We start from the raw sequence: 54,345 nt of genomic DNA, 5'->3' as shown, positions 1-54,345 counted from the left end.
GCTGGGCACCCAGCCCCCACCACTGGTGGATGATCTCATGGGCGAGCACTTCTGCGCCACTGGCCCCCTTCTCCGGGTTGGAGAGGTTGTTGGCAGTGAAGCTGGCTTCGCTGATGACGCTGATGTTCTGCTTAGCGAACCCTCCAAATAAAAATTCGGTGGTCTGGATGATTTTAAAGGGCCGGTCTTCGGGGAAGGCCCGCATACCGTAGTGCTCGGTGCAGTAACGGATGGCGGCTTCCAAGGCATCGATGGCACCCAGCGCAGTCATCTGCTGCTGGTGTTTTTGGCTGTAGTAGAATTCAATAGCCATGCCGCCTCCGTTGATGTCCACCTTGACGTAATCGGCGGCGAATACCGTCATGGAATTGACGCCGCGGTCCTGGAGCATCCAGGTCGCGGTGCCGTCGCCGTTATTCCGTAGAAACTGGGAGGGGAATCCAGAGGCCACCGGGGTCAGGTTGTCCCGCAGGGTGATCTGTGCTTGGAAAGGGATGGTATCCCCCGCGATGAGCAGGTCTGGGACAGGGGAAAAGGCTGTGCCGTTGAGCTGAACCTCTTCCCGGCTGACCAAATCCCCGCTAAGCATCGTTTGGGAGATATTCCACAGCTGGGGGACGCCGCCGTATTCCACCCGGAGGGCGACCCGCTCCTCCGCCGGGAGGGTACAGCGCAAGGTGCGCCGTTTGATCAGGTCGTCCTCCAAGTCTTCGAAGGGGATATCCACCCCGTTGGCGATGACCCGGCTGACCTGGTATCCGGTGTTGAGGGAGAAGTAGAGGGGCTGCTCCCGGCCGGTGGTGTTTTGAATCTGGAAGGTAGCAAAGCCGTCCATCCTGCCAACCCAGTCGCTAACCGCGCGGATTTCCACCTGGGTTCCCAGGAGGGATAGCCCTTCCTGGGTGTGGTCTATCTCTTGTACTGCCATCCAGTCCACAGGGGAGTTGTCGAAAAAGGGCTGGCTCGTCCAGAGTATCCCGCCAAGCGAGAAGAGGAGAACGGCCAAGGCGGGGAGCATCCCCTGCCGTAGCCCCTGTAGGAAGGAGCCAAGGAAGCCTTTGCCATATCGCCGGACACAGAGGAGGGAGAGAAGCCACAGCCCAAGGAAGAATAGCAGCCATACCAACCGGGAGTAGGCGGCGGTGCGAAAGACCAGCACATTGCTGAAATCGTCGGAGAGGGCGGGAAGCATGGGCAGGCACCACTGCCAGAGGAATTTGTTCTGGAAGGGATTGCTGCGAGAGAGAATGAGGAAGAGCAGCACCGCAAGAAAGCTAACATCCGCCCGGCGCATAATCTGGTAGCAGGAGGCGCTGAGCAGGGCGCTAAAGCAAAGGGCGGGGAGGAGGAACAGCAAAAATCCCGCAAGATAGTCGGAAAGGGAAAAAACACCCCCCAGTTTCCAAGCGGCATAGGGCAGGTAGAGAGCCGCGGTGAGGAAGGTGGTGAGAAGGGAGGCGCACAGAATGCCCAAAAGCCGCACGGAAGCAAGCCTTTGGGGGGAGATAATGCTGTCGGTGATGGCGTCGGTGCGGTTTCGCTCCACCCGGCTCAATTCATAAAGAGTGAAGATAGAAAAGACTACCGTCCCTACCAAGGTGGCGGAACGCAGCTGCTGGGCAAGGTACATGCTGGCCATGGTGGTAGACCCCTGATAAGAGAATCCCCCCAATAGGCCAAGGGAGGTCAAAGCTGTGGACAGCCAACAGCTGGGGCTGCGGAGCAGGCGGGAAAATTCCACCCGGAAAAGGGAAAACCGGCTCATCGAATCCCCCCTTGCGCCACACAGTACATATAGGCGTCTTCCAAAGTGGGTTCCACCGGCTGGGCAAAGGGGGGGAGCTGGACCGCCACTACCCGGCAGGAAACTCCACAGGAGGTGTTGACTCGGGCAGTGACCGAAAAGCCTTCCTCCTCCCGGCGGTCGGCCTCTTCAAACACTCCCACGTGACCTTGGGCGGCTTGAATCAACCTGGCCGGGGCCCCGGTGAAGAGGATGCGGCCTTTGTCAATGACGATCAGCTGGTTACAGACCGACTGTACATCCTCAATGATATGGGTGGAGAGAAGGACGATTTTATCCTGGGCAATGCGGGAAAACAGGTTGCGGAAGTTGATCCGTTCCTCCGGGTCCAGGCCGACAGTGGGCTCGTCAAAGATCAGGAAGGAGGGATCCCCTAAGATGGCCTGGGCGATCCCCACCCGCTGGCGCTGCCCGCCGGAGAGGGAGCGGATCCGGCATTTTTTCTTCTCTTCCAGGTTGGTATCCCGGATGGCCCGCGCAATGGCACCGGTGCTGTCTTCAATCCCCTTGAGGGCCGCCATATAGTCCAGGAACTGCCAGACAGTCAGCTCTTCATAAAGGCCGAAGGTCTGGGGCAGATATCCCAGTTTGGCCTTCAGCTCCCTTTCGCATTGCAGGAGGGGGCGTCGGTCCACCTGGATGGAGCCGGAGGTGGGGAGAAGCCCTGCCACCAACAGCTTCATCAGGGTGGATTTGCCTGCCCCGTTGGGGCCTAAGAGTCCGACGAGGCTGGGGCTCTCCAAAGAGAGGGTCACGTCTTGCAGGGCCTGTTTGCCGGTTGGATAGGTCATGCTCAGGTGGTCGATGGAAATCTGCATGGATGTTTCCTCCTTTGAATGGTTGCTGTCCCCAGTCTATCAATTCAATTTGGAGCATCCTTGGAGGGAGTGTGGAGTTTTGGTGGAGATGGATGCCCAAAAAACAATCCCCCCTCCCCAGAATGTTTTTCATTCCGGGGAGGGGGGATTACAGGGGCAATCAGAGGATGGGCACACAGAGTTCGCATTGGTGGGATTGGATCATCCGGGCGGCGTATCGCTCCAAAATAGGGCGGGATGGGTCGGGCTGGACCCCCAATTGGGAGAGGGCCGGGAAGAGCTGGTCCCAGCCTTTTGCCACTCCTTCCGGGGTATGGGGAAGGACGGCGACGGCGTATCGGCCGCCGGCAATCCGCCCCAAAGTCATGTCCCCATCTGGTGGGAGAAGGCCCTGTGGCAGGACGAGGCAGACATCGTAGCGGCAGTCCTCCGGCTGAGTGGTCTGGGGATTGTCCCAGGCGATGGCATAGAGGACGGAATCCGCCCCCATCAGGCTGTGGAGCCGGGCCCAACTTTTCATTTTCTCCATGAGTGCGGCATTTTCGGCGCCGTAGGGTCCGGTTCGCCCCATCTTTGCGACAGGGCAGGGCGGAATGGTTTCCAGGTGAAGGTTCATTGCAGTTCCCCTTTCGGTGTAGAGCGGATGCATCCTATCCCAACCGTACCATGCATTAAAATGAAATGCAACTAGATTTTTAAAAGGGGGGAAGTTGCCTTTTTGGCAAGGCAGAAATAGAAGCAGGGCCCCATCGGGGAGCCCTGCTTGGATTTATGCCCTCTTTGAGACTGCCTCCTGGGGTTGGGCGGTTTTGGGGAAGGAAGCCACCAGAGTTTCCGGCGCGGCGGGGAAGGACATGGTAAACGCTACCCCGCCGGAGGTGTTTTCTATCCAATAGTCAGCCCCGTGGCGGTCGAGGATCATTTTAACCAGGTAGAGACCCAGGCCGCTGCCGCCGGTGCTCCGGTTGCGGGACTGTTCTACCCGGTAAAAGGCTTCAAACAGGTGGGGGATGGCCTCCTGGGGCAGGGAAACGCCACTGTTTTGCAAGGTGAAGACCACCCTTCCCCCAGCCGCCCATAGTGCCGCTGTGATGTCGGCCCCTTCAGGGGAATAATTCACGGCGTTGGAAATGAGGTTCCCCAGCGCTTTGCCCAGAAGAGCGGGATCCCCCAGGATGACCCTCCCTCGGGGAAGGTCGCTTTCCAGGCGCAGGCCCTTGAGCTCCATCCAATCGCTGTCCAAAGCCAGCTGGTCCCCAGCCAAGCGGCCCAGGTCCAAGGGCTCCGTTTGGAGGGCAAACCCGGAGGATTCCATCCGGGAGACGGTCAGAATCTCCTGAACCAACCCTTCCATCCGGGCGGTGACCTGGAGGGAACGGGCCAGGTATTTATCCCGGTCCTCATAGACACCCACCCCTTCCAGCATGCCGGTGAGCTGCCCTTTTAGGATGGTGACCGGGGTTTTCAGCTCGTGGGAGACGGCGGAAAAAAAGGCGAGCCGCTGCTGCTCCAGTTGGCGCTCCCGCCGGATGTCCTCCTGTAAGGCGGCATTTGCCGAGCGCAGCTCCCCCAAGGCGGCGGAGAGCCGGTTGGAAAGTTGGTCCAGGCTGCGGCCCAATACCCCGATTTCATCCCGACGGGTTTCGCCGCAGGTCCAGCCGAAGTCCAGGTCGGCCATCTTTTGGGAGATGCCGCTGAGCCGCACAATGGGCCGGGTGATCCACCTGGAATAGAAAAGGGAGCAAAATAGGGAGAAAATCACCATGCAGAGCAGCAGCCAAGGAGCGACCCGGCCCAGGGCCTGGACCGTCTGGTTGGCTTTGGTGACCCTAGGGGAGATGTGGACGGTGTATTCCCCCTCCTCCCCAGCGAAGGAAAAGGGATAGGTCAAATTCTCTGTAGTCACTGAATAAGAGGAGAGGCTTCCTTCTTCTATGGCGGCTTTGCCCTTGGTGACCTGCACATCCTGGATTTCCACCGATGTGATCGCCACCGTGTTTGCATCCTCATGTAGCCTAGCAGCCAAGCGGGAACCAGTGTCGACCGCCTGTCCGTCGGGGCCGAAGATGGTGACCTCTGCTTGGGTATCCCGGATAAAGCCATCCAGCACTGGGCCGCTCTCCCTCAAGGTGGTCTCTTCCAGATCCGCCACCAAGGCGTGGGATTTTTCCATCAGTTGGTCTGAAAGGATGGTGACATAGGTGTAGGGGGTGGCCAAGGCGACGATCCCATAGGTGACTGCACTGGCGGCCAGCAGCATCAGGCAGGTGATGCAGAAGATCCGAAGAGTGAGGCTGCTTTCAATTTTCTTTCGCAGCACGATAGCCTACCCCCCTCACCGTTTCAATACAGTCCAGCCCCAGCAGTTTTTTGCGCAGGTTTTTGATGTGGCTGTCCACAATCCGTTCATCCCCGAAAAAATCGTAGCCCCACAGCTTGCCCAACAGAACTTCCCGGGTAAGAACCCGGCCCTGGCTGTGGATCAGCTCGGTCAACAGGTCGAATTCCTTTTGGGTCAGGTCGAGAAGCACCCCGCCAAGGCGGCATTCCCGGGCGTCCAGGTCCAGTTCCAGCCCCCGGTACCGCAGGCAATCGGACCCGGGTTCCCCGCCGGACCGGCGCAGCACCGCCCGGATTTTCCGCAACAGGATTGGGATGGAGAAGGGCTTGGTCACGTAGTCATCCACCTCCAGGTCAAAGCCTTTGATCTGCTCCTCCTCCCCGTCTAAGGCGGTGAGCATCACAATGGGAACCTGAGATTCCCGCCGGATCAGTTCACACACACCAAACCCATCTATTTTAGGCAGCAGGATGTCCAGGAGGATCAGGTCGAAGGGGGCCTGGTGGAAGGCATCCACTGCCTCCATGCCATCGCCGGCCCAAACGGCCTCATACCCCTCCTGCTGTAGGTAAGCCAGCAAAAATTCCCCGATTTCCGGTTCGTCCTCCACAATCAAAATGCGTTTCATGGGATACCACCTCCAGGTTTTAGGATAGCAGGTCTGTTTGAATTTTTTGTGGATTCTGGAAAGAAAAAACAGCAGGCCGCGGTGCGCGGTCTGCTGTTTTACAGTCACTAGAAGAAAAAGTTACTTGACGATCTCACCAAAAACTTCACCGGAGCAAGCAGCAGCATTGCCCTCATCGGTGTCGATGTGCATTGCCAGAGCGTATTTGTCGCTGACCCGGACGACCACGTCGTCAAAGATCAGGGCGCGGCCCTCGGTGTCCAGTTTTACCTTGACAATATCTTTGTCCTTGACGCCCATCTCAGCGGCGGAAGCGGGGTCGGCATGGATGTGGCGCTTGGCGGCGATGACGCCTTCGGTCAGTTCGATCTGGCCGGCAGGGCCAACCAGGGTGATAGCGCCGCTGCCGGCGATGTCACCGGACTCGCGGACAGGAGCGGTAACCCCCAGGGTGCGGGCGTCGGTCAGGGAAACCTCAATCTGGGTATGGGAACGGGTGGGGCCGAGGACGCTCACCCGAGCGATGGTTTTCTTGGGGCCGACCAGATCCACTCTCTCTTCACAGGCGAACTGGCCAGGCTGGGACAGGTCTTTTTTCGGGGTCAGTTTGGCGCCTTTGCCGAACAGGACTTCCAGGTCGGCGTCGGTCAGATGTACATGTCTTGCGCTGGTTTCCACAATAAACTTCTTTGCCATATAAAAAACCTCCAAAGTGCGAAATTTCGGGTTTTTGATCCATCCATATTATACCGGGAAAAGATGGCCCTGTCAAACAAATGGCAAAGGTTTTACCCAGTGCTTACCGGAATTTCCCAGGTGGGAAGAGGGGGAGCCACCAAGAAATTTCCCCGCTTGCACAGACTTGTGCTATAATATCCGGTAGGGAAGACTTTGTAAGACAGATAAGGAGGCTATCCATGACAGCTATTGAGAAGTTGCAGGAACTTGTTGACGCAAGCAGCCGGATCGTCGCATTCAGCGGAGCAGGGTGGAGTACGGAATCTGGCTTGCCAGATTTCCGCAGCGTGGACGGCCTTTACCAGCAGAGGTACCGTTACCCGCCGGAGGAGATACTCAGCCACCACTTTTACAAGGAAAACCCGGAGGAGTTCTTTGCCTTTTACCGCAGCCGGATGCTCTATCTGGATGCCAAACCCAACGCCGCCCACAAAAAGCTGGCGGAACTGGAGCAGGCGGGAAAACTGCTGGCTGTGGTGACCCAGAACATCGATGGATTGCATCAGCTGGCGGGCAGCCGAAAAGTGCTGGAGCTCCACGGGTCGGTACACCGCAACTATTGTACCCGTTGCGGGAAAGGGTATGACGCCCGGTTCATCCTGGAGTCGGAGGGGATTCCCCGGTGCAGCTGCGGCGGAATCGTCAAGCCGGATGTAGTGCTGTACGAGGAATCCCTGGACAGCGCCACCGTTCAAAAGGCGGTGGAAGCGTTGGAGCGGGCCGACCTCCTCATCGTGGGGGGGACTTCCCTGGCGGTGTATCCGGCGGCAGCGCTTCTTCAATATTATCAGGGGGGGCCCATTGTGGTGATCAATAAATCGGCCACGCCCTTGGACCATCGGGCAGATCTCTTGATCCAGGAAGGGATCGGCGGGGTTCTGGGGGCAGTTGTAGTCCGGTGAGGAAGGGGAATGGCAGAATGAAACGGCAGGTGGTATTATACCTGGGGATGAGTTTGGACGGTTATCTCGCCGATTTACACGGCGGTGTGGATTGGATGGTTGGGGAGAACCCAGGGGATTTGGGAGACCTGGGATATGCCCAGTTTCTCCAGCAGGTGGACACAATTCTGATGGGCGGCACAACCTACCGTCAGGTGACCGAGGAACTCTCCCCAGGGGAGTGGCCGTATCCAGGGCTCCACTGCCATGTATTCACCCATCGGGAGGCTGTCAACCAGGAGGGAATCACCTTCCACTGTGGGGATGCAGGGGAAGTGGTGCGGGAGCTGCTTGCCCGGCCGGGCAAAGACATCTGGGTCTGCGGGGGCGCGGACCTAGCTGGGCAGCTCCTTCAGAAGGGCCTTATCGATCGGTTCCAAATTTCCATCCTGCCGGTGCTGCTGGGGGGAGGGATTCCCCTTTTCCAAGGGGGATTTTCCACAATCCCCTTAGCTTTGGCGGAGACCAAGGCGGAGAATGGCATTGTCGAACTGACCTACCTCCGGCGGGGGAATGCTCCTCAGACCAAACCGATGGAATAAGAAAAAGGACCGGCCCATAGGCCGGTCCTTTTGAATTTGTGGGGTTACGGAACAGGGACTTCGTCGGGGATGGGGCAGAGGTACTTGCTCCCGGCGGTGGCTTTGTCAAATTCCTCTTTGGCCGCTTTGACAATATCGGGATTCTCAAAGCAGTCCAGAACGGTCTTGGCCAGAATCCGCGCGCCGTAGATCATGCCTTTATGGCCGATAGAGCTGCCGGCGCTGGCGGTGTTCTGCCAGCTGTGGCCAGGGGCACCCATGGGGAAACTGGCGGTAAAGAACATAGCAGTGGGGACCAGGTGCATCACATCGCCCACATCGGTGGAGCCATATTGGTCAATAAACTTCATCGGCTGGACGGTGCTGCTCAAGGTGTCGTTTTCGCCCAGATTGTAAGCCCGGCGCACATTTTCCCAGTTTTGGCCACTGGCCTCGCTCATCTCCCGGGCCATCTGGATCTCTTCCGGAGTCCAGGGATCTTGGGGAACTGCGCCCATGTTTTTGTGGACAAGCTCCGAGAGGACCATGTTGGCCATGGTGTTGTAGCAGCCGCCCAGGAACTCAATTTCCACTTCGGTCTCGGTCATCATAGCGGCGCCTTTGGCCACTTTCACTAGGCGGGCATAGACATCCTCTACCGCCTCCCGGCGCATGGCGCGGACATAATACCAGACACAGGCTTTGTCGGGGACGATGTTGGGAGCGGTGCCGCCTTCGGTGATGGTGTAGTGGATGCGGACATCGCTGGTGACATGCTCACGCAGATAGTTGGCGCCCACGTTCATCAGTTCCACAGCGTCCAAGGCAGAGCGGCCATTGTGAGGATCGCCGCCGGCGTGGGCGGTTCTTCCCTTAAAGTGGAATTTGGCGGTGTTCATAGCCGAGGAATTGCCCACCGAAACTTCTGTGGTGAACAGAGGATGGTAGGAGAGGGCTATATCCAAACCGTCAAAGGCATGGCCCCGGGCCATGAAGACCTTGCCGGTCAACTGCTCTTCCGCAGGGCAGCCAAGGAAGACCAAGGTTCCGGGGAGGTTTTTGGCCTCCATTTCCGCCTTGATGCCCACAGCGGCCGCCACATTGGCCCCAGCCATCAGGCAGTGGCCGCAGCCATGACCGCAGCTCTGGCCCTCTACCGGCTCTTTGTGGGAGACCGCTTTCTGGCTCAGGCCAGGAAGTGCGTCGTACTCGGCCAACAGGGCGATCACCGGGGAACCGGAGCCATAGGTGGCTTTGAAAGCGGTGGGAACCCCACCCACGGCTTTTTCGATGGAAAAGCCTGCCTCTTCCAGGGCTTTGATGCAGGTCTCGCTGGCGATGTATTCCCGGTAAGCGGGCTCGGGGTTAGCCCATAGGTGGTAGGAAAGGTCCTCAAATTTGGCGCGGCCTTCTTCAATGGCCTTCAATGCGATTTCTCCAGTCATGGAAAGATCAGCTCCTTTGTTGTAAGATTGGGGGATCAGTCTATGCCGTTGCAATCAAAGGCGGAGGGCATTGCCCTCCGCCAGATGCAGGGTCGGGGAAAGAGGGGAAATCCTTTGGGACATATAGGAACTCTGCAATTTTGCAGTCCCCCTCATAACATATAGGGATAAAAAACCGGGTGGAGGGTTACCCCCGCCCGGTTTTACAATGAGAACTATTTGGTGTAGGGAACGGGAACTTCAGCGGGGATGGGGCATACATATTTTTTGCCGGCCATCTCTTGGTCGAATTCCGCTTTGGCAGCTTCGTAGATGGAAGTGTCGTTGAGCACTTTCAGCGCGGAAACAGCCATGACTTGAGCCGCACGGTTCATGCCTTTTTCACCGATGCTCATGCCGGAGCAGGCAGTGATCTGCCAGCTGTGGCCGGGGGCGCCGATGTTGTAGGTAGCGGTGCGGATCATGATGCCGGGAACGATGTGCTGAACATCGCCCACGTCGGTAGAACCATAGGAGTTGGCAGTCTCAATCTCCATGGGGCCTTCGTACAGCTGGGTGCCTTCAGGGCGGTTGACTGCTGCGCAGCCGGCTTTATATTGGGGGCTCTGCTCGTTGAGGGCTTTGGCAAATGCAATCTCCTCATCGGTCCAGGGCTCCTGGGGAATTTCGTGCATGGTGTCTTTAACCAGGTTGGCGAGGACTTTGTTGTTCAGGGTGTTGTAGCAGCCGCCCAAGAACTCTTCTTCCACTTCGGTCTCAGTCATCATGGCAGCGCCTTTGGCGATCTTGACCAGGCGGGCATAAGTGTCCTCTACCGCTTCTCTGGAAAGGGCGCGGACATAGTACCAAACGCAAGCCTTGTCGGGGACGATGTTGGGGGCGGTGCCGCCTTCGGTGATGGTGTAGTGGATGCGGACATCGCTGGTGACATGCTCACGCAGATAGTTGGCGCCCACGTTCATCAGCTCCACAGCGTCCAAGGCAGAGCGGCCATTGTGAGGATCACCACCAGCGTGGGCAGTGCGGCCTTTGAAGTGGAATTTTGCAGTGTTAAGAGCGGTCTGGGTGCCGATGGAAATGCGGTCACCGTTGGAGGGGTGCCAAGCGATACACATATCAATGCCATCAAAAGCGCCGCCCCGGGCCATGAAAGGTTTACCGGTCAGCTGCTCTTCACCGGGGCAGCCAAAGTAGATGATGGTGCCGGGAAGCTTCTTCTCGATCATTTCCGCTTTAATGCCGATGGCAGCGCCCACATGGGCGACACCCAACAGGTTGTGGCCGCAGCCCTGGCCGGGGCAGCCGGCTTCAACGGCCTCCTTCTCGGTCTGAACCTTCTGGCTCATACCGGGAAGCGCATCGTATTCACCCAAGAGGCCAATTACGGGGTGGCCGGAACCATAGGTGGCTTTGATGGCGGTGGGAACGCCGCCCACACCGATTTCAACGTCGAAGCCCTCGTTTTTCAGCATTTCTGCAGTCCATTTGCAGGCCTCGACTTCCAGGTAAGCAATCTCCGGGGTGTTCCAGATTTTCAGCTCCAGCTCTTTCAGCGCCTCGCGTTTGGCGGCGATGGCGTCTAGTGCGATTGATCCGATCATAATTGACAAACCCCTTTCTTAAATAACTTTTTTAAAAATGACAGGCAGATAAGCCCGCCTGCCATTTAACAAACCTTATTTACTTGGTGTAGGGAACGGGGACATCTTCAGGCATGGGGCACTTGTAGGACTTACCAGCCATCTTCTCATCAAATTCGGCTTTGGCTTTCTCAGCGATGGAGGGATCCTCCAGGATCTTCAAGCCAGCAACTGCCATAATCTTAGCAGCATAAACCATACCCTTCTGGCCGATGCTCATACCGGAGCAAGCGGTGATCTGCCAGCTGTGACCGGGAGAGCCCAGGTTGGCAGAAGTGGTGTTGAGCATGGTGGTGGGGCAGATGTGCTGAACGTCGCCCACGTCGGTGGAGCCGTAGCCGCTAGCGTAGTTGATGGGGCAGACACCCTCAAACAGATCGGTGCCCTCGGGAACGCCGTTAGCTCTGCACATAACAGCCCACTGAGAACCGCTCTGAACGTTCATCTCATGAGCAAATTTCTTCTCTTCCTCGGTCCAAGGCTCCATGGGGTTCTCTTTCATGGTGTCGGTCAGCAACTCAGCCAGAACGATGTTAGGCATGGTGTTGTAGCAGCCGCCCAGGAATTCGATCTCTACTTCGGTCTCGGTCATCATAGCAGCGCCTTTGGCGACCTTGACCAGTCTGTTATATGTATCCTCAACAGCCTCTCTGGACATTGCACGGACATAGTACCAGACGCAGGCTTTATCGGGAACGATGTTGGGGGCGGTGCCGCCTTCCAGGATGGTGTAGTGGATGCGCACGTCGCTGGTGACATGCTCACGCAGGTAGTTGGCGCCCACGTTCATCAGCTCCACAGCGTCCAGAGCGGAACGGCCGTTGTGGGGGTCGCCGCCAGCATGGGCAGTACGGCCTTTGAAGTGGAATTTTGCGGAGTTCAAACCGGTCATAACGCCGCCGGAAGCAACGTTGGATTTGCCGGGATGGTAAGCGAAAGCAACATCCAAATCACGGAAAGCGCCGTTTCTTGCCATAAAGGTTTTACCGGTCAGCAGCTCCTCACCGGGGCAGCCATAGAAAACAACGGTACCTTTCAGGCCTTTTTTCTCCATCTCTTCTTTCATGCCGATGGCAGCGCCGATGTGGGCAACGCCCAGCAGGTTGTGGCCACAGCCCTGGCCGGGAGCACCAGCTTCAACAGGGTCTTTTTCCGATTTGACCTTCTGGCTCATACCGGGAAGAGCGTCATACTCGCCCAGAAGTCCAATAACTGGATGGCCGGAGCCAAAGGAAGCACGGATAGCAGTGGGAACACCGAACACACCCACTTCAACCTCAAAACCGGCGGCTTTCAAAGCCTCGGAGGACAGTTTGCAAGCCTCATACTCAAGATAGCCGACTTCTGGTTTCGCCCAGATTTTGTAGCTGAGTTCATTTAGCATCTCGCGCTGGGATTCAATCTTTTCCATAGCAATTGTGCCTGTCATGAATTACATCTCCTTTTCATTTGTTTGGTGAATTTTATTTTGGGAGAGGATAAGCCTCTCTAAAAATCCTGGTGGGACAACACAATATATGCAAAGAACTTGTTGGACATACCTATTGCTACAAAAAAAGCAATCGTATGAAAGAGGCTGGCAAACAGATCTTTTCTGCCTGCCAGCCTCTTTCATACGACCACCCGTAGGATGGCCGTAACCCTGATCTGGATTCCCCTGGGCAAAGATCAAAAACCCAGGAGAATCCACAGGGAAAGAATCGGAAAGTTACAGGCCAGCATCCTCGCCTTTGGTGTTGCCCTTGCCAGTCAGGAAAGCCATGCCGAGGCCGATGGTGCCGAAAACGGATACCAGCAGAACGACAGGGGTCCGCAGCAGGGAGGGGAGGAAATTCAGCATGCCGAACTTGTTGCCGATGGTCATAATACCAGCAACGGGCACACCGTACATGGCCAGCTTGGGGTTGTTGACGATGGAGTTAGCAGCCATCGAAGCGAACAGTGCGGGGAGCAGAAGGTTGAACGCGTCTTTGACGGACTGAGGAAGCATAGCAAAGACAGCGGAGCCTGCAACAACACCAAGAGTCAGGATAACAGTGTTTACCACGATGGAAACAGCGATACCGACAGTGGCGATGATGGTGCCTTCCTCAGAGCCTTGCTCCACGCCAACAGCCTCCTGGGCAATAACCGAACAGGGAACACGCAGGTTGCCGATGTTGCCGGAGAGGAAGGACATGTAGGTTCCAGGGATACCGAGGGCAGTGAAGTAAGAAATAGGTTCAATCACGTAGAACAAACCGGAAGAGGACATCTGCATGATGCAGCCCAGGCCAACTGCGGTCCAGTCAGGGAAAATACCCATCATAGCCAAGGCGATACAGGGGCCAAACACCAGCACAACGCCGAACAGGTTCAAGCTACGGCCCCATTTAATAATATAAGGGATAAAGTCTTTTGAAAAAACTTCGTGTTTGTTTTCCATTATAGTCACTCCTTAACGAACAGATCGTTTGATTCTGAGGTAGCCTTAGCTTACAGGAAGAACGCACCGCCGAGCATACCGGCGAACATTGCGATGGTCATACCCCATTTAGCAGGCCATTTTGCACCGGATTTCTTGCCGTAGCTGATCAATACAAACATTACAACGAAACCGATGACAGCTGCATAAGTCTGTACGTTGAGGGGGAACGCACGGTCAAATGTCATATAAGAGAATGCACCCATGGTGCCGCCGGCGCTGATGATAGCCAATTTTTCAGGGCTGCCACCGGAAGCCTTGGCGCGCAGGACATCCATTTTGTCGGTAAAGAGTGCAGAGACAATGATCCAGCCCAAGCAGCAGATGCACATTACCCATGCGCAGCAGGCAAATACTTCTGCAGTCATGCTGGAAGTACCCAGCTGGGCACCGGCAGCGGTAGCAGCTTTATCAGCAGCGCCCAGCTCAAAGGTAACAGAGCCGATGTAAGCAAGCCGCATCCAAGAAAGAGGGCCGCCCACAGAGGCCAGCAGAGAAACCATGCCGATCAGAATAACGATAGAGGGGCCGATGGAAGCGGTGAAGGATGCGCTAATGGCAGTTTTGAACTGCTCATCGGTGATGCCCATCCGCTTGCCGTCTTTCATTGCTTTTTTGGTAAACATAGCGGCCTGGACGAGAACCAGAACGATAGCAGGAGTACAAGCGGCCCACATAACAGGGCTATTGGCTATTTCTAAATAATCCATGAATACTCACCTCACTGAAAATATAAGAACCTTTCGACGGAAAACCTGCGGCTGTTTCTCCGACTGATTTTAGTTTCAGTGGAAACGCCCGGCGGAGCCCTGCACAAATTATGACTCTACACTTGTTGGCGCTGCGGCTACAACCCTCCTACTCTGAGATTTTTGTCCAAGCACAATCATGAACAAATTGAAACTAAAATTTGAAATTTGAAACAAGCCTATGTGCATATTTTATGGGAATGAGATGGCAAAGTCAACAGTTTTAAAAAAAATCATAGATTTACTCAATATTTCTCCAAAAATATTGGGCACAATTTAACGACTGGATGAAATGTTTCTCATCATTCTGCCCAAATAATTGATAAAATAATATCAATATTGCTAAAATGAGTATTTTTTAGCAGAACTGTGAATTCTTTTCGCCAGAAACCCTTGGTTTTCGTCAAGAATTATCCCATCTTTCTCGGCAAATTGCACAGCGGTTCGTCAGCTTTTTCCACACAGGCCGGGGAAGAAGTTTTCTCATTTTCAATAGGCCGCAATAATTTGGCACGCATTGGGGAAACTAGTTTTGAGGGGAAACCTCATAGCAAAGGGGGAAAAACTGTGAAACAACAACAGCCCTGTTGTCAAAAACTAAATGCCCAGCAGGCAAAAGCCATCCTGGACAGCTGCCAGGAAGTAGTCCTAGTGGACGTCCGTACCCAGCCGGAGTATGAAAAAGCCCATATCCCTGGCAGTGTTTTGCTGCCTGAACAAGAGGTTCGCCAGCTTGCCCCGGGAATCATTCCCAATTTGGATGCCAAAGTGCTGGTTTACTGCGGCACTGGAAAACGCAGTGCCAAAGCCGCGGCGGAATTGATCCGCATGGGGTACCGGGATGTCAGTGATTTTGGCGGACTGGATCAGTGGACTTATGGGGTGACTGACCAGTAATGGGGGAGAAACAGGGATAACCGCCTTTCCGGAAAAAAGGAGTCCGGGAGCCATTCGGCTCCCGGACTCCTTTGCAGTCTATATTTGGTTTGGGGATCAATCGTCCTCCCACTCCTCCCGTTCCCGCTGATCCAAAAAGCGCAGGGAACCATAGACGACCCCCAAGCATACAGCGGCCAATGCCAGTTCAACCCCTAAGGCTCCAGCAATGAGTATGGGGGGAAGCATACCGAAAAATCGGGGGAATATTAGGAGGGTAATCCCCATCAGCAGGGTAAAGGCAGCACAAATTCCGTCCCCCCAACGCTCCATGCCGGACAGGGAGGCAAACTTTGCGGGGACCAGTATCAGGGCGAGTCCTTCCCACAGGAGGAAAAACACCAGGAAAAAATACAGATACCCTTTGGGAAACTGCCCGCTGGTGACCAGCCAGAGGGACAGGCCAGTATGGGCGATGAGACATATGGCAAATAGAATCCAGCGTTTTTTCATTCTTAGAACTCCTGAATCGGGTATAGGCCGAAATCCCCGCCTGGAAACGGCGGGTAGAAGATAGCCAACCTCCATTTTTGAGCCTTAGTATAGCATAATTAGACGGAGGGGACAAGGAGAAATTTGTTAATTTTCCCCATCGGCTTTGCTGGCAGACAGGGTGTTTTTATGGTATAATAACCACAGTGGAGCTATGGCGTTGGAAGAATTTCTTGCTGGGTGAGGTCCTTTGCGGCAGAACTGCACCGCAATTCTTAAAATATGTGTAGGCTTTGTGGTACAAGGATCCCAGATAAATTCTTTGCAGTCGCTCCCCCATTGCTGTCAGCAAGGCTTGTAGTGTGGGAAGGCCCTCCGGCACTTGTTTTTCTGGCCTGCCAGTTCGCCAGAAGGGTTTAAGATGCCGGGGAGTTCCCCAATTGCACGACGGCTGCGCAGAGTAGAGGAAAATGTTCCCTATATATAATAAGGTATAAATGAGGTTTTTATGAGATTACTGGTATTGATTCTCTCCCGAGTTCAGGTGCTGGAAGAGCTGCTGGGGGAGCTGGTCAAGGCAAATATCCGAGGCGCTACCATCCTCAACAGCACCGGCATGGTCCAAGCGCTTTCCAGTTCTGGAAACAACAGCTTTTTGCGTTCCCTGCGTTCCATCACTGACCCAGACCGGCAGGATAACAAAGTGGTGTTGATTGTTTTGCGGGAAGACCAAGTGGAAACGGCGGTTCAGGTGATCGAACGGGAAGTTGGCGACCTTGACCAGCCGGACACCGGGATTGTATTCACCCTGCCCATCGATTTTATACGGGGAATCCCCACGGCATAGGGAGTTGCTGGCGATGGCAGTTCAATGGCACCGGTTTGTGGGGATAGGAGCCAAGAGGCTTCTAAAATAGAAAATTTTGGTGGCAAACCGGTTGACATTTCTTTTTTTTCGGATATAATGGGGTTATAAATGATAACAATTCTTAATCTTAAAACAAGGATTGTTTCAGAAACCCATAAAAATGATGTACATGACGAAAGGAGCGCACGACTATGAGCAATTTGAAGGGTAGCAAAACTGAGGCCAATCTGCTGACGGCGTTTGCGGGAGAGTCCCAGGCAAGAAACAAATATACATACTATGCATCCGCTGCAAGAAAAGAAGGCCTGAACCAGATCGCGGAGATCTTTGAGGAGACCGCTGGCAATGAGAAAGAGCATGCTAAGATTTGGTTTAAGCTCCTCCACGATGGAAGCGTTCCCACCACCGACGTCAACCTGCTGGATGCCGCTGAGGGCGAAAACTACGAGTGGACTGACATGTATGCAGGCTTTGCTAAAACCGCCAAAGAAGAGGGCTTTGACAAGATTGCGTTCCTGTTTGAGGCCGTAGGCAAGATCGAGAAGGAGCATGAGGAGAGATACCGCAAGCTGCTGTCCAACCTGAAGGAAGGCAAGGTCTTTGAGAGAAGCGAAAAGAAAGTTTGGATCTGCGCCAACTGCGGCCATATCCACTTTGGCGAGAAAGCTCCCGAAGTCTGCCCCGTCTGTGATCATCCAAAAGCATACTTCCGCATTAAAGCTGAAAATTATTAATTTCAATCAAAATACCGGGGAGCATAACGCTCCCCGGTATTTTTTACACTCTGTTTCGGTGCAGGGCGGCAAGAAGAGCTTTTCCAAGGCCTGTTACGAGAACAGTTGCGGCGATTGCCTCCGGGATGCCAGAGGCGGCAATTGTACCCATAACCAGCCCTTTTACCGCAGATAGAGCCACGTTTTTGGCCTGAGCATATTCAGGGGCCAACAGAAAATAAATGCTGCCCATTACAAGAAAGGTGTTGGCCATAGAGCTTATAAACCCGGTGATAGGGAGGGCAATCCAAGGGTTGAATCTGCATTTTTGCAGAAGCATCCATAGCCATCCGGCGGCAGCACCCATCAGTACACGGCAGCCCACAGAGATCCAAAGGGCTTTCAAGCTTCCAATGGGAGTGCTGCTTAGAAAAGGAGAAAATGCAAAGGAAAGCAGGGTGGGGGTCAGAGTATTGCTGATTACCGAGCAAAGGCCGAAAGTTCCGCCTAAAATGGCTCCTGCTGCAGGACCCAGCAGCAGTGCCCCTAGAATAACGGGAATGTGAACGGTAGTTGCTTTAATAACCGGCAGCTGGATCATGCCCAGGGGAGTGTTGGCCAAAACTACCACCACTGCTGCCATAAGGGAAACTTGAACCATCCATTGGGAGTTTTTTTTCATCGATTTCATGCTGCGTTGCCTCCTTGGTTGTGTATAAATCCTGTAAAGTTCCGTGAGAGTATAGCATAAAACAACCGGTGTGTAAAGGAGGCGTATTTTTCTTTTTTCCACCGAATAAAATATTCCATATAAATAAAGAAGAAAATATGGCGGAATACTCGTGAAAATGGAAAAAATATGGCAGAATTCAAGGGAGATATCAAAGCTGTGGAAAATGCTGTATTGTTTTTGTGGGAATAAGGGAAAATCTTCGTTGGTTTTGATAAAAAATCCCCCCGGCGTTAACGCCGGGGGAATTTTGGGAAGAAGTTAGCAGACGTTGAAGTTGGTGCTGCGGTAGGTGACCAGGGTGTCGGCCATCTCTTTGCCGTACTCTTTCTCAAAATCAGCCAGAACCTGGGCATTGACCGCTTCGCCTTCTGCGCCGAAGATAGCAGCAGTCACTTCCGAGTAAGACCAGTAGGAGTGGGCGCAGTGATAATCCCATTCCTTTACATACTCCATCTTCTTTTTCAGATTGGAATCAGGGGACAAGCCGGCATCACGGATGATATGCAGGCAGTACTCGCTCTTGTGCAGTGTCTGAGGAACCTCATACACAATGTAGGGGTTGAAGCCGCGGCAGATGGAGTTATCCAGGTGCTTGCAGTACTCATGTCCAGCTTCTACCAGGCCCATTTCCTTAAACTGGCTGTGCCAGGGGCAGCGGGTGATCTTAGAGACGCTATCAGGAGCGACAGACACAACCTCGGAGGTGTGGCCTTTCTCGGCGGCAACTTCAGGGGAATTGACCCACTCACCGTATTGTTTATAGACCTCATAGGTCAGAGGATTGCCGTCCCGGATGGCGCGCTGAGCCATTCTGCGGCCTCTCTGCTCGGCGTAATACTGGGTTCCGTGGATGAAAGCCAAACGGCCCCGCTCGCCGAATTGCTCGGTCAGATGGACATAGAATTTCGCTGCGATAAATGCGTGGACTTTTTCATTGAATCCCATAGTAATAACTCCTTTCTAATTTGCCTTAGCTTTTTTCTGCTTCATGTTATACATTTGCTTGGCGACGAATACGCCAATCAAGACACAGAGAAGGATCTGGGCATAACCGCCGCCCAGGGGGAGCACCTTGAAGACGCCGCGGGTGTTGAGGTACCGCAGCACACAGGCGCAGGGAACAACGATAGCCGCAGAGCGGTAGTCCGCCATGATGCGCTGAATACACATAGCGCCGAACAATGCGGGCAGCAGGTAGTTGAGGGCCCGAATGATTGCATCAGGCAGAATGCTCAGAATCAGGTTACCAGCCACAGCCACCAAGGTCATAACGGCCAAACTGATAAAGATGGAAACAGTGATGGCGATGCAGGAAATGACGGTGCCCTGCTCGGTGCCGGCTTCCACATCCGCAGAGGAGAGGGCGGCAGTGGCAGCTGGGGCACGAATCTCCTTGGAGTTACCGGCGATGTAGGTCAGATACATGCCGGGCACATGGAGGATGGGGAACAGGGTAATGGGGTCGACGATGTACCAGGCCACCATGGCGGAGAACAGGGAGATAAACCCGGTTAGAATACCGGACATAGAAGGCCGCGCACCGTAAAAGACCATCAGAGCCACAGTTGGAATGAAGATCAGCGGGATGGAGACCCAGCAGGTGATCTTGCCCCATTTGATAATATAGGGCATATACTCGTTATCAAATACGCTTTTTTGCGATTGATCCAATTTCATGACAAATTCTCCTTTCCTCAAGTTCTAGGCATTATGCCGGCAGGAAACCCATGCCCTCGGTGACAGTAGCGCAGATCATACCGAAGACCATGCAGATGGTAAGGCCCCACTCTTTCAGCCATTGTTTGTTGGCTTTTTTATTGTACTTGGTGATAAAAGCCATGACAAGAGCGGAGGAAAAGACGGCTACAACCTGGTTTTTCATAGGGTAAATCTTATCCAGAGTCATGGAGGAGTACACGCCGATGAGGGCGCCGGTTCCGAGGACTGGAACCAGGGCAGCGTTGCCGCCGGCCATTACCGAGTTGACCTTATCCATCTTGTCAGAGAAGAGGGCGGCGAAGATAACCCAGCCGATACAACCTGCGGACATGACGATGGCAGCGGTTGCCAGAAAGTCGGCATTCATGGCGCTGGATCCTAGTTCAATGCCCATGCCGTCAGCGGTGAAGTTTGCGCCTTGCAGTTCGTAGGAGACCGATCCGATGAAGTCCACACGCAGCCAGGCGAGAGGGGCACCCACATAGAGCATCAAGCTGAGCATGGCGGTCAGCATGACGAAACAGGGGCCTACAGAGGTGACGGTTGCGCTTCGAATAGCGGCTTTGACCTGTTTGTCTGTCAGACCTACTCTAGGAGCATCCTTGATGCTGCGTCTGAAAAACAGCCAGGATTGGTATAAAACGATTAAGACACCGGGTGCGCAGGCAAGCCACATGACTAGGCTATTTGCCATACTGTTATATTCAGGTGTCATGAGAACGACCTTCTTTCCTCAGAATTTTATTTTTTCGGGTTCCTTCAAGGGCAATCCAGCTGTTCCCGGCGCCTGGGAGCCTAGCCGGTCCGCGCCCATCAAAGCACACCGATAAAAACACGGACAAAAGATATAAAAAAATTTATATGTTTTAACAACCAATATGAAGAAAGAAAAGAGGATATACTAAAACACAAAAATTATTACTGTAATAAAACATTATCTCTATAACTAGAATTATACTCTATTCGACAGATTAGTCAATAGAAAAGATTGAATCTGAAATTTGTGATATTTTCATAAAACATTAATAATTACGTCATAGAATTAAAGAAAATTTGCATAATAAAAAGCTGTTAATTTGTCCTTTTTCAACAATGTATTGCAACCGAATAAGAGATGTAGCATATTATTACTAGTAAATTACTGATTTACTAGTAAAGAATACAAGAGGTGAAAAAATTGAAGATTCCAACAACGTTGAAACACAAGCCGGTCATTGTAGCGGAAAATTATGAAAACATTGATGGCCGCTATCAATACGATTCTGATGCGAAGGGCCTCTCCCTGGGTCTGGCCCAGTGGAATGACCGGGGACGGGTGGATATTTCCGCCAAGGTGTGGCGGTACACCGGGGAAAAATGGTCTCGCCAATCGGAGGAACTGCCGATCCACCGGGTGTTGGACATGGCCATTTTGGTGTGCCGTGCAAGGGCTTACTTTATGGATGCCTACCGCTATCCCAAGCTGTACGATGAGGAAAACCCGGTCATTGACCGCATTGGCCTGCAGGGGGATGCGATGACCGTGGAGGTCTGTACCGACAACAAAATGATTGACGGAGATATCCGGCTGTTTCAGGAGGCCCTCTCCCGGGACGATGAGATGCTGTCTGAGCGGCTACACCTGTTGGCAAACCTCCTAAATGAAGCGGGCTACGGCCGAAGGAGTAGGGATTAACTATGGAAAAAGACCGAAAAAAAGAACTGATCCGCCAATACAAAGAGATGAAAAAACCAATGGGTGTGTTCGCCTTCCGCTGCGAAGCTACCGGGCAGGTATTCGTCGGAATTACCCAGGATTTGAAGGGCACCCAAAATAGTATGCGGTTTCAGCTGAATTTAGGCTCCTACCGCCACCGGAAGTGGCAGAACGCCCTGCAATCCGCTTGGAATACCTATGGGGAAGAAGGCTTCCAGGTGGAGGTTCTGGGGGAGCTGGAATACGACGAGGACCCCCAAAAGACCGACTACACTGAGGATCTGGAGATTCTGCGGGAATTGCTTGCACCGCCTGGAGAAGGGGTATTCTATCTGTAAAGATCTCCTTGAATTGAAACAAAAAGCGGCAAAAGCGCTCGTTCCTCTATTCAAGGGGAGGGCGCTTTTCCATTGGCTGCAAAAGGGGAAAACATTCTGTAAACAATGTAAAGAACCGCTGTACAAACCGCCTTTCCAACATTATAATAAAGAAACAGGATAAAAACTGCTCAATTTTAGCAAAATCGCCAACAATCCCTGAGGAGTCCTTTGTGGGAGCGGCTTTTTCACTCGGGGAGATGATCGGAACAAGAAAGGGTGTGCAGTATGAAATACGGTTTGAGATGGCTTGCGGCAGCTTTGGCCGTTTCAATGCTTTTCACGGTAGCGGGGTGTAAACCCAAAGATGAGCCGGTAAACAACCCCTCCCGGCCCTCCAGCCAGGAGGAGGTAACCCATCCCATCGACCCTGCGATTCAGAAGGATGTAGACTTGCTGATCGCCCGGTATATCCTTCCTTATGAGACCACCCTGCGGGGCCAGGCGTTCTCTGACGTATCCCAGATCCCCGACCGGCTGCTTTACCGGTATGCTATGGGGATTGTGGATAGCGTCTTTGTTTCGGAGGATTTCCTGCTGACTGATTTGAAGGGGGAGAACTCCTACCATGCCATCCCCGACGATTTGATTACAGAAATCATCAAGCTGGATTTTGACCTGGATGGTTTTTTATACAACAAAGCCCTGTATTATGATGACAGCCAAGGGGTCTACGACCGGGGTAACTGGTATGTGATTGAAGGAACTACCGAAGTCTTTGCACGGGAAGCCAAGCTGCTGGACAACGGCGATATCTGGATTTTAGTGGGCCGCCGGGCAGGAAACCATGACTTGGATTCGGTGGAATATGTGTTCCGCCCTCAAAAGCCGTTGGATCTGACCTATGTGGACCTGGGGTCTATCCGTTCCGATGGGGACTGCAACTACAGTTTTGTATCGGTGACCCCCCGAAAGGATATGGAGGATTATTCCAAGGTTGTGGAAATCTCCACCCCCCAGCAGCTGGTGGAGCTGTCTGAGCTGGTCTCCAGCGGGGATACCACCCACGGCGCCTATACCTACCGCCTGATGGGGGACATCGATATGCAAGGGGTGGAGTTCCGGCCCATCGGTATCCTGCCCCAGGGAGACGAGGAAAGCGAGGGGGCGAGCCACCCGTTCCAAGGGGTGTTTGACGGCCAGGGATACACTATCAAGAATTTGACCATCGACCTTCCCGACCACAGCAATGTAGGCTTTTTCGCCCACATTGGGGAGCATGGCCTGGTAAAAAACCTGAACCTGGAGAACTGTGTTGTCACCGGCGGAAACCAGGTGGGTACTTTGGCGGGCACCAGTTCCGGCGATGTAGTCCAGTGCACAGCCGAAGGCGAGGTCAAAGGGTCCTATGAAGTGGGCGGCCTGTTGGGCATCACCTACGGTGACCGCTTGGCCCAGGTGAGCTATTGCCAGTTTGACGGCAATGTCAGCGGCACTCAGTCGGTAGGCGGCCTGATTGGCAGCCCCACCTGTGCGGACATCACCCGCTCCTACGCCAGCGGCCAGATAGACGTAGCTGCCAGTGAGGAGTTTGAAAACGGAATGCACATCGGCGGCCTGGTGGGGTTAAATAACTGTAGCTACATCGACAGTTCCTTCGCTTCGGTGGAGATCGAGACCCAGGTTCTGACCAAGTCGGTGGGGCGGTTTCTTGGGTACAACAATTACGGCGATGTGACCAACTGCTTCTATAACAACGGGGTAGCGGCCCGGTGGCCGGCTGCCAGCACCCAGAACACCGGAACACACCAGCTGACCGGCCTTTCGGAAAAGGAGTTTGCTTCCAAACTGGAGCAGCTGATCTATCCGGGAAAATAGAGCACAGAGAATTATCCCAGGGGGGTATGGATTTTCCATGCCCCCCTTTTTGATCCCCGGGTCGAATCCACCCCGGACATCAATGGCGGATGTCCCTCCGGGGACCTTACAGGCCATATGGGACAGGAAAAATAAACCATCCTCTATGGCAATTTGTCCAAAAAGTTTACATATCCAATCGGCCCATGGTAGAATGCCAATAATATGGGCTGAAAAGGGTATCCCCCGTATCTGTCTGGGCCAATGTGTCCCGGGCGGATATTTACCTTGTGGATATTGGGGACATCCTGCTGAAAACAGCGGCAAAAGGAACCCTGCGGGTTATCATCGGATTGGCCGAAAAAATCCCCTTACCCGGCTCAACCCGGAAACAAGGGCGGCTGGTGTATCGGGGAATAACAGACATTTTTGAGCCGGGCATTCTTCCCGGCAGTCTGCTGGAGCGTCGTTCCGGCTTGACAAAATGGGGTAAGGGAGGCTGCTGGGATGCGGGGATTCAGGGAATTGTTTGGAGCATATGGCGCAAATTATCAGAATAGGATGGACCGCTTTCTGAGGAACGAGAAAACGCGCCTCAAATTTCTGGAGCTGTTTTTTGAGGACTTGAGTGTAGAGAAGTTGGGCAATGCCCTTCCTTGCGGGGACAGCACTAGTGCCTTTGAAGACGCCCACACCCTCAAAGGGGCGTGGTCCACCATGGGGCGGATGCCCCTTAATGAAGCGTATTGCGCCATTGCGAAGCCGCTGCACCAAGTCATCCAAGCGGATTGCCAGCGGACCAGGGGACTGTGGGAAACTTGGAAGGGAGGGGAAACGGCATGATGGGAAAAATGCCTCTCCCAAAGCTCACTGCTGAACAGGTGGTCATTGTGCTGGACAATGCGCCGGTGGCCGTCTATGTCAGCGCGGTGGACACTTTGGAACTCCTTTATGCCAACCAGCTGGCAAAACAGCTGTTTCCGCGCAGCGCGGATACCTCCGGGCTCACCTGTTATCAGGCGGCGGGATTTGACCGCCCCTGTCCCTTCTGCCACGTCAAGGACTTGACCGAGACAAAGCTGCTGGCCCGTGAGTTTCACCACCCGGATAACGGCCGGATCTATCAGCTCAGCGGGAAGATTATCCGCTGGGGCGATGTCGATGCCCACATTGAATATTTCGTGGACATCACTGACAAAAAGCGGGAGGAGAACCGCTCTAAGCTGATCAGCGAGGAACTGCAGGCTACCTTTAGCAATATCCCCTGCGGGCTGTGCGTCTACCGGTATGCTGGCGGCAACATCTCCCCTCTATTCCACAACCCCGCGTTTTATGAGATCATGGGCTACTCGGACGAGCACATCGACGCCGTGGAACGGTCCACCAGTTTTCTGGGTGTCCACCCGGAAGACCTGCCCCGGCTGCGGGAGCTGATTCAGAGGATTCTTGTGACGGGGGGCACCATGGGGCATACCTACCGTTTATGGAACGACAAACGTGGGGAATACCGGTGGATCCATCTGGATAGCTCGGTGAAAACCCAGGCGGATGATTCCAGGCTCCTCTATGGGGTGTACAGCGATGTCAGCGAACAGCGGCATTTGGAAGGAGAGCTTGTATACGCCAATGAGAAGATGCAGGACATTGTCAATGCCATCCCAGGCGGGGTTGCCATCTACAAAATGACCAATATCTTCGAAACTAAGTATTTTTCCGATGGGTTGGCGGAGATGACCGGCTACTCGGTGGAAGAATACCAGGAGCTGGCCAAGAGGGACGCGGCAGAACTGGTCTATTGGGAGGATACCTCCAAGGTGGTGGCAAAGGCGTTGAAGGTCATCGCCACCCATGAGGTAGCCAAGATGGAATTCCGTCAACAACACAGGGATGGCCAGGTGGTCTGGGTCCGTGCACAGATCAAATGGATTGGCGAGGAAGGCGGCTGCCCCTTGCTTCACTGCGTCTTCCACAATATTTCCGACCTGAAAGAAGCCCAGCTGGAGATGGATCATTTGATCAACTCCATCCCCGGCGGCATCGCCAGCTACCGGATCGAAGGGGAGAGGTTCATCCCCACGTTTTACTCCGACGGGGTGGTGGCCCTGTCTGGTCACACCCGGGAGGAATTCCAGGAGATTGTCCAACAGGATGCCCTGGATGTCATCTATGGCCCAGACCGGGATAGAGTGATGGCGCAGACCAAAGCCGCGGTTCTCAGCGGAGAGGTGCTAGACATCTCCTATCGGATGCGCCACAAAAACGGCAGCTTGATCTGGATTCATCTCAACGGCCGCCGGATGGGCCCCCTTTCGGACTCCACCCGGTTCTACGCGGTGTTTACCGGCATGTCTGCGGAGGCGCGCCTCTTCCAGAGCATCGCCAACGAGACGGCGGACGGGATCTATGTCATCAGCCGAGATACTTATGATCTGCTGTACCTCAACGAATCGAAAAATTTCTTCGCCCGGGGAGAAAATGTCCTTGGGCAGAAATGCTATACTGCCCTTCACGGGATGAGCGGGCCCTGTCCCTTCTGTACCTTAAAGGACCGTCCGGCAGATGGGCAGGAGTATATGATGCAGATTGACGGCGCCGACCGCTTTTACACCACTTGGTGCCGGGAAAGTGACTGGAACGGCATCCCAGCTTATGTGAAATACGTACGGGATGTAACCGAAGAGGTGAAGACCCGCAAGGAGAAAGAGCGCCTGGAACAGTATTTCCAAACGGTAGTGAAAAACCTGCCCGGCGGCATTGGGGTCATCCGGTATGAAGAGGACGGCAAAATGACGCCGGAGTTCCTATCCGATGGGTTCGCCGCCATGACTGGCATGACCTTGGAGGGCGCATGGCAGTTGTATGAGAAAGATGCTATGGCCGGCGTGTATCCCGGGGATGTTGCAGCTGTGAAGAGGCAGGTGCGCGACTACATCGCCAGCGGGGATTCCCACCGCGAACTCAACTACCGGCTCAAGACGGGCGACGGGGCGTATATTTGGATCAAAAATACCATCTCCCTCATTGAGAACGAGGGCGGGGAGCGCCGTCTCTACACCGTCTACCGGGATGTGACCAAGGAGCGGGAGGAGCAGGAGAACATCCGCCGGCAGTACAACGAGTTGATCCTCCAGCACTATCGGACGCCGGGGCCCAACGCCTTGGTGGTTGGCCACTGCAACATCTCCCAGAGCAGGATTCTAGAGATCATCGACTACACCGATTCCGGCCTGCTCGACATGTTCGGCACTGTCCGGGAGGACTTTTTCACCGGCCTTTCCACCCTTATTGTAGACGAGGGGGAACGGCAGAAGTTCCGAAGCATCTACCTGGATGCCCCTGCCCGCGCCGCCTTTGAGCGCAACGAGACCGAGCGGATTATGGAGTGCTTTGTCCAGTTCCCCAAGGAGGACAAAGGGCGCTATGTCCAGGTGGAGATGAATATGGTCTCCACCCCCGACACTGGGGACATCACTGGCATCCTCACGGTGACCGACACCACTGAGCGGACCATCTCCGACCGGATCCTCCACCAGCTGTTGGTAACAGGATTTGACTTTGTGGTTGACGTCGACCTGACGAAAGACACCTATTCCATCCTCTCCAGCAGTGACAACCCCTGTTTTATTCCCCCTGTGCAGGGGTGCTACTCCCAGTGGATTGAGCACATGGCGGAGTCAAGGGTCGTCCCGCGGGACCAGGAGGCATACCGGCGGGGCCTTGCCCCTGGATACCTGCGCCAGCGGCTGGAACAGCAAGGCTCTTACACCTTTACCTTCTCCCTGCTGGACGACAACGGGGACATCCGCACCAAAAACATGACCGTATCCGCTGTGGACCTCCGCCTTGGCAGGGTATGCCTTTCCCGCACAGACATCACCGAATCGATGCGGGAACAGCAAGGCCTTCTGCGGATGATCGCCTACACCTTTGAATTGGCAGGCTTTATCGACGTAGGCACCCGGCATCTGACCCTGTACGCCAGGAATACGGTGCTGGAGAATCTGTCGCCCTATCTGGTGAGCCAGTACGACCAGGCCGTCGAAGGGTTTGTCAGCCAATACGGGGCACCGGAGGGACAGGAGGAAGCGCGGAATCAGTTCCAGATTGAGACCATGCTCCAACGCCTCCAGGAAAAACCCTCCGGCTACGACTTCCCCTTCCCCTACCGAGGGGAAGAGGGAGAGCGGTTCAAGCAGGTTACGGTTCTCTGGGGAGACTCCAACCACCGGACCATCTGCATGGTGCGTGCAGACGTCACCGACATGCTGGCTGCGGAGCGGCAGTCCAAAAAGGAGTTGGAAAGCGCACTGGCCTTGGCCGAAGAGGCTAATCAGGCAAAAAGCGACTTCCTCTCGGCCATGAGCCACGATATCCGCACCCCCATGAACGCCATTATGGGAATGACTGCTTTGGCAGTGGCACATATGGGTGACCGGGACCGGGTAGCAGACTGCCTGCAAAAGATCTCCATCTCCTCCAAGCACCTGCTCAGCCTAATCAACGACGTATTGGATATGAGCAAGATTGAGCGGTCGAAAATCACCTTAAACCAGATGCGGATTTCCCTCCCCCAGCTGATGGAACAGCTCTCCGCCATTATGGCGCCCCAGGCGCGGGCGGCGGGACTGGAGTTTTCCATCCACAATGGGGAAGTCCAGCACCCGTGCTTCTATGGGGATTCTCTGCGCATCAGCCAAATTCTCATCAATCTCCTGAGCAACGCAGTCAAATTCACGCAGGAAGGCGGAAGGGTGGCGTTTTTGGCGGAGGAGCTCCCGCCAAGTGAGGAGGGAAAAGCGCGGTACCGCTTCACTGTTAACGACACCGGTATGGGGATGCCGGAAGAATTTCTCGCCCGCATCTTCGACCCCTTTTCCCGCAGCCGCGCTGCGGCCCGTATGGAAGGAACTGGCCTCGGCTTAAGCATCACCAAAGGGCTTGTCGACCTGATGGGCGGGCAGATAGCGGTGGAGAGCCAGGTGAACCAGGGAACCACCTTCCGGGTGGAACTGGAGGGGGAGATTGCCCCCCAGGAGGAAGCCCCGGCCGAGGAGGCGCAGTCCCGCAGCCCCTCTAGCGATAGGCTCTTTTTCGGCCGCCGCTTTTTAGTGGCAGAGGACAACGCCATCAACGCGGAAATTCTCTGCGAACTGCTCCAGATGTACGGGGCGGAGACTGTGGTTAAAACTGATGGCACCCAAGCGGTGCGGGAGTTCCAAACCGCGGCCCCGAGGAACTACGACGCCATTTTGATGGATATTCAGATGCCGCAGATGAACGGCTATGAAGCTACCCGCATTATCCGGGAGATGGAGCGCCCAGACGCCAAAGACATCCCCATTGTGGCCATGACTGCCAACGCTTTTTCCGAGGACGTCCAGGCGTCCTTGGCCGCTGGGATGACTGCCCATGTGGCAAAACCTCTGGATGTAGACGTCCTGCGGGACACTCTGGATAAAGTTCTGGGACGGCCTAACGTCCAGCGGGGATAGTCTTTGCCGGGGAATAACACCTCTCCATAGAAAATGTGCCATTATTTGAGCTCCCATCCAACTTTGGCTGGAGATTGCAAAGGCAGCCGGAATTTCCGGCTGCCTTTTTCATAGGGCTTTTAGATGTATAGGGAGGGACAATGGTCGGACTGGGTCCCCATGGATGGATGTGGACATTTTCGCTGAAACAGAAAAGATTATTCCGAAAAAAATGTGTGGATTGACATAGGCGATTTCCACAGATATACTAAAAAGTAAAACATTTTTGGACAGCAAAATGGATTTGAAGGAGGGCAAAACATGGACAAGCAGGCACTTAAACAGGCTGTGTGCGCGGCCATCGACCAGCACCGGGAGAAAATCTTTGAAATCGGCGAGGCCATCCGGGTCAACCCGGAGCTGGGGTACAAGGAGTTTAAAACCGCCCAACGGGTCAAAGAGGTATTTGAGGAGATGGGCCTTCCCTATCAGGAAAAGGTGGCTCTCACCGGGCTCATCGCCCAGATGAAAGGCCGTTCCCCCGGCGTCAAAATGGCGGTTATGGGGGAATTGGATGCGGTGGTCTGCCCCGGACATCCCCAGGCGGACCCAGTCACCGGTGCGGCCCATTCCTGCGGGCACCACGCCCAGGTGGCGGCGATGCTGGGCATGGCTATGGGCCTTCAATCCGGCGGCGCCATGGAGTATCTGGACGGCGACCTTTCGCTGATGGCGGTCCCCGCTGAGGAGGCGGTGGAAATTGAGTGGAGGCAAAGCCTCATCGACCAGGGGAAGATCCGCTACATCGGCGGCAAACAGAACATGATCAAAGATGGGTATTTTGACGACATCGACCTGGCGATGATGGTCCACGGCACCACCGGCGACAAGATCGAGATGGCCGACACCAGCACTGGGTTTGTGGTGAAGTTTGTCCGCTACCTGGGCAAAGAGGCCCATGCAGGCGGTGCACCCCACCTGGGCATCAACGCCCTCAATGCGGCCCAGATCGGCCTTGCCGCCATCAACGCCAACCGGGAGACCTTCCAGGACAAGGATACCATCCGGGTTCACCCCATCATCACCAAAGGCGGGGATTTGGTCAATGTCGTCCCTGCCGATGTGCGGATCGAGACCTACATCCGCGGCAAGACCATGGAAGGGGTGCTGGACGCCTCCAAAAAGGTCAATCGGGCGCTCAAAGCCGGCGCTGATGCAGTGGGAGCCCAGGTGGTCATCCAGGAAATCCCCGGCTATATGCCCCGGATGAACGAAAAGCGGATGAACCAGCTGTTTGAGGCCAATGTCACCCCGCTGGTGGGGTCGGACCACGTGGTCAACAACGGCCACACCACCGGCAGCAGCGACTTTGGCGATATTATGCACCTGATGCCGGGTATCCACCCCTACATCGGCGGCGCAGTGGGCCGGGGCCACAGCAGCGACTACCAGATTGTCGCCCCGGAGATGTTCTACATCGTCCCCGCTAAAGCCATGGCTATGACGGTTATCGATTTGTTGTGGGACGGCGCGGCGGAGGCCAAAGCCATTGTAGAATCCTACCAGCCGGTGTACAAAAACAAAGAGGAGTACCTGGCCGCTTGGGAGGAACTGATGAAGGGCTAACCAAAATGAAACAATTTGGGGCGGGGGAGAATTCCCGTCCTGTTTTTTGGAGGAATTGGTTGTGGAAGAGGGATTTTTTACCCGCGTGTACCAGATCGTAGAGCGGATTCCGCCGGGAAAGGTGGCTACCTACGGGCAGGTCGCCTTCCTGGCAGGCAGTCCCCGGGCCGCCAGGGCAGTGGGGGAGGCGATGCGCCGCTGCCCCTATTTTGAAGTCCCCTGCCACCGGGTGCTCAATCGCAGAGGGGAGCTGTCCCCCGCCCCGGCATTTGGTGGCCCAGGCGTCCAACAGGGCCGCCTGGAGGCCGAGGGAGTCGCAGTCGGCCCAGATAACCGGGTGGATCTGACCCAGTTTCAATGGGATGGAAAATGAAAGCAATCCTTCACAGCAGAGTTGGATTTGGGGAAAACGGAGAGTTCTCTCCCCCAATTCCGGGAAAGTCACCGGAGAAATAGCGGATATGTGCAAATGTTATGCAAGAATTTATGCATTTTACATTTTGACCGGAACCACCAAAAAAGCTATAATGGAATCAGAAGATTTTGGACAACAATGGGAAAGGTGGTACTAGTATGAATCCGATTTTACAAAGAGCCAAAGAGTTGGAGAGCGAGATCATCGCCAACCGGCGTTACCTGCACCAGCACCCGGAAATCCGGGATGAACTGCCCAACACCACAAAATTCGTCATGGAAAAACTGACCGAAATGGGCTATGAGCCCAAGGAAATCTGCAAGGGCGGCATCGTCGCCACAGTGGGCAACCCTGGAAAGGTGTTTCTGCTGCGGGGCGATATGGATGCCCTCCCCATGGAGGAGGACACCGACCTGGAATTCCGCTCCTGCAACAGCTATGCCCACACCTGCGGCCATGATACCCACACCGCTATGCTGCTGGGTGCGGCAAAAATCCTCAAGGAGCATGAGAAGGAGCTGAAGGGCACCGTCAAGCTGATGTTCCAGCCCGCGGAGGAGATTTTCACCGGCGCCCAGGCGATGATTGATGCCGGCGTTATGGAGAATCCCCACGTGGATGCGGCCCTGGCTACCCACATCGCCTCTTCTGGCCTGCCCTGCGGCATGATCTCCTATAAGGAAGGCCCTTCCGGCGCGTCGGCTGACATGTTCACCATCACCATCAAGGGCAAAGGCGGCCACGGCGCCTATCCCCACGCTGCGGTGGACCCGGTCAACATTGGCGCCCATGTCGTCCTCACCCTCCAGGAGTTGGTGAGCCGGGAGGTCAACCCCTTGGAGCCCTGCGTTCTGACCATCGGAGCCTTCCAGGCCGGCGACGCTGGAAACATCCTGCCGGAATCTGCTGTGTTGCGGGGTTCTATCCGCACCTTCAACAACGATGTGCGCAACTTTATCAAACAGCGCACAGTGGAGCTGTGTGAGGACACTGCCAAAAAGTTCCGGGCCGAGGCCAAAGTGGAGTTCACTTCCGGCGTCTGCCCGCTGATCAACGACGGGGAATTCACCCGGGAGATCGTCGGTTACCTGGGGGATTTGGTCCCTGCCGACAAGCTCTGCACCCGGGAGCCGGAGATGGGCTCTGAGGACTTTGCCCTGGTCACCCAGATGGTGCCCGCCACCTTCCTGTACCTGGGCGCTGAGGTGGAGGACCCGGCCCAAGTGCGCCGCGGCCACAACCCCAATGTCCTGTTCAACGAGGACTGCTTCCACCTGGGTACTGCTGCTCTAGCCCACTGTGCCATCCAGTGGCTGGATCGCCACAGCAACTAGCAGATGCTGAAAAAGGGGCTGACCCTGGGCGGCCCTCTCAAACAGATTTGAATATTTGAAGAAACGGCATAGCTTTAAGCTATGCCGTTTCTTTGTGGAAAAGGATATTGTGTGGGAATGCCTACGCTTTTCTTTGAGGAAAGGTTACACCCCTAAGCTGTGTTTCACCTGGTCGAGGGCCTTGGTCCGATCTAAGGCGGTGAGGAAGGCCACTGATAGAAGAGCGCCGCCCACCGAGCTGATCAAGAAGGGGAGCACATAGGCAAAAAGGGCGGCCTCTTTGCCGAGGAGCAGGGTGGCCACTGGGTAACAGAGCAGGCCGCCCAGGATGCCGGTGCCCACCGTCTCCCCCAGGAAGGCGGCCCACATCTTATGGGTTCTCTGGTAGAGGAGACCGCACAGCAGGGCCCCCACCATGCTGCCGGGGAAGGCAAGCAAGCTCCCGGTGCCCATCAGGTTTCGGATCAGCGAGGTGGCAAAGGCCATGGCAACGGCATATCCCGGGCCAAGGATGACACCTCCCAGCACATTGACCGCATGTTGAATGGGGAAGCACTTAGATGCCCCCACCGGGATGTAGAACGCGGAACAGACCACCCCCAGGGCGGTCAGCAGGCCGGCAGTGGCCAGCTTTTTGACAGAATGCTGCATAAAAAGTCCCCCTTTTTGAAAATGCCGGGAGGTAAAGAGAAAGCCGCCGATCCCAATAGCGGAATGGCGGCAGAAAATCACGATCAAAGCTCCCTCCGCCGGCATTATCCGTATCAGGTTAGCGGGTCGAGACGGCATTACGTCTCCTCTCAGCCTGCTGCGCAAGCTCCCCGGATGCAATTGTTCCTATTTAGGATATCCAGTTGTGCTGACCTTGTCAAGGGAAAACGGAAAAAATGTAACCAACTGTTACAGAAATGGGCAAAAAAAGTCGAAATACGGCAAAAAATTAACAGAATCTTTATACTTTGGACAAATATCGGTTACATGCTGTTCTTGACTATTCCTTTTTAATTAGTATAATGGGGGCACATAGAAAATGTTGAAATAACACAAAAAAACCAGAATTTTCCCAAAAACGGTCTAAATTATTTGTGAGTATTTGACATAGTGAAAAGATGAAGTGTTCTGTAATTGGAGGGTCGGCTATGGGCCTTAAACTGGGAATTGACATCGGTTCCACCACGGTCAAAGTGGTGATCATGGATGGGGATGCTATTTTATGGCGGCGTTATGAACGCCATTTTTCGCAGGTGCGGCAGAAAACGGCGGAATTGCTGGAGGCCGCCCGCCAGGTGGTGGGAGACCAGCCTCTTCACGCGGCAGTGTCAGGCTCTGCGGGGTTTGGGGTGGCAAAACTGATTGGAATGCAGTTTATCCAGGAGGTGTTTGCCACCGGACAGGCCATCCGTTACTTCGGTATAGATGCGGATGCGGTCATTGAGCTGGGGGGAGAGGACGCCAAGATCCTCTTCCTCACCGGCGGGGTAGAGGAGCGGATGAACGGCAGCTGTGCTGGCGGCACCGGCGCGTTTATCGACCAGATGGCGACTTTATTAAATGTCACCACCGATGAACTGGATGAATTGAGCTTGCAGCACACCCGGATCTACCCCATTGCCTCCCGGTGCGGGGTGTTTGCTAAAACCGACATCCAGCCCCTTCTCAACCAAGGGGCCCGCAAGGAGGATCTGGCCGCCAGCATCTTCCAGGCGGTGGTCAATCAGACCATCACCGGCTTGGCCCAGGGCCGCCCCATCGAGGGGAAGGTGGTCTTCCTCGGGGGGCCGCTTTACTTTTTGAAGGGCCTGCGGGAACGGTTCCAGGAGACGTTGAAACTGGATGCTGACCACGCCTTTTTCCCCGAGTGGAGCCAGTACGCCGTGGCCATCGGCACTGCGGTTTACGCCGATGAAAATGCCCCGGAGACCACCCTCTCTCAAGTGATGGAACGGATAAAGAGCGCTTCAGAGGAGAGCCACAGCGGCCGGTATCTGGAGCCGCTTTTTCAAAACCGGGGAGAATACGAAGAATTCTCCCGCCGCCACAGCTCTGCCACGGTGGAGGAGCGGGATCTATCCAGCTATGAGGGATCTGCTTACCTGGGCATTGACTGTGGAAGCACCACCACCAAGCTGGTGCTCATCGGCCAGGAGGCGGAAATTTTATACCAGTACTACAGTTCCAACCAGGGCAACCCGGTGGAGCTGGTTCGCCGGCAATTGACCGAGGTCCGCCGGCTCTGCGGGGACCGGGTGGCCATCCGCGGGGTGGTGACTACCGGTTACGGGGAGGAATTGATTCAAAACGCCTTCCACGCCGACGCCGGCATTGTGGAAACGGTGGCCCACTTCCGGGCGGCCCGGTTTTTTGATCCGCAGGTGGATTTTATTTTGGACATCGGCGGCCAGGATATCAAATGCTTCAAGGTGCGTTCCAACGCCATCGACAGCATCATGCTCAATGAAGCTTGTTCCTCCGGGTGCGGCTCTTTCATTGAGACTTTTGCCAAATCCATGGGCTACTCCACCGAGGAATTCGCCCAAAAGGGCCTCTTCGCCAAGTACCCAGTGGATTTGGGTTCCCGCTGTACGGTGTTTATGAACTCCTCGGTCAAGCAGGCCCAGAAAGATGGGGCCACAGTGGAGGATATCTCCGCCGGGCTCTCTATCAGCGTGGTGAAAAATGCGGTGTACAAGGTCATACGGGCCACCAGTGCCAGCGAGCTGGGACACAATGTGGTGGTCCAGGGGGGCACCTTTTACAACGACGCGGTGCTCCGGGCCTTTGAGCGGGAGCTGGGGGCCAACGTCACCCGCCCGGTCATCGCCGGGCTGATGGGCGCTTATGGGGCCGCCCTCAGCGCCCGGGAGATAAACCTATCCCAGTCGAGCCTCCTCTCCCTTCAGGAGCTGGAGGATTTCACCCATACCGCTAAACCGGCAGTCTGCGGCCTCTGCCCCAACCGCTGCAATTTGACGGTGAATTCCTTTGCCGGCGGGGGAAAATACATCTCCGGCAACCGGTGCGAGCGCCCGCTGGGCAGCCGCCCCAAGGAGAGCGCCCCCAACCTGTACCAGTTTAAACTGAAGCGGCTGGTGGACCTCTCCGCCCAAGGAAAACCCGGCCCGCGGGGCAAAATCGGTTTGGCTCTGGGGATGAATATGTATGAAAACCTCCCCTTCTGGCATACCTTCTTTACCCAGCTGGGGTTTGAAGTGGTGGTATCACCGCCTTCTACCGTGGAGCTGTTCGCCAAGGGGCGGTACACCATCCCATCCGATACCGTCTGCTACCCGGCCAAGCTGATGCACGGCCATATGGAGTACCTGCTGGAACAAGGGGTGCCCACCATCTTTTACCCCAGCCTCACCTACAACTTCGATGAGAAGCGGGGGGACAACCACTACAACTGCCCTGTAGTGGCCTATTACCCAGAACTGCTTCACGCCAACCTGCAAAAGCTTTCCCAGGTGCGGTATCTGTACCCCTATTTGTCTACCGATGACCCAAAATCTTTTGTGCGGGAAATATATACCTATCTGCGCCAATACGTGGCTGACCTGACCAAAAGAGAGGTCAAACAGGCGGCAGAGCAGGCGTACCAGGTTTATTACCGCTGGCATGATGACCTGCGGCTGGAGGCGGAGAAAGCCATCGCTGAGACCCGCGCCCGCGGGGGCAAAATTATCGTGCTGGCCGGCCGGCCTTACCATGTGGACCCAGAGGTCAACCACGGCATCGACCGGCTGATCAGCGGCCTGGGGGTGACCGTCCTCACCGAGGACAGCATCTTTGAATTGGCCGCGCCCCAGAGGGTCCGGGTTCTGAACCAGTGGACCTACCACGCCCGGATGTACTCCGCTGCCCAGTATGTGGCCACCCAGCCGGATATGGAGCTGGTGCAGCTGGTCTCCTTTGGCTGCGGCATCGACGCCATCACCACCGACGAGGTGCGGGACATCTTGGAATCGGCGGGGAAATTATACACTGAGTTGAAAATTGATGAAATTAACAACCTTGGGGCGGTAAAAATCCGCATCCGAAGCCTTCTGGAGGCCATGGAGGAACGCCGCCGCGCCCGGGAGAAAGGGGAGAACTGATCCATGGAGCAATGCACACGGCCCTGTAGCCAATGCGCAGGCGCCCTTAAGGAGGAGAGGGTGGTCTTCACCCAAGAGATGAAGAAAACCCACACCATTCTAATTCCCACCATGCTGCCCATCCACTTCCGGTTTATGGCCAACATCCTGGAACAGAAGGGCTATAAGGTAAAGATACTGGAGAATGCCGGCCGCAGCGTGGTGGACGAAGGTCTGAAGAACGTCCACAACGACACTTGTTACCCCGCCTTGTTGGTCATCGGCCAGATGATCGACGCCCTGAAAAGCGGGGAGTATGATCTGGACAAAGTCGCTCTGCTGATCACCCAGACCGGCGGCGGCTGCCGGGCGTCCAACTACATCCACCTGCTGCGCAAAGCCCTGCAAAAAAGCGGCTTCGGCTACATCCCGGTGATCTCCCTGAACATCGGCGGATTGGAGAAAAACCCTGGCTTTACCCTCTCGGTCTCCGACTATGAAAAGCTGATGTACGCGGTGATCCTGGGGGATTTAATCATGCTCCTTGCCAACCAGTGCCGCCCTTATGAGGTGGAAGAGGGGGAGACCGACCGCACCGTCAACCGGTGGATCGAAGTGATGAGCGAATTCTTCCGGGGCAAAAAGGTGCTGAACTGGGGCAGAATGAGACCCTACTGCACCCAGATCCTCCGGGATTTTGCCGCCATCCCCAAGGCTGGGAAGCAGAAAATCCGGGTGGGGGTTGTTGGGGAAATCTACGTCAAGTACTCCCCTTTGGGCAATAACAACCTGGAGGACTTCCTCCACAGCGAGGGCGCTGAGGTGGTTGTGCCCGGCCTTCTGGACTTTTGCCTCTACTGTGTGTACAATATGATAGAAGACCATAAGCTCTACGGCGGCCCCAAGGGGAAATACTGGGCTGCCCAAGCGGTCTACCGGTATCTGGTGGGCAAAAAGCGGAAGCTGATCGAGTTGATCCGGGAAGAGGGCACCTTTGACCCGCCGGAGGACTTTGAAGCGATCCGCGCCATGGCAGAGGGGTACATCAGCACCGGCATGAAGATGGGGGAGGGCTGGCTCCTCACCGCAGAGATGGTGGAGCTGATCCACAAGGGGATCAACAACATTGTTTGCACCCAGCCCTTTGGGTGCCTGCCCAACCACATCGCCGGCAAGGGGATGATCCATCTGATCAAGGAGAAAAACCCTCAAGCCAACATTGTGGCGGTGGACTACGATCCCGGCGCCAGCGAAGTCAACCAGCAGAACCGCATCAAACTGATGCTGGCCAATGCGGCGATGGCCCAATAGCGGGCCTAAGATTGGATTGGGCAAAGGAGGAATTGGGATGAAGTCAATGATTTTAGTGGTGGAGGACGACAAGGCAGTCCGCAACCTGATCACCACCACCTTGGAAACCCAAGGCTATGCCTTTGTCACCGCGGAAAAGGGGAGCGACGCTATCTCCGCAGCGGTGTCTTACCGGCCGGATGTGATGATCTTGGACCTGGGCTTACCGGACATAGATGGGGTAGAAATCATCAAAAAGGTGCGGTCCTGGAGCAACAATCCTATTATTGTAGTCAGCGCCCGCAGCGAGGACCGGGATAAGATCGACGCCTTGGATGCCGGGGCGGACGATTACTTGACCAAACCCTTCAGTGTGGAGGAGCTTTTGGCCCGCATCCGGGTGGCGCTGCGCAAGATGAATTACGACAACAGCCCGGTGAAAAATAGCCCAGTGTTTGTCAACGGCTCCTTAAAAATCGACTATTCCGCCGGGTGCGTCTATGTGGACGGCAGGGAAATTCACCTCACCCCTATCGAATACAAGCTCCTGTGCCTGTTGGCCCGCAACGTGGGCAAGGTGCTCACCCACAACTACATTCTGCGGGAGGTGTGGGTCAACGCCTTGGAGAGCGACACCCCATCTCTGCGGGTGTTTATGGCTACCCTGCGCAAAAAGATCGAGAAGAACCCCTCCCGGCCCGAGTACATCCAGACCCATGTGGGGGTGGGGTACCGGATGATCCGCCTTCAAACCGAAGAGGAGAGCGCTTCTGAAAAGGATGAATAATCAAAGGTCCCGGCTGGAAGGATACCCCATGTGGGGGGATTCTGTATGGCCGGGGCTTTTTTATATAAAAGACAAAATTTGCACTTTATTCACAGATTCCTCAAACCACGTCCTCTACAATTCCCTGGGGCTTTGTGATACAATAGTCACAAAGTGGTAACAAGGGAGAAATTTCTCCTTAGGCCAGGGCGGGGGAAAAGTTTCCCAGCAGCGCCGGTTCTGCGACACTGTAAAATTGTGACCGTTTTGTGAAAGCCAAGGCGGATCAAAACGCGGCCAAAGGCCGTGAGGAGGAAAAAAGGTTGGAGTTTGATAGGCGTACAACCAAAACTTTATTTGCCCTAGTGGCTTTTGGAGTCCTGGGCTTTTGGGTTCTGGAAAATTTTAAAGCAGTTTGCTCCGTTTTAGGTGGGATACTCGGGCTGTTCTCCCCTTTTGTAGTGGGTGCGGCAATCGCGTTTATCCTCAATGTGCCCATGCGGGCGCTGGAGCGGGGGCTGTTTTCCAAGGTGGGCAAGAATGGGAAGCCCCCCCGGTTTGCCCGCCCGGTATCGCTGCTGCTGTCCCTTCTGGGCGTGCTGGCGACCATTGGGGTGGTGCTTTTTTTGGTGATCCCCGAAGTGATGCGCACTTTCCGCACCATTGGGGAGGGCATTCCCATTCTGCTCAATTCCCTGTACCAGTGGGCCAGCCAGTTTGAAGGGGAGTGGCCGGGTTTCTCCCAGTGGATCCTCTCCCTCCAGGTGGATTGGGAGGGCTTTGCCCATTCCGCTCTGCAATTTCTCCGGAGCGGTGCGAGCAACTTCCTTTCCTCCACGGTGAATGTGGCCACTTCGGTGGTGGGCGGTGTGTTCCGGGGGATCATGGGGCTAATTTTCGCCATCTATATCCTGCTGCGCAAAGAAACGCTGGCAGTGCAGTTTAAAAAGATGACCTATGCCTTTTTGCCGGAGCGGGTGGCGGATGAGATGATCCGCATCCTCACCATGGCGGAGAAGACTTTCTCCAACTTCATGGCAGGCCAATGTGTGGAGGCGATGATCCTAGGGTCGCTGTTTTTTGCCGCCATGCTGCTGTTCCGCCTGCCCTATGCGCTGATGATTTCAGTTCTTATCGCCTTTACTGCACTGATTCCAGTGTTCGGCGCCTTTGTGGGTTGTTTTATAGGCGCCTTTTTGATTTTGGTCACTAGCCCTATGAAAGCGGTTGAGTTTGTAGTGCTGTTCTGCATTTTGCAGCAGCTGGAAAACAATTTGATCTACCCCCGGGTGGTGGGCACTTCAGTGGGCCTGCCCGCCATGTGGGTGATGATGGCGGTGACAGTGGGTGGCAGCACTACCGGCGTGGTGGGCATGCTGGTAAGCGTCCCCCTGGCATCGGTGCTTTATTCCCTGTTGCGGGAGAAGGTCTATCGGAATTTGCGCGTCCGTCGGGTTCCCGCTGGGAAGTGGAAGCCCCGGGAGCGATAATCGGAACCGGATTTTTAAGGAAAGAAGGGGAAAGACGTGAAAAAGGTTTTACAGTTTTTGTTCCATCGGGTGGTCATCGTCGCTGTGTTTATCGCCATCCAGGTGCTGATCTTAGTGGGGATCATCTGGCGGTTCAACAATTATTTCGTGTATTTTTATGCTTTCTCCATTCTGCTCAGCGTGTTGGTTCTTCTGTGGATCATCAACAACCGCAGCAACCCTGCGTATAAAATTGCTTGGATTATACCAATCCTGTTGTTCCCCATCTTTGGCGGCTTGTTCTATTTGATGTTCGGTGGGAACAATCTCACCCAAAAGACCCGCTCAAAGATGCGCGCTTCCGAGGAGAAAGCCTATTCCCTGCTGGAACCCTACAACAGCATCGTGGAGGAAATTGAGGTGCAGAACCGGGAGGCGGCCAACCAGTCCCGCTATATTACACAGTATGCCCACTGCCCGCCCTTCCGGGAGACCTCCAGCGAGTTCCTCCCCATTGGCGAGGTAAAATTTGAGCGGATGGTGGAGGAACTGAAAAAAGCAGAGCATTTTATCTTCCTGGAGTATTTCATCATCCAGGAAGGGAAGATGTGGAACACCATTTTGGAGATCCTCAAGGAAAAAGCTGCCCAGGGCGTGGATGTGCGGGTCATGTATGACGATGTGGGCTGTATTATGACCCTGCCCTACAAGTACAATGAAAAGCTGGAGTCCATGGGCATAAAATGCTGTGTATTTAACCCCTTTATTCCCATCTTGTCCTCTAAGCTCAACAACCGGGATCACCGGAAAATCTGTGTCATCGACGGCTGGGTGGGCTTTACCGGTGGTATCAACCTAGCTGATGAATACATCAATGCCTACGAAAAACACGGCCATTGGAAGGACTGTGCCATCCTCCTCAAAGGAGAAGGGGTGTGGAGCCTGACATTGATGTTCCTCTCCATCTGGAACTACATCCGCCCCACTGACACCGACTACGACTGCTTCCGCCCCAGCCTGTACCAGAAGCAAGAGATCGAGCAGGACGGCTATGTCCAGCCCTTCACCGACAGCCCCTTGGATGGGGAGACGGTGGGCCGCACTGTGTACCTCAACCTGATCAATAAGGCCCAGAGGTATGTCTACATTGCGACACCCTACCTGATCATCGACAACGAGATGATTACCGCCCTGACGGTAGCGGCAAAATCCGGCGTGGATGTGCGGATTATCACCCCCCATGTGGCGGACAAGTGGTTTGTCCATGCGGTCACCCGGGCGTATTATGATGTCCTGGTGGATGCGGGGGTCAAAATCTATGAATACACCCCCGGCTTCATCCATGCCAAAACTTTTGCAGTGGACGATGAATATGGGGTGGTAGGTACCATCAACCTAGACTATCGCAGCCTCTATCTCCACTTTGAGTGCGGCGCATGGCTGTATCAAACCAAGAGTATCTTGGATGTGAAGGAGGATTACCTGAAGACCCTGGAAAAATGCCAGGAGATCACGGCGGAACAGTGCCGCAGCGTTCCGTGGTTCGTCCGGCTGTGCCGGGCAGTGCTTCGGGTATTTGCCCCGCTGATGTAATAAAAATAAGGCCGCCGATGGCATCCATCGGCGGCCTGTTTGCATCAAGATGAGTTTAAGCAAGCACACGTCCCCAGCAGAAAAGGATTGGAAATCCCCTATGATGGTTATTCCAATGGCCTATTTTACAAAGCCTATTTCTCTATGTTATACTGAGGTTACATTGGATGAGACCCGTATTTTGGAAGGAGGATAATCTTGATGAAAACTGTAATTGTCGGCGGTGTAGCCGGCGGCGCTTCGGCAGCTGCGCGGCTGCGGCGGTTGGATGAATCCGCAGAGATTGTGATGTTNCGGTATCGCTGCTGCTGTCCCTTCTGGGCGTGCTGGCGACCATTGGGGTGGTGCTTTTTTTGGTGATCCCCGAAGTGATGCGCACTTTCCGCACCATTGGGGAGGGCATTCCCATTCTGCTCAATTCCCTGTACCAGTGGGCCAGCCAGTTTGAAGGGGAGTGGCCGGGTTTCTCCCAGTGGATCCTCTCCCTCCAGGTGGATTGGGAGGGCTTTGCCCATTCCGCTCTGCAATTTCTCCGGAGCGGTGCGAGCAACTTCCTTTCCTCCACGGTGAATGTGGCCACTTCGGTGGTGGGCGGTGTGTTCCGGGGGATCATGGGGCTAATTTTCGCCATCTATATCCTGCTGCGCAAAGAAACGCTGGCAGTGCAGTTTAAAAAGATGACCTATGCCTTTTTGCCGGAGCGGGTGGCGGATGAGATGATCCGCATCCTCACCATGGCGGAGAAGACTTTCTCCAACTTCATGGCAGGCCAATGTGTGGAGGCGATGATCCTAGGGTCGCTGTTTTTTGCCGCCATGCTGCTGTTCCGCCTGCCCTATGCGCTGATGATTTCAGTTCTTATCGCCTTTACTGCACTGATTCCAGTGTTCGGCGCCTTTGTGGGTTGTTTTATAGGCGCCTTTTTGATTTTGGTCACTAGCCCTATGAAAGCGGTTGAGTTTGTAGTGCTGTTCTGCATTTTGCAGCAGCTGGAAAACAATTTGATCTACCCCCGGGTGGTGGGCACTTCAGTGGGCCTGCCCGCCATGTGGGTGATGATGGCGGTGACAGTGGGTGGCAGCACTACCGGCGTGGTGGGCATGCTGGTAAGCGTCCCCCTGGCATCGGTGCTTTATTCCCTGTTGCGGGAGAAGGTCTATCGGAATTTGCGCGTCCGTCGGGTTCCCGCTGGGAAGTGGAAGCCCCGGGAGCGATAATCGGAACCGGATTTTTAAGGAAAGAAGGGGAAAGACGTGAAAAAGGTTTTACAGTTTTTGTTCCATCGGGTGGTCATCGTCGCTGTGTTTATCGCCATCCAGGTGCTGATCTTAGTGGGGATCATCTGGCGGTTCAACAATTATTTCGTGTATTTTTATGCTTTCTCCATTCTGCTCAGCGTGTTGGTTCTTCTGTGGATCATCAACAACCGCAGCAACCCTGCGTATAAAATTGCTTGGATTATACCAATCCTGTTGTTCCCCATCTTTGGCGGCTTGTTCTATTTGATGTTCGGTGGGAACAATCTCACCCAAAAGACCCGCTCAAAGATGCGCGCTTCCGAGGAGAAAGCCTATTCCCTGCTGGAACCCTACAACAGCATCGTGGAGGAAATTGAGGTGCAGAACCGGGAGGCGGCCAACCAGTCCCGCTATATTACACAGTATGCCCACTGCCCGCCCTTCCGGGAGACCTCCAGCGAGTTCCTCCCCATTGGCGAGGTAAAATTTGAGCGGATGGTGGAGGAACTGAAAAAAGCAGAGCATTTTATCTTCCTGGAGTATTTCATCATCCAGGAAGGGAAGATGTGGAACACCATTTTGGAGATCCTCAAGGAAAAAGCTGCCCAGGGCGTGGATGTGCGGGTCATGTATGACGATGTGGGCTGTATTATGACCCTGCCCTACAAGTACAATGAAAAGCTGGAGTCCATGGGCATAAAATGCTGTGTATTTAACCCCTTTATTCCCATCTTGTCCTCTAAGCTCAACAACCGGGATCACCGGAAAATCTGTGTCATCGACGGCTGGGTGGGCTTTACCGGTGGTATCAACCTAGCTGATGAATACATCAATGCCTACGAAAAACACGGCCATTGGAAGGACTGTGCCATCCTCCTCAAAGGAGAAGGGGTGTGGAGCCTGACATTGATGTTCCTCTCCATCTGGAACTACATCCGCCCCACTGACACCGACTACGACTGCTTCCGCCCCAGCCTGTACCAGAAGCAAGAGATCGAGCAGGACGGCTATGTCCAGCCCTTCACCGACAGCCCCTTGGATGGGGAGACGGTGGGCCGCACTGTGTACCTCAACCTGATCAATAAGGCCCAGAGGTATGTCTACATTGCGACACCCTACCTGATCATCGACAACGAGATGATTACCGCCCTGACGGTAGCGGCAAAATCCGGCGTGGATGTGCGGATTATCACCCCCCATGTGGCGGACAAGTGGTTTGTCCATGCGGTCACCCGGGCGTATTATGATGTCCTGGTGGATGCGGGGGTCAAAATCTATGAATACACCCCCGGCTTCATCCATGCCAAAACTTTTGCAGTGGACGATGAATATGGGGTGGTAGGTACCATCAACCTAGACTATCGCAGCCTCTATCTCCACTTTGAGTGCGGCGCATGGCTGTATCAAACCAAGAGTATCTTGGATGTGAAGGAGGATTACCTGAAGACCCTGGAAAAATGCCAGGAGATCACGGCGGAACAGTGCCGCAGCGTTCCGTGGTTCGTCCGGCTGTGCCGGGCAGTGCTTCGGGTATTTGCCCCGCTGATGTAATAAAAATAAGGCCGCCGATGGCATCCATCGGCGGCCTGTTTGCATCAAGATGAGTTTAAGCAAGCACACGTCCCCAGCAGAAAAGGATTGGAAATCCCCTATGATGGTTATTCCAATGGCCTATTTTACAAAGCCTATTTCTCTATGTTATACTGAGGTTACATTGGATGAGACCCGTATTTTGGAAGGAGGATAATCTTGATGAAAACTGTAATTGTCGGCGGTGTAGCCGGCGGCGCTTCGGCAGCTGCGCGGCTGCGGCGGTTGGATGAATCCGCAGAGATTGTGATGTTTGAGCGGGGAGAGTACATCTCCTTTGCCAACTGCGGCCTGCCCTATTACATCGGCGGGGAGATTGTCAAAAAATCGGCCCTCACCCTGCAAACCCCCCAGAGCTTCCGATCCCGGTTTAACGTGGATGTGCGGGTGAACAGCGAGGTAACCGCCATTGACCGGGCGGCGAAGACGGTCACCGTCAACAGCAAGGAGAGAGGGGAGTACACCGAGAGCTACGACAAGCTGATCCTCTCCCCCGGAGCGGCTCCTATCGTCCCCAACATGGAAGGGGCGGACCTGGACCGGGTGTTCACCCTGCGCAACATCCCGGACACCATTAAAATTAAGGAATATGTGGAAGAGGAATTCCCAGGCAGCGCCGTGGTGGTCGGCGGAGGGTACATCGGCGTGGAAATGGCTGAAAACCTGAAAAAAGCCGGCGTGGAAGTTACTATTGTGGAGCTGGCCGACCATGTAATCGCCCCCCTGGACTACGACATGGCCTGTGACGTCCACCGCCATCTTCGGGAAAACGGGGTAACCCTCATCCTCCAAAATGGGGTGCAGTCCATCGCCGAAGAGGGCAGCAAGCTGAAAGTCACCCTCTCCTCCGGCCAGGTGGAGACCGATATGGTCATTCTGGCCGTGGGGGTACGGCCGGATACCGCCTTAGCCAAAGAAGCTGGCCTCACCCTCAACCCCCGCGGGGCCATTGTGGTGGATGAACACATGCTCACCAGCGACCCGGACATTTACGCCGTGGGCGACGCGGTGGAGATCACCGACTTTGTCACCGGCCAAAAGGGCTACATCCCTCTGGCAGGACCTGCCAACAAACAGGGCCGCATCGCCGCCGACAACATCTGCGGCATCCCCTCGGTTTACAAAAATACCCAAGGTTCTTCGATCCTCAAGGTGTTTGACATGACCGTGGCTACCACCGGGGTCAATGAGCGGACCGCCAAGGCCGCCGGCCTCAACTACGACAAAGTATACACCTACTCCAACAGCCACGCTTCCTATTACCCAGGCAGCACCGGTATGTCCATCAAGACCATTTACGAAAAGGGCACCGGCCGCATCCTCGGCGCCCAGATTGTGGGCTTCGACGGGGTGGATAAGCGCTGTGATGTGCTGGCAACCGCCATCCGCGCCGGGATGACCGCCTCCGACCTGTGCGACCTGGAGCTGTGCTACGCCCCGCCTTTCGGCTCGGCCAAAGACCCGGTCAACTTTGTGGGCTATGTCATCGAAAACACCCTCTCTGGCCAGGTGAAAAATTTCTTCTGGGATGATGTGGCCTCCCTGCCCCGGGATGGCAGCGTCACCTTGTTGGATGTGCGCACCGACTCCGAGCGGGCAAATGGCCAGTACATCGAAGGGTTCCTCCACATCCCGGTGGATGAGCTGCGCCAGCGGGCTGGGGAGCTGGACAAATCCAAACCGGTGTATATCCACTGCCGCACCGGCCTGCGCAGCTATGTGGCCTGCCGGATGCTCGCCGGCATGGGCTTTGACTGCTACAACCTCTCCGGCGGGTGGAGATTGTATGAATCCATCCTCAGCGAGACCAAATCCCCGGAACACGGCTGCTACGACCCCAACTGATCGGCAGGCAACAGCTCCCCGAGGAATGCCCGCAGGGGTTCCGACAGGAATTTGTTTTTGTGATAGATCAGGTTGAAGGTCCGATGGAGCTTCACATCTTCTACGGGGAGGATGTGAAGCTCTTTTGCGGACTGCTCTGCCAGCTGGCGGGAGACCACTGAGAGCCCTTGGCCTTGGGCCACCGCCGCCAGGATAGAGTCGGAGCTGTGGCAGACCCACTTCTGCCGCACCGAAATCCCCGCCTGGTCAAGGAGGGTTTCAAACCGCTCCCGGGTGCCGCTGCCCGGCTCCCGCAGGATAAAATCCTGGCCGGAAAGTTCGGACAAGGCCACCGACTGCCGCCCGGCAAAGGGATGGCAGGGGCCACAGATCAGCACCAATTCATCCTCCAGCACCGGGCGGACGATCAGATCCGGGCTGGCGACCTCCCCCTCCACCAAAGCCAGGTCCAGGCGGCTCTCCAGGATCATCCCTTCGATGACCTGGGTGTTGTCCACCCACACCTGGGTGGTGACGGTGGGATGGCGCTCCTCAAACCGGCGGATGATAGAGGGCAGGGCGCAGCTGCCCACCGTTATGGTGGCTCCCACCCGCAGGGCGTGATGGGTGGAGGCATAGCTTAAATTCCGCTCCATCTCGTCGAAGAGTGCGATGATGTGGCGGGCGTAATCCAAAAGCTGCCGCCCTTCCTTGGTGATGTACAGCTTTTTGGAGAGCCGTTCGAACAGCTTTACCCCGTATTGCTCCTCAATCTCTGAAATCACCTGGCTGACGGTGGGTTGGGAGATGTAAAGCTCTTTGGCGGCAGCCCCCATTTTGCCGGTTTGAGCCACAGCAATGAATACCTTCAGGTGGCGGATGGTCACGGCGGATTCCCCCTTATCAATAGCAATAATCCTATGAGTTTGATTTGATTTTACTATTTTACCCATGGAATTACAAGGAGTATAATCAGAAATAACTGCGAAAGAACAAGAAAGAAGGATGTACAGTGGCACTTTTGGAACAGGATATCAAACGGGTCAAGGGCTTGGGCTTTTTGCTCAACCGCGGGACCGAGGAATTCTCCGGCCGGATTATCACCGAGAACGGCATCCTCACCGCCAAGCAGATGCAATGCCTCAGCGAGGCTGCCGAGAAGTTCGGCAACGGCAACATCACCTTTACCTCCCGGCTGACGGTGGAGCTGCCCGGCATCTCCTACGACAACATCGACCCCTTCATCGACTATGTGGCCGGTGCCGGTATGGTCACCGGCGGAACCGGATCCAAGGTCCGGCCGGTGGTCTCCTGCAAAGGCACCACCTGCGTGTTCGGCCTCTACGACACCCAGGCCCTGGCCAAGGAGATCCACCAGCGGTTTTATGTGGAATACCACGATGTCGTATTGCCCCACAAGTTTAAAATCGCGGTGGGCGGCTGCCCCAACAACTGTGTAAAACCCGACCTCAACGACCTGGGCATCGTCGGCCAGAGGGTACCTAAGCTGGATGCCGGCAAGTGCCGGGGCTGCAAAAAATGCGGTGTGGCTGACGCCTGCCCCATGGCGGCGGCGGCCGTGACCGGGGAGACACTGTCCATCGATGCAGAGCGGTGCAACAACTGCGGCCGCTGTGACGGAAAGTGCCCCTTTGGCGCCCTGGAAACTGAGGAAACCCTATACAAGGTGTATGTGGGGGGACGCTGGGGCAAACAGGTGCGGATCGGCAGCGCTTTGAACAAGCTCTTTACCCGGGAAGAGGTGCTGGATGTGGTGGAAAAAGCCATCCTCCTCTTCAAGAGCAAAGGGGAGTCCGGAGAGCGTTTTGGCCAAACCGTGGACCGGCTGGGCATCGCCAAGGTGGAAAAGATGTTGATTTCTGACAACCTGCTGAAACGCAAAGAGGAAATCCTTGAGATAGAAACGGTGGGAGGGGCCAAATGCTAATGAGACGTCTTGCAGCCCTGGCCCTGGCTGGTGTGCTGGCCCTTGTACTCTTGGCGGGGTGTGGCCAAAAGCCGGCGGAGCAGGGGAGTTCCTCTTCCCAAAGCGCCCAAGCTGAGGCTTTTTACTCCTTTACCGATGACTCCGGCAGGGAGGTGTCCCTGGAGAGCCAGCCCCAGCGGGTGGTGGCGCTGATGGGCTCCTATGCCGAGACCTGGATGCTGGCCGGCGGCGTACCGGTGGGTGTCACCGAGGACGTGATCTCAGAGCGGGGCCTCACCGTAGGGGAGGAGACCAAAGTGATTGGCACCGTCAAGGGCCCCAGCACCGAAGAAATTTTAAACCTGGACCCGGATTTTATTCTCCTTTCCACCGATGTGGCGGAGCATGTGGAATTGGACGGCATGCTGACCCAGGCAGGCATCCCCCACGCCTATTTTAAGGTGGAAAACTTTGAAGATTATCTGAATATGCTGAAAATCTGCACCGATCTCACCGGCCGGGCGGATCTGTATGAGGAGAACGGAATCGCCGTACAGGCCCAGATAGACGCCATTTTGGAGAAGTTGCAGGAGAATCGGCCTGAGGAGCAGCCCACGGTGTTGTTTATCCGCGCCCTGTCGACGACGGCAAAGGCCAAATCGGATGACAACATGACCTGCCGCATCCTCAAGGATTTGGGCACCGACAACATCGCCGCCCGCCACGACTCCCTTTTAGAGGAGCTGAGCATGGAGACCATCCTCGCAGAGGACCCGGACTATATCTTTGTCACCACCATGGGCAACTCCCAGAAAGCCATCGACGCCCTGAAGGCGGGAATCCAGTCCAACCCCGCCTGGGGGAGCCTCTCGGCGGTGCAGAACGGCCGGTATGTGGTGCTCCCCAAAGAGTTGTTCCATTACAAACCCAACGCCAGATGGGCCGAGAGTTATGAGTACCTTGCAAAGATCCTCTATCCCGACCTCTTTGCATAAGCGGGGGCGGCGGGAGATGGTTTTGGCGGCCTCTGCCTGCCTGTTGCTGGCTTTGGCGGCATACAGCATCTGCGCGGGTGCGGTGCCCATCTCCCTGGGGGAGCTCTGGCAGGCCCTTTCCACCGGGGATACCGCTTCCAAAGCCGGGAGGATCATCCACTTTGTCCGGCTTCCCCGCACATTGGCCGCCCTGCTGGCCGGGTGTGCCCTGGCGGTCTCCGGCGCGACGCTGCAGACGGTGCTGAGCAACGCTCTGGCCAGCCCCAACATCATCGGAGTGAATGCCGGGTCCGGCCTTTTCACCATCGCGTTGGCGGCATTTTTCCCCGCTTATGTCCAGTATACCCCTTTGGCTGCCTTTCTGGGGGCGCTGTTCGCGCTGCTGATCGTCTACGGCATCGCCTGCAAGACCGGTGCCTCCCGGATGACCATTGTCCTCTCCGGCGTGGCGGTCTCCAGCTTTTTGGGGGCGTTTACCGACGCCATCCTCACCTTTATCCCCGACACTCAGATGAACCGGATGGCCTTTTTGGTGGGCAGCTTTGCCGGCGCCTCCATGGAGCAGGTGAAATTTGCAGGCGGGTGCATCCTGCTTGGCGTCGCAGCAGCCATGGTGCTCAGCTATGACATGAACGTCCTCGCCCTGGGGGAGGAGACCGCCTCCTCCCTGGGGATGCGCACCGGGCTGTATCGGATGGCCTTCCTAGCTATAGCTGCCCTGTTGGCGGGCAGTGCGGTCAGCTTTTCCGGCCTCATCGGCTTTGTGGGACTCATTGTCCCCCACGCCGCCCGGGTGCTGGTGGGGCAGGATAACCGGTATCTCATCCCCTTGTGCGCCCTGCTGGGCGGGGCTTTTACCTTGGGGTGCGACATCGCCGCCCGGACCTTATTTGCCCCCTTTGAAATCCCAGTGGGGATTGTCATGTCCTTTTTGGGCGGGCCGTTTTTCATCTATCTCTTGCTGAGCCGAAAGGGGAGAAGAGCCCTTGATTAACCTGGAATCGGTGACCGCTGGATACGGTGGGAACCCAGTGCTCCGCGGCCTTACCCTCCGATTTGAGAAAGGTGGAATAACCGGTATCCTCGGACCCAACGGCTGCGGGAAATCCACCTTGCTCAAGGTGGTGTCCGGCCTACTGAAACCTACCTCCGGACAGGTGTGTTTGGGGGGGAAGCCCCTCCTCAGCTACTCCCCCAAGGAGCTGGCGAAAGAGGTGGCGGTGCTCCCCCAAAGCCGGGAAATCCCCGCCATCCCGGTGGAGGCGCTGGTCTCCCACGGCCGGTTCCCCTATCTGGGGTTCCCCCGGAAGCTTGCCCCCACAGACCACAGCGCCGTAGAATCCGCCATGGAGCGGGCTGGGGTGCTGGAACACCGGCATAAGCTGCTGTCTGCCCTCTCCGGCGGGGAGCGGCAGAAGGTGTACTTAGCTATGGTCTTGGCCCAAGATACCCCCATTGTTCTCATGGACGAGCCTACCACCTACCTGGATATCAACCACCAGTTTGAACTGCTGCGCCTTGTCCGGGAGCTGGCGGATTCGGGGAAAACGGTTCTTGTGGTGATGCACGACCTGGCCCAGGCCCTGGAAACCTGCGACCGGATTCTCCTGTTGGATCACGGGGAAGCCATCGCTTATGGCCCCGCTGGGGAAGTGGCCGACTCCCGGGCCATTGACCGGGTGTTTGGGGTTGTCTCCCAGCGGGTGGAGGACCTTAAGGGCCGCGGCCACTACCTTTTTTCCGAGCAAGCGTAAGGTATCCATTATGATACTACAAAGAAAAAGCCCCTCGGTTTTTTGAAAACCGAGGGGCTTTTTGCCTTTTGTTTTATTTGAAAAGGTTGACCAGCTTCTGCCAGAAGGAGGGCTTAACCTCCTCCTGGATCACGGGGGCCTCCTCTTCTTCTATCTGAATTTCGGCCACCTTCATGACAAACTGCACCGAATCCACCTGGGTGTTTTTATCGCTGACAAAGGATACCATATCGAAGTCGCCGCCCCGATATTCATCCAGCATCTTGTCGATTTCCTCATCCACCTTAGAATCCATCTCATCGGACTGATCCCGCAGTTCGGTGGTGCCGTCGGTCAACTCGATAGTGCCGTCCTTGAGCTCGGTGGTTCCATCAAACAGCTCATCCACACCATCCCGCAGGTCGCTGGCCCCATCGAACAGCTCCTTAGAGCCGTCCAGCAGCTCCTGTACGCCGCCTACCAGCTCGCTGATGCCGGATCGCAGTTCCAGAATGCCATCATAAAGGCTGGTATAACCGGTGCTCAGCTGTTCGGTGCCCGCCATGTATTGGAGGGTGCCCATGCACAGGGTGTTGACCTGTTTGAATTGTTTCAGGCTGGCCAGCTGAGTTTGGAGGATTGCCAATTGGTCACCGGGATCAGCCAGTTCGTTTTGGTGTTGAGGGAAACTCGGGGAGGGGTTTGCCGGGGCCGATGGACGGTTGGCGTTGCCTCCTTCATCGGCGGGAGGAAGGAGCTGTCCCTCTCCAGAACTGGAACCCTCGCCGGTGGAATTGCCGCCAGAATTGCCCTCAGAGCCTTCCCCGGTGGAGCTGTCACCAGAGTTGCCCTCGGAGCCCTCGCCGGTGGAGCTGTCACCAGAGTTGCCCTCAGAGCCTTCCCCGGTGGAGCTGTCGCCAGAGTTGCCCTCAGAGCCTTCCCCGGTGGAGCTGTCACCAGAGTTGCCCTCGGAGCCCTCGCCGGTGGAGCTGTCGCCAGAGTTGCCCTCAGAGCCTTCCCCGGTGGAGCTGTCGCCAGAGTTGCCCTCAGAGCCCTCGCCAGTGGAGCTGTCACCAGAGTTGCCCTCAGAACCCTCGCTGGAAGTATCTTCAGAACCCTCCTCTGAAATGGAGCCATCCTCGTCAACCGAAACGGCTGCACTGAGAACCCGGACGGTCATCTCTGGGGCGAGTGCGGCCAGTTCGATGGAGGAACCTCCGCTTTCCAGTTGTTTGATGGCGGCCTCTATCTGGCCGATGGCCAGGTCAAAGCCTTTGTCCAAGGCCATTCCCACCTGGAGCAGATAGGTGGTATCCAGCGGGTCAGAGGGGGTGGGGGGAAGTTGGATGGGCACCCCGCTGCCCTCCAAGGCGGAGATCATCTGCTGCTGGGTGGCGGCGATGCCGGCCTTCAGCTCCCGGGAGCTTTGGTTCAGTTGGTCAAACCCTGCTTTCAGCTGGTCAGCCCCCTCTTTCAGATCGCCCGCGCCGCTGCGCAGCTTATCTGCCCCTTCATCCAGGTCCTTGACCCCATCGTAGAGGTCATCGGTGCCGTCATAAAGGTCGGCAGCGCCGTCTTTCAGCTCTAGGGCGCCATCCTGCAGCTGGGTGGCTCCGTCGTCTAGCTGGAAGGCGCCATCGTCCAGTTCTTTCGCCCCATCCTTTAACTCGTAGATTTTATCCTTGATCTCGGTGGTGTCCGGGTCGTCGATGTCCAGGGTGAGGGGGATGCCGTTGATCTGGATGGCGTCCATCTCAAAGTCGGTTACATCGGCGGAGATGGTGAAGTCCTTCTCTTTGCCCGGCAGGACGATGTAGGACATCTGCTTGTCGCCGCCCACATTGGCTAGGGTAGCGCTGGGGGCGGTGATGTTTTTGCACCGCTCGCTGTCCAAGAGCACTGTGGCCTGGATGGCGAAGTTGTCAAAATACACCGGATTGGCGTCTGGGTTCTGCCGCAGGGAGAGGGTCATCTCCAGATGGCCTTCTTTGCCAGCCAGTTCCTCGCCAGATATGGGCTGGCCGTCCAGCTGGTAGGTGACGCTGACCAGCCAGGGGATTTGGGCGCTGTCCAGCTCCCCTTGGTAATAGAATTTGCCCTTTGGGGCGGTGAAGGAGATGGCGCCATCCTGAACCGAAAGCTCCTCGGTGGTGGTCAGGTTTTTGACCTCCCGGTAATTGCCGAAGTCGGTGACCGGCTGCTCTTCGGTTAGGTCATAGGCGTTGACCACATAGATGCTCTCCACCGACCCGTCGTGGGAGAGGTTGATGTAGACGACCTCGTCCTTTTCCACCGGATCTTGGGCAAAGGCGGTGGAGGCCGTTGATGCGATGAGGATGGCGCTCAGCACCAGGGCAAGCGCCTTTCTGCCATAGTATTTCAAAGGAAAGACCTCCTGTTGTTAATCGTTGATGGTAAAGGAAGCTGCCAAGGGGAGGGGAAGCTGGCTCCCCTGAGGGGAGGTGGTGTAGACTTGGCGGTTGCCCGCCTTGTCGGTCAAGGTGGCTCGGGTCAGGCGGTAGGTACCCTCCTGCTTGGTCTGGAAAGATTTGACCTTCCCTTCGTAACCGCTGCCTTTTTCCTTGAGGGTGACGTTGATGGATTTGCCCTCCGCATTTTTAAACTGGAGTTTGACACTGTCCACACCGGATAAGTCGTCCCTTGCCTTGGCGGTGATGGTCAAGTCGTCCCCTGCGTCGATGGACTCCTTAGAGGGAGCTACCGACAACAGCTGGGGTCCATTTTCATCCGCTTGGGAGACACCGCCGCTGAGGGTAAAGGACACCGCCTGGGGCAGGGGGAGCTTATGGTTCCAATCCTTGATGTCAGCAGGGCGACAGTAGGCTTGGTAATTTTTGGCCTCGTCCATCAGCGCCACATTGTCCAGCTGGAAGGTGCCGTCCGGCTCATAGCGGCTCACCTGGAGCCAGCCGGTGTACACCCCGCCCAGCCGGTCATCCTTGGTCAGCACCTTGGTAACCGAGTGGTCGTTCTGGTCGTTTTGGAACCGCAGGGTGATGTGCTCCACGCCGGAGAGGTCGTCGCTGGCTTTGACCTGTACCCGGTATTCCCGGTTGTTGCCCTTGCTGCGGCTTTCCACAATGGAGATCGATTGAAGTGCCGGAGGGGTGTTGTCCCCGGTTTGAGGCCCCACCTGGAAGGAGCAGCTCACCGGCAGGGGGAGGCTGTCCTCCTCCCCGTTGGAGGCGTAGGTCACCGATTCGCCGGCCCGGTCTTTTACCGTGATTTTGAGAAGGGTGTAGCTGCCTTGGGGCTCGTGGTCCGGGATGTCCAGCTCCGACCGGTAAACCCCGGCGGCCACCTGATCCTCTTCTTTGATATCGTAGATCAGCCGCCGCCCGTTTTGGGGGTTCCAAAAGACAGTAGTGGCCTTGTCAAAGCCTATGGGAGCTTGGGGCAGTGTGAGGGAAAGGGCGGTGGAACATCCGGCTGACAGGTCCTGCCGCTCCACCTGGCAGGCGAGAGGGGAAAGGGTGCCAGGGTCCTTCACCACCTGGAAGGAAGGGATCTCCTCCAGGGCTTCTTCCTCGTCATCGTCCCGGATGTCCTCTTCCCGCCGGTACAGGCTGCGGTTGCCGGATTTGTCGGTGAGGGAGGCGCTTTTGAGGCGGTAGACCCCC

Annotated in this window: 46 protein-coding genes and 1 riboswitch; of the genes, 26 read left to right on the top strand and 20 right to left on the bottom strand. The window is 55.6% G+C overall.

Translation table 11 applies throughout. The features are described from left to right. The 6 genes from BQ5353_RS13035 to BQ5353_RS04295 form a co-directional block, all read right to left on the bottom strand. Positions 1-1,765 (bottom strand): gluzincin family metallopeptidase (locus tag BQ5353_RS13035; protein WP_071427381.1); only part of this gene is annotated, 1,765 nt, incomplete at its 3' end. Then, entirely contained in the window at positions 1,762-2,622 is an 861-nt protein-coding gene (locus BQ5353_RS04315) for an ATP-binding cassette domain-containing protein (protein ID WP_054332107.1), read from the bottom strand. The genes BQ5353_RS13035 and BQ5353_RS04315, both read right to left, overlap by 4 nt. 160 nt (positions 2,623-2,782) lie before the next feature. After that, on the bottom strand, positions 2,783-3,238 hold the full coding sequence (locus tag BQ5353_RS04310; RefSeq protein ID WP_054332106.1) for an AraC family transcriptional regulator: 456 nt from the start codon (positions 3,236-3,238) through the stop codon (positions 2,783-2,785). A gap of 153 nt (positions 3,239-3,391) precedes the next feature. Next, positions 3,392-4,942 (bottom strand): HAMP domain-containing sensor histidine kinase, encoded by a 1,551-nt coding sequence (locus BQ5353_RS04305; RefSeq protein WP_071427380.1) that lies wholly within the window; start codon positions 4,940-4,942, stop codon positions 3,392-3,394. Next, complete coding sequence (locus tag BQ5353_RS04300; protein ID WP_071427379.1) at positions 4,923-5,591, bottom strand: response regulator transcription factor; 669 nt, start codon at positions 5,589-5,591, stop codon at positions 4,923-4,925. Before BQ5353_RS04300 ends, BQ5353_RS04305 begins: the two co-directional genes overlap by 20 nt. A gap of 120 nt (positions 5,592-5,711) precedes the next feature. Next, positions 5,712-6,287 (bottom strand): phosphate propanoyltransferase, encoded by a 576-nt coding sequence (locus BQ5353_RS04295; protein WP_054332105.1) that lies wholly within the window; start codon positions 6,285-6,287, stop codon positions 5,712-5,714. Between the two features lie 221 nt (positions 6,288-6,508). On the opposite strand from BQ5353_RS04295, the gene BQ5353_RS04290 reads away from it, so the two are divergent. Continuing rightward, positions 6,509-7,231, top strand: coding sequence for an NAD-dependent protein deacylase (locus BQ5353_RS04290; protein ID WP_071427378.1), 723 nt, complete (start codon positions 6,509-6,511; stop codon positions 7,229-7,231). A gap of 17 nt (positions 7,232-7,248) precedes the next feature. Then, positions 7,249-7,812, top strand: coding sequence for a dihydrofolate reductase family protein (locus BQ5353_RS04285; protein ID WP_071427377.1), 564 nt, complete (start codon positions 7,249-7,251; stop codon positions 7,810-7,812). Positions 7,813-7,856: 44 nt separating this feature from the next. Here the strand turns inward: BQ5353_RS04285 and BQ5353_RS04280 are convergent, their stop codons facing one another. The 5 genes from BQ5353_RS04280 to BQ5353_RS04260 form a co-directional block, all read right to left on the bottom strand. After that, on the bottom strand, positions 7,857-9,236 hold the full coding sequence (locus tag BQ5353_RS04280) for an amidohydrolase (RefSeq protein WP_054332103.1): 1,380 nt from the start codon (positions 9,234-9,236) through the stop codon (positions 7,857-7,859). A gap of 215 nt (positions 9,237-9,451) precedes the next feature. Continuing rightward, positions 9,452-10,837 (bottom strand): amidohydrolase, encoded by a 1,386-nt coding sequence (locus BQ5353_RS04275; protein WP_054332102.1) that lies wholly within the window; start codon positions 10,835-10,837, stop codon positions 9,452-9,454. Between the two features lie 79 nt (positions 10,838-10,916). Further along, the gene (locus BQ5353_RS04270) at positions 10,917-12,305 is read right to left on the bottom strand and encodes an amidohydrolase (protein ID WP_054332101.1); all 1,389 of its coding nucleotides are present in this window, start codon (positions 12,303-12,305) and stop codon (positions 10,917-10,919) included. Between the two features lie 279 nt (positions 12,306-12,584). Next, positions 12,585-13,301 (bottom strand): hypothetical protein, encoded by a 717-nt coding sequence (locus tag BQ5353_RS04265; protein WP_071427376.1) that lies wholly within the window; start codon positions 13,299-13,301, stop codon positions 12,585-12,587. Between the two features lie 50 nt (positions 13,302-13,351). Further along, on the bottom strand, positions 13,352-14,050 hold the full coding sequence (locus BQ5353_RS04260; protein ID WP_071427375.1) for a DUF5058 family protein: 699 nt from the start codon (positions 14,048-14,050) through the stop codon (positions 13,352-13,354). A 606-nt stretch (positions 14,051-14,656) separates the two neighbouring features. Between BQ5353_RS04260 and BQ5353_RS13030 the strand changes: the two genes are divergently transcribed. Further along, positions 14,657-14,986: a rhodanese-like domain-containing protein gene (locus BQ5353_RS13030; protein ID WP_071427374.1), complete on the top strand. Its 330-nt coding sequence runs from the start codon at positions 14,657-14,659 to the stop codon at positions 14,984-14,986. Between the two features lie 96 nt (positions 14,987-15,082). On the opposite strand, the gene BQ5353_RS04250 is transcribed toward BQ5353_RS13030, so the two are convergent. Next, a complete protein-coding gene (locus BQ5353_RS04250) occupies positions 15,083-15,478 on the bottom strand; it encodes a hypothetical protein (RefSeq protein WP_054332098.1) in 396 nt (131 codons plus the stop codon). Positions 15,479-15,965: 487 nt separating this feature from the next. On the opposite strand from BQ5353_RS04250, the gene BQ5353_RS04245 reads away from it, so the two are divergent. Continuing rightward, a complete protein-coding gene (locus BQ5353_RS04245; RefSeq protein ID WP_071427373.1) occupies positions 15,966-16,304 on the top strand; it encodes a hypothetical protein in 339 nt (112 codons plus the stop codon). 212 nt (positions 16,305-16,516) lie between these two features. Continuing rightward, positions 16,517-17,059: a rubrerythrin gene (rbr, locus tag BQ5353_RS04240; RefSeq protein WP_054332096.1), complete on the top strand. Its 543-nt coding sequence runs from the start codon at positions 16,517-16,519 to the stop codon at positions 17,057-17,059. 43 nt (positions 17,060-17,102) lie between these two features. On the opposite strand, the gene BQ5353_RS04235 is transcribed toward rbr, so the two are convergent. From BQ5353_RS04235 to BQ5353_RS04220, 4 genes are all read right to left on the bottom strand, one after another. Beyond that, positions 17,103-17,729 carry an ECF transporter S component gene (locus BQ5353_RS04235; RefSeq protein WP_054332095.1) on the bottom strand — a complete coding sequence of 209 codons (627 nt, stop codon included), beginning with the start codon at positions 17,727-17,729 and terminating at the stop codon, positions 17,103-17,105. Positions 17,730-18,029: 300 nt separating this feature from the next. Beyond that, a complete protein-coding gene (locus BQ5353_RS04230; RefSeq protein ID WP_054332094.1) occupies positions 18,030-18,716 on the bottom strand; it encodes an L-2-amino-thiazoline-4-carboxylic acid hydrolase in 687 nt (228 codons plus the stop codon). A gap of 15 nt (positions 18,717-18,731) precedes the next feature. Next, complete coding sequence (locus BQ5353_RS04225) at positions 18,732-19,448, bottom strand: hypothetical protein (protein ID WP_071427372.1); 717 nt, start codon at positions 19,446-19,448, stop codon at positions 18,732-18,734. Positions 19,449-19,479: 31 nt separating this feature from the next. Beyond that, positions 19,480-20,205 (bottom strand): DUF5058 family protein, encoded by a 726-nt coding sequence (locus tag BQ5353_RS04220; protein WP_074026308.1) that lies wholly within the window; start codon positions 20,203-20,205, stop codon positions 19,480-19,482. 462 nt (positions 20,206-20,667) lie between these two features. On the opposite strand from BQ5353_RS04220, the gene BQ5353_RS04210 reads away from it, so the two are divergent. The 9 genes from BQ5353_RS04210 to BQ5353_RS04175 all read left to right on the top strand — a co-directional run bounded on the left by BQ5353_RS04210 (position 20,668) and on the right by BQ5353_RS04175 (position 32,206). Beyond that, positions 20,668-21,165 carry a DUF6530 family protein gene (locus BQ5353_RS04210; protein WP_054332090.1) on the top strand — a complete coding sequence of 166 codons (498 nt, stop codon included), beginning with the start codon at positions 20,668-20,670 and terminating at the stop codon, positions 21,163-21,165. Positions 21,166-21,167: 2 nt separating this feature from the next. Next, positions 21,168-21,524 carry a GIY-YIG nuclease family protein gene (locus BQ5353_RS04205; protein WP_071427371.1) on the top strand — a complete coding sequence of 119 codons (357 nt, stop codon included), beginning with the start codon at positions 21,168-21,170 and terminating at the stop codon, positions 21,522-21,524. A gap of 267 nt (positions 21,525-21,791) precedes the next feature. Further along, complete coding sequence (locus BQ5353_RS04200) at positions 21,792-23,381, top strand: hypothetical protein (RefSeq protein WP_071427370.1); 1,590 nt, start codon at positions 21,792-21,794, stop codon at positions 23,379-23,381. 269 nt (positions 23,382-23,650) lie between these two features. After that, positions 23,651-23,920, top strand: coding sequence for a hypothetical protein (locus tag BQ5353_RS13025; protein WP_161802878.1), 270 nt, complete (start codon positions 23,651-23,653; stop codon positions 23,918-23,920). Then, positions 23,868-24,203 (top strand): Hpt domain-containing protein, encoded by a 336-nt coding sequence (locus BQ5353_RS13470; RefSeq protein ID WP_054332087.1) that lies wholly within the window; start codon positions 23,868-23,870, stop codon positions 24,201-24,203. The genes BQ5353_RS13025 and BQ5353_RS13470 overlap by 53 nt, the downstream gene beginning before the upstream one ends. Beyond that, positions 24,200-28,852, top strand: a complete 4,653-nt coding sequence (locus BQ5353_RS04190; RefSeq protein ID WP_233424497.1) for a PAS domain-containing protein — start codon at positions 24,200-24,202, stop codon at positions 28,850-28,852. The genes BQ5353_RS13470 and BQ5353_RS04190 overlap by 4 nt, the downstream gene beginning before the upstream one ends. A 300-nt stretch (positions 28,853-29,152) precedes the next feature. Further along, a complete protein-coding gene (locus BQ5353_RS04185; protein WP_054332086.1) occupies positions 29,153-30,457 on the top strand; it encodes an amidohydrolase in 1,305 nt (434 codons plus the stop codon). A 61-nt stretch (positions 30,458-30,518) separates the two neighbouring features. Continuing rightward, positions 30,519-30,830, top strand: a complete 312-nt coding sequence (locus tag BQ5353_RS04180) for an MGMT family protein (protein ID WP_071427369.1) — start codon at positions 30,519-30,521, stop codon at positions 30,828-30,830. A 200-nt stretch (positions 30,831-31,030) separates the two neighbouring features. Next, entirely contained in the window at positions 31,031-32,206 is a 1,176-nt protein-coding gene (locus tag BQ5353_RS04175) for a M20 metallopeptidase family protein (RefSeq protein ID WP_054332085.1), read from the top strand. A gap of 144 nt (positions 32,207-32,350) precedes the next feature. On the opposite strand, the gene thiW is transcribed toward BQ5353_RS04175, so the two are convergent. Then, on the bottom strand, positions 32,351-32,857 hold the full coding sequence (gene thiW, locus BQ5353_RS04170) for an energy coupling factor transporter S component ThiW (RefSeq protein ID WP_054332144.1): 507 nt from the start codon (positions 32,855-32,857) through the stop codon (positions 32,351-32,353). Between the two features lie 73 nt (positions 32,858-32,930). Beyond that, positions 32,931-33,040: riboswitch (TPP riboswitch) on the bottom strand. Positions 33,041-33,345: 305 nt separating this feature from the next. Here thiW and BQ5353_RS04160 point away from each other — a divergent pair. The 8 genes from BQ5353_RS04160 to BQ5353_RS04125 all read left to right on the top strand — a co-directional run bounded on the left by BQ5353_RS04160 (position 33,346) and on the right by BQ5353_RS04125 (position 46,070). After that, a complete protein-coding gene (locus BQ5353_RS04160) occupies positions 33,346-36,300 on the top strand; it encodes an acyl-CoA dehydratase activase (RefSeq protein WP_071427367.1) in 2,955 nt (984 codons plus the stop codon). A 3-nt stretch (positions 36,301-36,303) separates the two neighbouring features. Continuing rightward, a complete protein-coding gene (locus BQ5353_RS04155; protein WP_071427366.1) occupies positions 36,304-37,590 on the top strand; it encodes a 2-hydroxyacyl-CoA dehydratase in 1,287 nt (428 codons plus the stop codon). A gap of 37 nt (positions 37,591-37,627) precedes the next feature. Then, the gene (locus tag BQ5353_RS04150; protein ID WP_054332084.1) at positions 37,628-38,356 is read left to right on the top strand and encodes a response regulator; all 729 of its coding nucleotides are present in this window, start codon (positions 37,628-37,630) and stop codon (positions 38,354-38,356) included. Between the two features lie 302 nt (positions 38,357-38,658). Next, a complete protein-coding gene (locus tag BQ5353_RS04145; protein WP_071427365.1) occupies positions 38,659-39,825 on the top strand; it encodes an AI-2E family transporter in 1,167 nt (388 codons plus the stop codon). A gap of 36 nt (positions 39,826-39,861) precedes the next feature. Further along, complete coding sequence (cls, locus tag BQ5353_RS04140; protein ID WP_071427363.1) at positions 39,862-41,397, top strand: cardiolipin synthase; 1,536 nt, start codon at positions 39,862-39,864, stop codon at positions 41,395-41,397. 341 nt (positions 41,398-41,738) lie between these two features. Then, positions 41,739-42,614: an AI-2E family transporter gene (locus tag BQ5353_RS04135; RefSeq protein ID WP_071427364.1), complete on the top strand. Its 876-nt coding sequence runs from the start codon at positions 41,739-41,741 to the stop codon at positions 42,612-42,614. Between the two features lie 36 nt (positions 42,615-42,650). After that, entirely contained in the window at positions 42,651-44,186 is a 1,536-nt protein-coding gene (cls, locus tag BQ5353_RS04130; RefSeq protein ID WP_071427363.1) for a cardiolipin synthase, read from the top strand. 201 nt (positions 44,187-44,387) lie between these two features. After that, positions 44,388-46,070, top strand: a complete 1,683-nt coding sequence (locus tag BQ5353_RS04125) for an FAD-dependent oxidoreductase (protein WP_054332082.1) — start codon at positions 44,388-44,390, stop codon at positions 46,068-46,070. Here the strand turns inward: BQ5353_RS04125 and BQ5353_RS04120 are convergent. Continuing rightward, a complete protein-coding gene (locus BQ5353_RS04120) occupies positions 46,055-46,936 on the bottom strand; it encodes a LysR family transcriptional regulator (RefSeq protein ID WP_054332081.1) in 882 nt (293 codons plus the stop codon). The genes BQ5353_RS04125 and BQ5353_RS04120 overlap by 16 nt on opposite strands. Positions 46,937-47,061: 125 nt before the next feature. Here BQ5353_RS04120 and BQ5353_RS04115 point away from each other — a divergent pair, with 125 nt between their 5' ends. The 4 genes from BQ5353_RS04115 to BQ5353_RS04100 are packed head-to-tail and all read left to right on the top strand — an operon-like array spanning position 47,062 to position 50,725. Continuing rightward, on the top strand, positions 47,062-47,997 hold the full coding sequence (locus BQ5353_RS04115) for a 4Fe-4S binding protein (protein ID WP_054332080.1): 936 nt from the start codon (positions 47,062-47,064) through the stop codon (positions 47,995-47,997). After that, positions 47,997-48,971, top strand: coding sequence for an ABC transporter substrate-binding protein (locus tag BQ5353_RS04110; RefSeq protein WP_054332079.1), 975 nt, complete (start codon positions 47,997-47,999; stop codon positions 48,969-48,971). Before BQ5353_RS04115 ends, BQ5353_RS04110 begins: the two co-directional genes overlap by 1 nt. Further along, the gene (locus tag BQ5353_RS04105; protein WP_071427362.1) at positions 48,928-49,965 is read left to right on the top strand and encodes a FecCD family ABC transporter permease; all 1,038 of its coding nucleotides are present in this window, start codon (positions 48,928-48,930) and stop codon (positions 49,963-49,965) included. The genes BQ5353_RS04110 and BQ5353_RS04105 overlap by 44 nt, the downstream gene beginning before the upstream one ends. Further along, positions 49,958-50,725, top strand: a complete 768-nt coding sequence (locus tag BQ5353_RS04100; protein WP_054332077.1) for an ABC transporter ATP-binding protein — start codon at positions 49,958-49,960, stop codon at positions 50,723-50,725. The genes BQ5353_RS04105 and BQ5353_RS04100 overlap by 8 nt, the downstream gene beginning before the upstream one ends. A gap of 73 nt (positions 50,726-50,798) precedes the next feature. On the opposite strand, the gene BQ5353_RS04095 is transcribed toward BQ5353_RS04100, so the two are convergent. Further along, on the bottom strand, positions 50,799-53,087 hold the full coding sequence (locus tag BQ5353_RS04095; protein WP_071427361.1) for a dermokine domain-containing protein: 2,289 nt from the start codon (positions 53,085-53,087) through the stop codon (positions 50,799-50,801). A gap of 18 nt (positions 53,088-53,105) precedes the next feature. Further along, on the bottom strand, positions 53,106-54,345 hold a 1,240-nt coding region (locus BQ5353_RS13020; protein ID WP_162273106.1), incomplete at its 5' end, for a DUF7743 domain-containing protein.

Source organism: Merdimmobilis hominis, assembly GCF_900104615.1.
Lineage (GTDB): Bacteria > Bacillota > Clostridia > Oscillospirales > Ruminococcaceae > Merdimmobilis > Merdimmobilis hominis.
This window is presented reverse-complemented; position numbering and strand designations above follow the sequence as displayed.

What these genes read in the sequence shown, in the direction of transcription:
- BQ5353_RS04315 (WP_054332107.1), bottom strand. Translation starts at nt 2,622, where the DNA reads ATGCAGATTTCCATCGACCACCTGAGCATGACCTATCCAACCGGCAAA.
- BQ5353_RS04310 (WP_054332106.1), bottom strand. Translation starts at nt 3,238, where the DNA reads ATGAACCTTCACCTGGAAACCATTCCGCCCTGCCCTGTCGCAAAGATG.
- BQ5353_RS04300 (WP_071427379.1), bottom strand. Translation starts at nt 5,591, where the DNA reads ATGAAACGCATTTTGATTGTGGAGGACGAACCGGAAATCGGGGAATTT.
- BQ5353_RS04295 (WP_054332105.1), bottom strand. Translation starts at nt 6,287, where the DNA reads ATGGCAAAGAAGTTTATTGTGGAAACCAGCGCAAGACATGTACATCTG.
- BQ5353_RS04290 (WP_071427378.1), top strand. Translation starts at nt 6,509, where the DNA reads ATGACAGCTATTGAGAAGTTGCAGGAACTTGTTGACGCAAGCAGCCGG.
- BQ5353_RS04285 (WP_071427377.1), top strand. Translation starts at nt 7,249, where the DNA reads ATGAAACGGCAGGTGGTATTATACCTGGGGATGAGTTTGGACGGTTAT.
- BQ5353_RS04280 (WP_054332103.1), bottom strand. Translation starts at nt 9,236, where the DNA reads ATGACTGGAGAAATCGCATTGAAGGCCATTGAAGAAGGCCGCGCCAAA.
- BQ5353_RS04275 (WP_054332102.1), bottom strand. Translation starts at nt 10,837, where the DNA reads ATGATCGGATCAATCGCACTAGACGCCATCGCCGCCAAACGCGAGGCG.
- BQ5353_RS04270 (WP_054332101.1), bottom strand. Translation starts at nt 12,305, where the DNA reads ATGACAGGCACAATTGCTATGGAAAAGATTGAATCCCAGCGCGAGATG.
- BQ5353_RS04265 (WP_071427376.1), bottom strand. Translation starts at nt 13,301, where the DNA reads ATGGAAAACAAACACGAAGTTTTTTCAAAAGACTTTATCCCTTATATT.
- BQ5353_RS04260 (WP_071427375.1), bottom strand. Translation starts at nt 14,050, where the DNA reads ATGGATTATTTAGAAATAGCCAATAGCCCTGTTATGTGGGCCGCTTGT.
- BQ5353_RS04250 (WP_054332098.1), bottom strand. Translation starts at nt 15,478, where the DNA reads ATGAAAAAACGCTGGATTCTATTTGCCATATGTCTCATCGCCCATACT.
- BQ5353_RS04245 (WP_071427373.1), top strand. Translation starts at nt 15,966, where the DNA reads ATGAGATTACTGGTATTGATTCTCTCCCGAGTTCAGGTGCTGGAAGAG.
- rbr (WP_054332096.1), top strand. Translation starts at nt 16,517, where the DNA reads ATGAGCAATTTGAAGGGTAGCAAAACTGAGGCCAATCTGCTGACGGCG.
- BQ5353_RS04235 (WP_054332095.1), bottom strand. Translation starts at nt 17,729, where the DNA reads ATGAAATCGATGAAAAAAAACTCCCAATGGATGGTTCAAGTTTCCCTT.
- BQ5353_RS04230 (WP_054332094.1), bottom strand. Translation starts at nt 18,716, where the DNA reads ATGGGATTCAATGAAAAAGTCCACGCATTTATCGCAGCGAAATTCTAT.
- BQ5353_RS04225 (WP_071427372.1), bottom strand. Translation starts at nt 19,448, where the DNA reads ATGAAATTGGATCAATCGCAAAAAAGCGTATTTGATAACGAGTATATG.
- BQ5353_RS04220 (WP_074026308.1), bottom strand. Translation starts at nt 20,205, where the DNA reads ATGACACCTGAATATAACAGTATGGCAAATAGCCTAGTCATGTGGCTT.
- BQ5353_RS04205 (WP_071427371.1), top strand. Translation starts at nt 21,168, where the DNA reads ATGGAAAAAGACCGAAAAAAAGAACTGATCCGCCAATACAAAGAGATG.
- BQ5353_RS04200 (WP_071427370.1), top strand. Translation starts at nt 21,792, where the DNA reads ATGAAATACGGTTTGAGATGGCTTGCGGCAGCTTTGGCCGTTTCAATG.
- BQ5353_RS13470 (WP_054332087.1), top strand. Translation starts at nt 23,868, where the DNA reads ATGCGGGGATTCAGGGAATTGTTTGGAGCATATGGCGCAAATTATCAG.
- BQ5353_RS04190 (WP_233424497.1), top strand. Translation starts at nt 24,200, where the DNA reads ATGATGGGAAAAATGCCTCTCCCAAAGCTCACTGCTGAACAGGTGGTC.
- BQ5353_RS04185 (WP_054332086.1), top strand. Translation starts at nt 29,153, where the DNA reads ATGGACAAGCAGGCACTTAAACAGGCTGTGTGCGCGGCCATCGACCAG.
- BQ5353_RS04175 (WP_054332085.1), top strand. Translation starts at nt 31,031, where the DNA reads ATGAATCCGATTTTACAAAGAGCCAAAGAGTTGGAGAGCGAGATCATC.
- thiW (WP_054332144.1), bottom strand. Translation starts at nt 32,857, where the DNA reads ATGCAGCATTCTGTCAAAAAGCTGGCCACTGCCGGCCTGCTGACCGCC.
- BQ5353_RS04160 (WP_071427367.1), top strand. Translation starts at nt 33,346, where the DNA reads ATGGGCCTTAAACTGGGAATTGACATCGGTTCCACCACGGTCAAAGTG.
- BQ5353_RS04155 (WP_071427366.1), top strand. Translation starts at nt 36,304, where the DNA reads ATGGAGCAATGCACACGGCCCTGTAGCCAATGCGCAGGCGCCCTTAAG.
- BQ5353_RS04150 (WP_054332084.1), top strand. Translation starts at nt 37,628, where the DNA reads ATGAAGTCAATGATTTTAGTGGTGGAGGACGACAAGGCAGTCCGCAAC.
- BQ5353_RS04125 (WP_054332082.1), top strand. Translation starts at nt 44,388, where the DNA reads ATGAAAACTGTAATTGTCGGCGGTGTAGCCGGCGGCGCTTCGGCAGCT.
- BQ5353_RS04110 (WP_054332079.1), top strand. Translation starts at nt 47,997, where the DNA reads ATGAGACGTCTTGCAGCCCTGGCCCTGGCTGGTGTGCTGGCCCTTGTA.
- BQ5353_RS04105 (WP_071427362.1), top strand. Translation starts at nt 48,928, where the DNA reads ATGAGTACCTTGCAAAGATCCTCTATCCCGACCTCTTTGCATAAGCGG.